The sequence below is a fragment of the Gilvimarinus gilvus genome, assembly GCF_030518155.1.
Classification (GTDB): Bacteria; Pseudomonadota; Gammaproteobacteria; order Pseudomonadales; family Cellvibrionaceae; genus Gilvimarinus; species Gilvimarinus gilvus.
In genome coordinates, this window is the sequence record NZ_JAULRU010000577.1 from 173,014 (window position 1) to 222,300 (window position 49,287).

A 49,287-nucleotide genomic window follows, 5' to 3' on the forward strand; every position below is an offset into this window, starting at 1 on the left:
CGGCTGACCGGCAACACATCCACCAGCATGGCGGTGCGCTTGGTCGCGCCTTCGCGCTGCGCCTCGGGCTCGCTTTTGACAATGGCATAGGAGGCAAGTAGCCCCGCCGCTATGACCGAGACGCACCCGATTAGCATTTGTTTGACGGGCATGGCGGGCTGAGGCTCTTTGGCATTGCTCATTCAGTATCTCCGGCTGATGGATGCGGTGACTCATTGTTCATACAAGCCCCCAAACACGGTGGAATACGGCAGCTCGGTCGCTACCGATTACCATGAGGGTAATGAGTATCAGTTATTATGCGCCAAGCAAGGGGTAAGATGCTGCTTTCAGGCGAAAGCGAAGCTCAAAGAAATGTAAAATCGCTCACATCGAGCGCCAAATTTCACGCACTCGTGCCCCGCCATCGAGGCCTAGACGGGGCGCTTGCAAGATATAATCATACGTATTTATACGACCGATCAAGCCCGTGGCATCACCCAGCCGGAGTTAGAACCGGATCGGAAATATAGGCAGCAACAGCGTTTTTGAGAGGTTGGAGCGCCAGCCACATCCCCTATCGTCCCGGCCCATCTCTTACTGTTTGCCTCCGACGTCAGGCCTCAGAGATTCCACGTTCCGCGCCACTATTTCCGCCGAGAATGTTTTTCCCAGCTTTCCTCGCGCCTCGGATCGCTCTTTTTAAGCTACAAAAAGCACCGGCGCGAACCTGCCCGACGCTTAAAAAGTTGGTATCTTTTCCCGTCAGCGGGCAACGGCCGCCCGCCGCTGGACGGCGGGCGGAACAACCGGGCCAGCTCCTCCTGCTAGCGATTGGCCCTGTGCTCGATCAACTCATCCACCACTGAAGGGTCGGCCAGAGTTGATGTATCCCCTAAAGTATCCAGCTCATTGGCCGCAATCTTGCGCAAAATGCGGCGCATGATCTTACCCGAGCGCGTTTTCGGTAGGCCGGGTGCCCACTGAATAATATCGGGCTTAGCAATGGCTCCAATTTCTTGCACGCACAGCTTCAGCAGCGCCTTTTTCAGCTCATCATCGGGCTCAACACCGTTCATAGGTGTCACATAAGCGTAAATACCCTGCCCTTTAATATCGTGTGGATAGCCGACAACGGCCGCCTCGGCAATGCTGTCGTGCAATACCAACGCGCTTTCCACCTCGGCCGTACCCATGCGGTGACCAGAGACATTAAGCACGTCGTCGACCCGGCCGGTAATCCAAAAGTAGCCGTCCTCGTCGCGCCGCGCGCCGTCACCGGTAAAGTAGTAACCCGGATAGGTTGAGTAATAAGTGTCAATGCAGCGCTGATGGTCACCGTAGACAGTGCGAATTTGACTCGGCCAGCTGGCCTTAATGGCGAGGCTCCCCTCACCCGCACCCTCGATCTCATTGCCTTCCGCATCCAACAGTACGGGCTGCACCCCAAAAAAGGGCATGGTGCAGGAGCCAGGTTTAAGGTCAGTAGCCCCGGGCAGCGGTGTCATCATATGCGCACCGGTTTCGGTCTGCCACCAGGTATCCATAATCGGGCAGCGCTCGTCGCCGACCACCTTGTGATACCACTCCCAGGCCTCTGGGTTAATAGGCTCGCCAACACTGCCCAAAATACGCAGAGATTTGCGCGAAGTTTTGGTGACAAAATCATTACCCGCCCCCATCAAAGCGCGCACCGCTGTAGGCGCCGTGTAGAAACTGTTAACACCATGCTTGTCGACCACCTGCCAGCAACGCGAAGCGTCCGGATAAGTAGGCACACCTTCAAACATTAAGCTCGTGGTGCCATTGGCCAGAGGGCCGTAAACAATGTAACTGTGCCCGGTTACCCAGCCGACATCCGCCGTACACCAGTAGATATCTCCCTCACGTATATCAAAAACATACTTGTGAGTCATAGCGGCTTGCAATAGGTAGCCGCCGGTAGTGTGCAACACGCCTTTGGGCTTACCGGTTGAACCGGAGGTGTAGAGAATAAAGAGCGGATCTTCCGAGTCCATCCACTCAGGTTCGCACTCGGCCGGCACCTGCTCGACGGCATCGCGATACCACACATCTCTGTTATCGTCCCAGGCAATATCGCCCGCCGTGCGTTTCACCACCAGGCAGGTGTGTACGTCCGGGCAGCCAGCCAACGCTTTATCGGCATTCGCCTTAAGTGGCACCTTGCGGCCGCCGCGTAAACCTTCATCAGCGGTGATCAGCACGCGGCAATCGGCATTGTTAATACGATCTTTCAACGCGTCGGGAGAGAAGCCGCCAAATACCACTGAGTGCACAGCACCGATACGCGCGCAAGCCAACATGGCATAGCAAGCCTCGGGAATCATCGGTAGATACAGGCAAACACGATCGCCCTTTTTAACACCGCGCTCGCGCAACACATTGGCCAGGCGACACACTTCTTCGTGCAGCTCTTTATAGGTAATGAGCTGATCTTCGGTGGGGTCGTCTCCTTCCCAAATGATCGCCACCTGATCGCCGCGCGATTCCAAATGACGGTCAATACAGTTCACACTGACGTTAAGCTTGCCTCCTAAAAACCAGCTAACTTCGCCTTTTTTTAAGTCGCTTTTACTGACTGTGTGCCATTTTTCATTCCAGTCCAGAAGCTCCTCAGCCTGCTCCGCCCAGAATTGATCTGGATGCTCTACCGATTGCTGATACATCTGTTGGTAGCGATCCTTATCAATCGCGGCCAACCCTTTTAAGGCGTCCGGCACCGGGTATACGTGCTGCTCGGTCATACATCATCTCCGCACTTATTGCTGTTATAGGGAGGCTAGCTCAAGCCCAACGGGCATGAGTGTCTCATTAATGTTATTCCAGTGAGCAAAGCTTACCAGCGTTGAAGCCGTTTCGCCACGGACAACGTTGTCTGTGGCGTATGGATTTACTATTGGTTAACTCTTTCGATACCAGCTGTCAAACGAAGATCCCATTATTGTGGGTACTGGCTCACATTTGTTCATTCAATAAATCAATACAATACACCTCACGATATTGATAACGCTATCAGCCCAAATTAAATCAATTTATCTGAAATGCTTTAGCCTCCGAAAAGCGACTCATCTTCCATTAGATGATTATGGTAGCGCTGTCACAAGAAAAATAGACAATCATTTTTGGCCAACACTAATCGAATAGCGAAGCAAAAACAGGGAGCAGGCTGTGGGAATTAAAGTTCTGGTATTAAGTTTATGCAGTTTTTTACTAGCCGCTTGTGGCGGCGGCTCGGGCACGGATACAGGAGGTGGCTCAAGCGGCACCAACCAACCTCCCGCCGTTGCCGAAGAACCAGAGGCAGAACCAGAGCAAGAGCTGCCCGCTGAGCGCTATACCGCCCGTGTTGAGTACACTGGCGAAGGCAATATCTATCCCTCCGAGCGCAACGTGACAGAAGGGTTTAGCACTTGGTTCAACGTTCACGTGCCGGAAGGGTTGAGCCTGGCGAGCATCAGCGGCTGTAACGGCCACCTTGAGGGAGATCGTTACCATACTCAACCCATGAGCGAAGATTGCACAATTACCGGCGAATTCACCTCGGCACCCCCTATAGGGGGCGGTACAGGTGAAGAGTTAACGCCAGGTGATAACTCGAGTTCGAGTAGCTCTAGCTCGATCTCCAGTTCCAGCATTAGTTCTAGTTCCAGCTCAGTATCCTCGAGCATTGAATCATCTAGCTCGGAATCTTCCAGTTCAGTATCCTCGAGCATTGAGTCATCTAGCTCAGAATCTTCCAGTTCAGTATCCTCGAGCGTTGAGTCATCTAGCTCAGAATCTTCCAGTTCTGTACCTGCAAGCTCCGAATCCTCTAGCTCCAGCCTTAGCTCTAGTTCCAGCTCGATCTCCAGTTCTAGCTCTAGCAGTAGCTCGGCTGTTGCTACCGTGCCATTCAGTGAAAACAGTGCATGCTCGCAAACAGCGTCGTCGCCAGACTCAACGGCCGAATTACCTGCCATGAGCGACAGCCCAATGAATCACACAATTGCCGCCAAAATGGCCGAACATATGTCCGCCCACGCGCTGGTTGCCTATGAGGATGCCACCCACGCCACAATCGCAGACGGCGACTGGTGTGACCCAGGCATTTGGCACAACGGCGCAGTACCCGGCGATGGCGCCAGAGCTGTTATCGCCACCAGCCACAATGTCACTTATTCGCTGGTCGACACAGCTCGATTGCATACTTTACGGGTCGACGGTGAGCTAAGCTTTGCCACCAACGAGGACACTCGCCTAACGCTAGACACCTTATTTGTGGACCCTCGGGGCACCTTAACCATCGGCACTGAAAGTCAGCCGGTTCACTCTTCGGCCAAAGCTGAAATAATCATTGCTGCCAACGGCGATATCGATGTGAGCTGGGACCCGCTATTACTCAGTCGCGGCGTCATTGTGCACGGCACACTGAATGTTCACGGCGCGGCAAAGGCTCCACACCTAAAACTGAGCAGCGACGTCTTTACCGGCAACAATACCATTAGCCTGCAATCTCCACCCCAGGGTTGGCGCGTGGGTGACACGCTCGTGGTAACAGGTACGCGGTTTTCCGGCTGGAAGTGGGACAACGACATTCGCGCCGTTCGCTACCACGGCACGCAAGACGAAGTACGCACCATTACTCAGGTTAGCGGCACGACTGTGACCCTCAATGAACCGCTAGAATTTGACCACAGCTCCCCCCGCAGCGACCTAAAAGCAAGCATTGGTAATTTCACCCGCAACGTGCGATTTGTAACCGAGAGTGCTGACACTGTGCCCGTGCATCAGCGCGGCCACGTGATGTTTATGCACAACGATGAAATTGACGTGCGCTACGCCGAATTCTTTCAACTGGGCCGTACCGATAAGTCGCAAACCAACACGGAAGCCGTTGATGTAGACATCATGCGCCCGGATACCAACGTGCGCGGGCGCTACAGCTTTCACTTTCACCGCTCAGGCACCCAGGATCAAGCGAACCCAGCGGTTGGTTTAGGTAACGCCGTGTTTGGCTCGCCTGGCTGGGGCTATGTGCACCACGACAGTCACGCCATACTGCACAATAACGTTAGCTACGACACTTTTGGCGCCGGCTTTGTCGCCGAAACCGGCAACGAAACAGGTGCATGGACCGATAACCTAGCGATCAAGGCGCAGGGAATAAACGGTTCTTACAACCCCAAAAACAACAACGACATCTCGACTTTTGACATTGCCCGCAGTGGCGATGGCTTTTGGTTTCAAGGGCGTCTGGTCGCGTCAGTGGGGAATATCGCCTCCAGTGTGAATCGTGGCTTTACCTATTTTCACCGCGACAGCTCGGGCACCATGATTCGTCTTGACCCATCCCTTTTTATGGCGCCCCAGGCGCTTGGACTCGGACGCGATGCATCTGCGGATGACATCCCGATTCGCCACTTTCACGGCAACGAAGCCTATGCAAGTACGGTGGGCGTGTTTGTGGTGAAAGCGAATCCTCGCCAGGAGCACGACATTTACACAGTAATGAGCGATTTTGTTGCCTGGGAGGTAAAAACCGGCGCCTCCATCGAGTACACATCCCATTACCTGCTGCGTGATTTCGATGTCATTGGTTTAACCAACGAAGCCTTCCGCCATGCTGACTACGGTATTGAGTTCGGTCGCAACACCACCGATATGGTCGTGCGAGATTCGCGCATTGACGGCTTTGAGGTAGGCATTGATCTGAGCAAGGATCACGTCAGCAGCAACCCAACCGGGCTGGATCAGTTTGTTGTTATCGGCGGTTCGATTTCCGGGGTAACGACAATGTATGAAGAACACGATGACAGCGACCTGATCATACAAAACAGTGACCTCCAATCCGACCGCTTCGAACTTAACTTTAATGACTTAAATGCGGAAGGTCACTACGAATATTTAAGCGCGGCCACCACAGCGGGTACTGGCATAAATTTTAGTGGCACGAAAACGGACAGTATTGGGACAAACCCAATTCCAGCCGGCTACGACTCGCTGGGCATGGACAGCACCGACATGATTGCTCTGGTCGAGCAGGCGGGCTACTACCAAACCAACGATGGTAAGCACTACACCGTTAAGTGGGAGTATTTTAGCGACCGCGCCACCGGCGAGCTACAGATGCAGCCACTTAAAATATTATTGGGCCCCGAGGTCGCTGCACGGTTAGGCAATCAATATTCGTCTTGGAGAGATGCACGCAATCGAGGCACCATTGACCTTAACAATCAGCCGCCGCAAGCGCGTAATGACAACGCCTCAGTCGCAAGTGGTCGCACCGTAACTATAGATGCAATTACGAACGATTCCGACCCGGAAGGCGACTCGCTGTATATCATCAGTGTAGTAAGCCCCACCTTCGGCCTGGTATCCCACTCGGATGGGCAAATAACCTATCGCCCTCACTTTGATTTTCGCGGCACGGACGAATTTCACTATTGGGTGGGGGATGAGCACGGCAATGCGCACAGAGCTAAGGTGAGTGTTACGGTTAATTAAAATCGGAGTCGGATGACGGATGACGGATGACGGATGACGGATGACGGATGACGGATGACGGATGACGGATGAGCGTGAAGCGCACACGCAAACCTTTCAAGCTCTTGCTTTAACGTCAGGCTCATTTTTGATTTGTGCCTGCCTTAAAGTACAGAGCGAAGTCCATTTCAGCGACGACAAATTGAGCTGCAAAGTCTTCAGCTTTTACATCTGGCGTCAGACGTCAGTCATCCGACAATTATTAAACCAACTGCATCGGAATGGTGTTGGTGGTGCGCTCGACTTTGTTGCTCTCGTCTAGGTAGACCAGTCGCGGTTTGTAGTTTTCCAGGTCTGCCTGACTGTACTGCGCGTAGGCACCGATAATCACTCGGTCACCTACCTGTACTTTGCGCGCGGCGGCGCCATTCATGGAGATAGTGCCTGAACCCCGCTCAGCGAGAATCACATAAGTGGTAAAACGCTCACCGTTATTGACGTTGTATATGTCAATTTGCTCAAACTCGCGCAAGCCAGCGAGCTCTACTAAATCGGCATCAATCGCGCAGGAACCGTCATACCACAGCTCGGCCTGGGTGACCGCCGCCATATGAAGTTTGCCTTTGAGCATGGTAGAGAGCATAAGCTCCTCCTTCTTTTGGTACTGGCCGCATTAGGTCGGCATCGCCAACAGGTTAGACCACTGTCAGCGATATATTATCTATCAAACGGGCCCCATCGGTATACATGGCACCCAAAATGGTAATTTCTGTGTCATCCACCGCCGCTGGTTTAAGCGTGCGACTGTTACAAATTTCCAGGTAATCGAGCTTAAAGCCCGCCTGATCGATGCGTTTTGCGCCCTCTTCCTGCAGAACCAGAAAGTCCCGCCTGCCCTCACGAATGACACCACCAATCCAGTTTAGGGTGCGATTGAGCTCTGCCACACGGGGGCGCTCGTCATCCGTAATAAAGCTGTTGCGAGAGCTCAGCGCCAGGCCATCCTCTTCACGGTATATCTCACCGGCCGTGATTTCTACTGGCATACACAGGTCTTCCACCATGCGCCGAATCACCGCCAACTGTTGAAAATCTTTAACACCGAAGACAGCTTCATCCGGCTGCACAATATTAAACAACTTAGTCACTACGGTGGTTACACCCTCAAAATGGCCGGGGCGACTGGCACCGCACAGTACGTCGGTCATGGTGGGTACGACTACCCGGGTTTGCTCGTCCATGCCATTGGGGTACATCTCGCGCTCTTCGGGGCAGAACAGGAAGTTACAGCCAACAGCCTCTAACTTAGCGGTATCGGCGGGCAGCGTGCGCGGGTACTTATCCCAGTCCTCGTTCAAACCAAACTGCAAACGGTTAACGAAGATGCTCGCCACCACAATATCGCAGCTATTTTGCGCCTGCTTCACCAAGGCCAGATGGGCATCGTGCAAATTGCCCATAGTCGGCACAAAGCCAATGCGCTTACCCGCGCGCCGTGCTTTGCCAAGCTCCGCTCGCAGTGAGCCTATATGATGAAAAACCTGCATAGCATCCCCATAACGCCGGAAATCCGGGGGCGGGATAATACACCGCCAGACGATATAAGTACATTTTTTGGGCGTATTAGGGGCATGCCACACGCAGCGGTGGGAGGCTATTGTTAATAGCCCATACACAAATGAATAGGCCACTACCCCACCACCTACAGCAACGTGCAGTGGATAACACTTTGTAAGGAATTGCTGAGTTCGGATTTTTACGAGCGCGGGCAATCGCGACTAACACAATCACCCGAGCACTTTACTGGGCATTTTGAACCAGACGTTGGCGAACTCGAGACAGCCGTTGCACCAAATCTGATTTAATTTGCTGCTTGTCCAGCTCACTTAAAAGCCCTCTGTCTACCGGCTTGTGCTCTTGTGTGCTAGCTGCAAGCGCCACATCAGTCACTTTAGAGGCCACGGAGGGTTTTGTAGGCCACGCCACGATAGACTTACTGGCCGAACGAAAAGCCTGGAACCTTACCGCCTCCCCCCATTCGAAGCTTGTATTAAATTCCCCGCCAGATTCAAACTGATCTACCCAGCCCTGTCCGATATCGCTGTCCAACGTCATCCAATAACCTCGATCGAACTGGCTGGTCTGGCTAACCAGCATGAAATATTGTTGTATTTCTGTGCTATACCCGGCTAGCACGAGACGATCGGCCTTATCAGTTTGGGTGCAGAAGGTCTGCCCCACCTCCAGCGCTCGACACCCCGCGACCACGTACCCATCCTCGTCCTCAATTAACTCATCCAGCACGAGAACTTCGCCCAATGGACCGTCCGATGAACCTTCGACATTTCTGGGCTCATCGGACACCAGCGCCCACTGCCCCATTAACTTCTCTTCGTGGCTCAAAAACGAAGGCGCGAAATAAAATCGTTCAATTGCAATATTCTCGCCATCAACACTGATATTCGCTTCAGTGCGTGAGGTAAAAACTATACTAATGTCATGTGCCACGTCATTAGTGGGGGCTTGATAATCGCAGCCAAAGCACTGACCGTTTTCCACCTCAAGCAACTGGCCGCTGAACTCATTAGTGCCGGTCAAAGTGCCACTGGCCACAAACCACGTGGCCTTATTCACACCCGCTGTCTGCTCGGATTCATAGGTATAAGCGGCGAGAAACACCGTATTGTCTTGAATTTCTATCGAATATCCACGACCACTTTCATTTGGGTTCCACCACCAACCGCTTTCTGGAGCAAAGGTATCTGCCGAAACCTGTGCAGCTCCGGCAAGACTGCATAAGAGAATAATTGCTAGTAGCGATTTCAAATAGCCAGAAGCATGACCTAGAAGGGTATTCATACGTTACCAAACTCCATTATTTACGGCTTGCCCCAAGGTGGGCAATTTTAGCGGTTAGAATACGTGCCCGCAAGCAACAACAAAGCCCGCTTCGAGCGAAAGCAATAACTCGATTAGTGTGCACTGGTAGTGTGTCCGCGCCTCTAACATCGGTTTTATGCTATCCCAACTCATTCAATCTAACTGCGCCTTACTTCGCACTTGTGACTCACGCGTGAGACACAGCGCCTGTCGAGTATCTAACCCTAGGTTACAATAAGAACAGGGACGCTATGCTCATTGATAACATCCGAGAAACCTACTTATGACTTCATGGCTCATTACACTCGGCGGCTTGGCGGCCAGCTGGCACTATACCGATCTCAATGCAGAATCCGGCGTGCAAAGTACCCTTTGCCCTATCTTGGTCGTGATTTTCCTGATAGCCACGCTGATCAAGCTTGTTGCACTCGCAGGCCCAACCGGCAGCGGCCCGGGCGGTGGCGGAGATAGCGGTGGATTCGGCGGCTTTGGTGGGGGCGGCGGTGATTGCGGAGGCGGTGGTGGCGACGGCTAAAACAGAGGCTCTTGCTGTGAAGCGGGTGATTTATCCACACGTGGCAAGCGCACCACGGAATCCCCCACTGACAACCACCCACCTTGGGCAATCTTTGCGCATAAACCGCCGTAGCCATACATAGCGGCGGCGCCCCCACGCCCCAGCACCTCGTTCATACGCGAACAAGGGTGACACAAAGCCGCCGGCTCCAAAATGACCTCGCCAATTTGCACGCGCTGATGCCGCAATAGATTTAAGTTAATCCCCGACACCAACAAATTGCGGCGCAGCCATTGTGGCGGGATATTATCGCGCCCGGTGTGGCGGCATATCATCGCGACAAACTCCACACTAATAATCGTCACCTGTCGCCCCGAGCCAGGCGTTTTACTACTGCGGTGGTCGCCCTCAAGCCCCAAGCCTTCCAGTGCCACGGCAGACTCTACCGAGTGCACATTGCCCCTGCGCACCGAGCGCAAACCAATCCATTCCAGGCGACCGGGCTGGAGGTCTTTAGCGAGCTTGTCGAGGAGTCTGGCTTGTGAGTTCATAAGGGGCCGGCGGACGGAATAAGGTGAACGGCGCACGACAATCAGCGCCGAACATGATTGTACAGCTTGCATGCCGACAATATCACAGCTCTAAGGCAGAGGTAAGAACTTCACCCCTGCCGCTTTGGGGATTCTATTTAAATGTTTATAGCGCTGATTTTGCTTTACCACTGACCTATACTGCAAGCTCCGCAACTTCAAAGAGGGGTAATTCACATGTCATATATAGATGGAATGGTTGCCGCAGTACCAAATGAGAATCGAGAGATATACATAGAACACGCCAAAGAAATGGCCGCTGTTTTTAAGGAAAATGGCGCCATTGAAGTTGTCGATGCCTGGGGCGATGAAGTGCCCGACGGGAGCGTCACGTCCTTCCCAATGGCCGTGAATAAAAAACCGGGAGAGACCGTGGTCTTATCCTGGATTATGTGGCCCTCAAAAGAAGTGCGCGACGCCGGCTGGCAATCCTCTATGGATGACCCGCGAATGCACCCGGACGCCAATCCGATGCCATTTGACGGCAAACGATTAATCTACGGCGGTTTCGACATTGTTGCCAAAACCTAGCAGCAGGCTGTTGAAAAACAGAAATGTCATGCTGCGAGCTTTGGCCAGCGCATTACTGATGATGGTGTGCCACTCTTCTCTTGCGATTGGCTGGCACACCATTACCCCGCAAAACCTCGAGAAATCCAGCATTGAGTTAACCATCAGCTATGACGCCTACGGGGCATGCCATGAGGTAAAAGTAACGCTACCTGACGTCTTTGATTTTGGAGACCTCGGTAAACGCCCCTTTGAAAGCCTACGCCTGAAACAAGTTGAGGTTAAAGAACGGGGCTGGCAACTTACCGGTAAAGGCTCACGAATGGCTCTTGAAACGCGCAAACTGAACAGCCGTTTTGAACCGTCACGTCTGTGCCTGAGCGCATACGATATTACCTATAGCCACCTTGAGGTTTGGTACAAGACTGTCCAGGGACAACCCCCAATGCTAGTCATCATAGAACTGGATGAGTTTATCTAAAATGGAAGAATCGAAACAGAAAATAGCGCTGTTTATCGATGCCGACAACGCACCGGCCAGTAAATTTGAAGATGTGCTGAGCGAAGTTGCCAAGTACGGTGTTGTCACTATTCGCAAAGCCTACGGCAACTGGAAGAAGTCATCGCTCAAGGCTTGGGAAGAGCTTCTGCATGAGTACGCCATCCAGCCGATTCAACAATACGACTTATCCAAAGGGAAAAACGCCTCTGACATTGCGCTAGTGATTGACGCTATGGACGTCATGTACACAAAAGACATTGACGTTATGTGTTTTGTATCGTCCGATAGCGACTTCACCCCTATGGTGACCCGGGCACTTGCCGAAGGTAAAGTTGTACTGGGCTTTGGTGAGCGAAAAACACCAACGCCTTTTGTTAACGCCTGCTCCAAGTTTCTGTTCTTAGACAGGGCACCGGACCAGAACGACAAATCGCAAGACCCACCTAAGAACATAAAATCCGACACAAAGCTCATCAACTTATTGCGCCAAGCCATAGAGGCGACAGAAGAAGACAATGGCTGGGCGGCTCTAGGCCCCCTCGGATCACACATCTCCAACAAAACATCATTCGACACTCGCAACTATGGCTACAAAAATCTCAGTAGTTTAATAAAAGCCATCGACCTGTTTGAGCTAAAACGTGGGCCGGGTAATTTGTACTTGGTAAGAGATGTAAGAAAAAAGAAGGGCTAGGAAGCTTGCCCTACTGGCCGACATTCCCAGATCAGGTGTAAAAACACTGGGGAATTATCCCCTAGCCAATCATAAATTAAAATCTACTACCTAGCAGGCTGTTGAAAACCCCTTACGTACTCAGACTCTCAGGCTGGTTCGTAATCTAAGCGCCACTTTGACGGTGTGTTCCCCCCCATCGAAAAGTGGCAACGACGAGTACGGGCCAGCCTGGAAGTCCCGCAGGGCGAGGCCTGAAGCGCACATCTGCCGCACCTTACCTCTAGCAAAGGGACCCACCCTGTCCGTCGAGACAAGGCACGACATCTGCACGCTTCGGGCCTCGCTGAGCATGCAAGGGGTTTTAACAGCCTTGCTGCTAGAATCTAAGGATGAGGTAGCAAAAAATAAATAGGTCTACTTAACTTGCCCCACCAGCGGCGGATCTCCTACACATTTTAACGATTCCCACGTTTGAGACGACCCCGCACCTTCCACCATTATTAGTGCACGAGAAAAGTATAGGTTAGGGTGAATAGCCTATCCCCAAACACGGCGACCCACTTTGCTGAATTCCATGCTCGTCCAATAAGGGTATCCCCTCAATAGAATTTGCTCCATAGGTCAACGCCTGCCAATCACTCAACGCATAATTATCACCCAGATCCCCCCAGCTTCCTTCAGCAGCAAAATAATTTATCTTGTACTCACCAGTAGATGAGTAATAACAGTTGTGATCTGAAGATAAATTAATGCCTTCGTTAAACTCGACATCCGAGCCATACGTCCATACTCTATACTGAGTGTCAGAGAAAACATTGTGATGAATGTTTGCGCTTTTCGCCCCCAATCCATAGGCGCTCATATAGCTTCCATCGTTACTTCCATCCGCCAAATAAAGGGTTCCACCGACAAACGTGTTATAGGAGATTTCCACACCTGTCGTGAAGGGGGGGCTTGTTCCATCCTCCCGGTGAACACGCACACCACCTGTATTAATAAAGCGATTATTGTATATTTCTGTTCTATTTTGATTGGTATCTATACTGCTTAGGTTTCCCGAGCCCGTCAAATCGTGGAAATAATTATCATGGATCCGAGTATAACCACCGGAGCCTGGCGTTGTTTCTCCGTGCTTGTAATATATACCGGCACCTTGACCATAAAACTCATTGTGGCGTACGGTAATATTTGTGGCCCGGTAGAACTTCACATAAGCGCCGACTTGATCGGTACCAGCTTTAGGTATGTAATCATGAAATTGACAATTTTCGATTACAACATTGTCATAACTATGTACGTATAGAAAACCAGAATCATCGTAATACTCCATATTGGCGAACTCAATATTTCGCAAAGTGATGTTTTCTTCCGGAATGTCATACCCAACACGTACGCCTTTGTTGAAACAGTTCTCAATTCTCATGTCTTGTAAGACTAAATTAGAAATACCATCAATGTGAACGCAACCCTTTGTCAGATCTCCTCGAATAGTCACCTGCTCATCGGGGTAACCTTTAATCGTAACAGGTTGCGTGACAGTAGGCTGTGGGTCCGAGAAATTGACATACTTTTCTAGGTTAATTATGGACTCGGCACTTGTGACACGGTAGTAGTCAGTGTAAACACCACCGCGCAGATACAGATAATCTCCGCGAGAAAGCTGAGGTATCAACGACTCAATGCTGCCAGGATTTTTAAAGCTGCCATCGCCGGTGGCGCCCGGCCCCGAGTAGTAGCACCTTGAATCCACATTGGCCTCGCAGACAATTTCGTTGACATCATTAACATGAATAGTGACATTATCTGTATCAGTAAGGCCCTGCGAATCTGTGACTGTTAGTGTCACAACTATAGTGGAGTCGTCGCTCACTTCGGGCGCGACGAACGTAGCCTTACTACGGTTTCGATTACTAATTGTGATGCTGGGGCCGCTGATTTGGCGCCACTGGTAGGCAAGTGGCTCGATTTGATCGTCGCGGCTGCGATGCCCGGCAAGCTCCACCAATTGCCCTTCATCAACATTTTGATTGAAGCCTGCATGGGCAACAGGCTGTGAATTGGCCGCTAAACTGGAAGAACTGGAAGAACTGGAGGAACTGGAGGAACTGGAGCTACTTGTACTCAGCGTCGAGGAGCTAGATATCGAAATAGATGAGCTAGAACTTGGGGTCGAACTTACTACAACCGAGGACTGCGAAGAGCCGCTCGATGGTGAACTCCCTGCCGAGGAGCCCCCGCTGGAGACGCTAGATTCAGAAGAATTCTCCGATGTCGAACTCACTGAAGACGTCGAACTAACTGTTGACTGAGAAGATTCACTCGACGAGTTGGAACTGGAACTCAGCACTTGAGACGAGGCTTGACTGGTGTTCCCACCCCCATCGCCACCACAAGCAGCGAGAAAACAGCTTACTAAAAGAACAATTGAATAATTTTTAAACATTGACAATATCCCTATTGCGTTTGGCATGGAGCACGGGGCTCCCTTCTTTGCTCAATTATATCAGCATAGTCATCACGACAATGTGAACAGGTACCGGATCGCGACCGGCAAAAAGGCGGGTAACAATGGACAAAGGCGCGGCACTTGCTAGCATAGACCAAATAAGCCAGCCATCATTACGCGCCCTCACCCCGAGCGCGTCGACCCTTTTATAAACATACATAGGCTACGCATCACCGTACCACCACCTCACACACTATTCGATTGTTAAAACAATCAAAACCTAGCGTATGATTTACATCATCATATGAAAATGGTTTTTCGGTGTATGGATTTTTGAAGCTGGAGCCAGCAATTGCATCCTGAACTGATGCAGTGCTTGACTTGATTTCAAGCTGTAAGCTTACTAATGAATAGATGCCCGATAAATCGTGAAGCCTTCCAAGGTAATCAACAAGAGGCCAAGGATTTTGCAGTGTGATTCTTCCGCCCAGGTTGTATGGATTGAGGTAAGATAGTTTATTGTTTTTTCTAAACCTCTTTGCCTCTGCCAAAAACGCCCGCCCGGATAATTTGCTCACACCATACATGGGCAATAAACTGGAGCGATAATATAGGTTGACACTGGCCACCGGCTGAGACATCAAGCTCAACAGAAAACCATTCAATGTTGATTGTGCAGCGAGATACTTTAAAAAGTCATCACTATTCTCAACCACAGTAAGCAGCTCTGCATTAAATGCCTCGCTTATATCAAGCTCATCGCGGCTAAGCGGCTGCAAAATTTGCCGTAGGTGCGTACGTTGCTGATCACCAACGACCGGCTCTTCATTTATCGCATGAGAAAGACTGTATAGGTGCCAGCGCAATGCTGCCTGAGCGACCATCTTGCCAATCACTGTTTGACTATCAGCAAGTACCATTCGCCAAAATGCCATGTCGATCCGGCTACTTTCGACTAAGCCCGCAAAACCGAAACGCTGAAACTCCTGTATTGCTCTAATTCTTCCCAGCTGCATTAGGAGGCCATAATGAGGCAGAGGAGACGTGTAATCTAAGACATAAACATCTTCGACAAAATGCTCCTTAGAGATAATCAAATCATACCGATTCAACTGCGAGAGCAAACGCGCGTCCAGCTGGGGGGTTTCCGTGATTTGAGCTCGCAACTCATAAAAACAATCGAGGTTGCTACGAGAATTACAAGAAGCAGCGGGGTACTTAGCTTGCCAAGCCTTGTCTAAATTTTGTCCACCATTTAACGTTTTTGCCTCTTGAGCCGTTAAGCTGGCCGGCAATCCACCCGCCTTCTTGGCGTGCAACGCCTCAAGAAGCGCCGATCCCACCTCGGCAGCATCCATACCCGTTGCCGAAGCTAACCCATACACGTCACTTAGCGCATTACCTGCAACATCAGGCTCCGCCAGCGTAGCCGTGCGCGTCTGTATTTCAGGTAGTAGCTCAGCATCGAAAACTGACAAGTTCGGCACCAGCAATATGGCCATTGCGCCGATCAAGATTGCACCGACTCGCGTGAACCACTTTAGTACTGCATTATTTTTAAACATGGTATTCCCCTTTTGTATTTGCTCCCTGCAGCTTGGCTCAGAGGCGCCTTCTCCGCCTGAGGAAAACCTCCCCAAAACCTCGGACACGTCTGATTTACCGCTACACACACTGGCGCGGCTGTTATACTTCTGCCATGACTACGCCCCCACCAGCTACAATCACCTGCGGTAAGATCACCATCAATAAGGCGGTGGGCCAACTGGGCAATTCACGAGAAGAGCAGGTCCGCCTCAGCCCTGTTCTGCACAAATTGCTGTTACAACTCATTCAAACACCGGGCGAGATTGTCAGCAGAAACACCCTGTTTGATACCGTATGGCCCAACCAATCGGTTAGCGACGACGCTCTAACTCGCGCCATCTCGGACCTAAGATCGCACCTAAAAACGCTTGATAACACGGAAAAATATATTGAAACTGTTCCAAAGCGTGGTTATCGCTGGGTTGCCCCTCCAACAGCTACCTCTAGTGCAGTCAATGCTGGCTTCACACATGCTAGTAATGAACCTTCAAAGTCGCCGCCGACCTCAAGCATACCTTTAAATATTGTCTTATGTTGCTTGGCAAGCTTGGTAGCCGCAGTGGCAATCATGTGGCTAGTGACGTACATATCTACAGGGCCGACCATACGGGTGGCGAGTTTACCCAGTACAGCCGCTCCCTCTGAAAATATCCTGCTGCTACAACATATTGATAGGACGATACTTGAAACTCTGAGGAAAGATCGCACGATTGAGCTGGTTGCTCCCAGTGCAATAGCGGCGCGACCTAGCAACCCATACCCTTATTTTTTTGCCGAGTTCAGTGCAGACTGGGTCCTGGAAGTACAATTTTCCAGCACAAGCCTAGCCTATCAGGTTGAACTAACCTTGGTGGATGCTCGCACTGGCCTAGAGATAACTGCGGCACACGCACTTGGCAGCAATAAAGCCGATTTATCCGCAAAAGTCGCAACCACCCTCACTCAAACAATAATGGATTTAAAGACTGAAAATTGAGCTAAGTAAAGCTTTCACCCTGATGGGCACTGGGCGGCCTCGATCGATGTGAAATTCTAAATGTAGACGGAACACAGCCGATACGCGTCGCATGCCCCCAGTCCACACAAATAAAAAAGGCCTTCAATCGAAGGCCTTTTTACTACCGAGCAACAACCTACGCCGTTATTCCGTAATATTGTGCTTGGCCGCCACTTCGCGGAATGACTGCTTGAAAATGTCTAAGCCTTCTTTGAGGATTTCGTCTTCAATGGTCAGGGCTACAAATATTTTATTTACCTGCCCGGTTGCACCGCAGGTTTCTGAAATCAGTTTATTTTCAAACGCCTGCGCCGATACGTCACCGGCAAAATCTGGGTGATTGGTTTCAATACCCAATACCAAACCGCGACCGCGCACGTCTTTCACAAGTTTTGGAAATTCTTTTTGCAGCTCGTACAGGCTGTCAAAAATGATGTCCGACTTGCGTTTCACTTCATGCGTTAACGTATCGTCAGACCAGTATTTGTCGATCAACTGCTTTGCCGCGACAAACGCCAGTGAGTTACCCCGGAAGGTACCGGTATGCTCACCCGGCGACCAGGCATCAATTTCCGGCTTAATCAGCAACACCGCCATGGGGTTGCCACCACCGATAGACTTTGACAAGCACACCATGTCTGGCTCAATGCCCGCTTCTTCAAAGCTGAAGAATTTTCCGGTACGACCATTACCCACTTGAATGTCGTCGATAATAAGCAATATATCGAACTCTTTACACAATGCGGACAAACGCTGCAACCAATCTTTAGAGGCGACGTTTAAACCACCTTCGCCCTGCACCGTTTCAATCATAACGGCGGCTGGCAACTCTAAACCCGAGCCTTTATCTTCTAAGAAGCGACGGAATACATGCAGAGTGTCGATATCATCGCCCAGAAAACCGTCGAACGGCATAAAGGAAATGGCACCGCGAGCGCCGTAAGAATCGTCGCGATAGGCTTCGTTACCCGTAGCGGATAATGCACCCATGGTGTGACCGTGATAGGCGTTGGTGAATGCTACGATATTGGGGCGGCCTTTTACCTGGCGTGCCAACTTCATGGCCGCTTCGGTACAGTTGGTGCCCGTTGGGCCGGTAAACTGCAACTTGTAGTTGTAGTTGCGCGGCTCCAGGATTTTCTCAACGAATGACACCATAAACTCTTGCTTGGCGACGGTTGCTTTATCCAAACCGTGGGCAATGCGACGATCCTTTAAGTACTCTATTTGCGCGTCCACCGCGACGTCGGGGTTGTGGCCGTAGTTGAGCGTGCCGGCACCGGCAAAGAAATCAATGTAGCGCTGACCTTTATCATCAAAAAGCTCAGAGCCAACGGCTTTATCGAAGACGGTAGGGAAGGAGCGAATATAACCGCGTACTTCTGATTCGTGATCGTTAAAAATATCCATTGTGTACCTTTTGGTTTAAATGAGAAGGGTGAGCCGAGCACTGCTCAGTTCGTAAATTTGAAGAGTTGAAAGCAAAAGCAAAGAAGTTTAGGCGCTTGAGTACGCACACACTTGCAGTCAGGAGCATCGAGCTGGAGCCAAAGCCCAGCAACCCGATAACAATCACTATGTCTGTCAACTTACCTGAAAGCCAGGTCACTGCTGTTGTCCCTTTGTGCAATCGAAAGATCATTCCAACAAGCAAATGAGCTTGCCTGCGGCCGTATGCGGCTGCGAAACGCTGCTGCAAAATAGCTAAAAGAGCCCGTGATAGTCGATAATCATACCGATACCATCCTCAACGCACAAGGAAGCCCATCCAACCTCAGCCCGCCAAAAAAGCAAAAATAATAATATAATCAAAAGCTTAGCAACTTCCACCCACTGTAAAACTAACGCTTAGCACAACAAGTTCACGACTGAGTAACGCCCCCACCTGTTACCGAACCTATTCACGAAAACACATAAAGAATCAGACTGTAGATGCAGAAAAATGGACCATCATTAAGCGAAACGTTCACGCCTGAGTCACAACGATTTTTGGCAGCTCATCACGAAGGAAGTTGGCGAAACTTGAAACTGCTGGCGGCACTCCCTGGCGCGAGGGCATCAGCAAGCTAATATCCGCTTGCCCAGCTGTCCAATCAGGCAGCACACGAACTAAACGCTTGACCCTAAGCTCTTCTCGACAAGTGTAGAGCGGTAAACCAACAATACCTAACCCCACCGACGCAGCGTGCTTAAGCGTCACCATGTCCTCACTGCACAAGCGCGGTTGGTAGGTATTAGAAAACGTTGCGCCATCCGGAGCTTGTAAATCCCAGTGGCCGATGTCCGGCTGCCAGCCCAGCTTTAAACCTATGTGTGCCTCAAGCTCTTCAGGCGACATCGGTATACCAGCCTGCTCAAGATACGACGGCGAGGCAAGGAGCCCCCAGCTAACCGTGGCTAACCGGCGCTGTATCAACGTTGAATCAGGTAGCGGCGCCGTATGAGCGCGTATCGCCATGTCCACGCCAGCATCAATTAAATTAACCGGCAGGTTAGTCACCTGCTGAATGATTTCTACCTTGGGGTGCAGCTTGAGAAAATCCGTGACCAACTGGCAGAGCGCGAACTGCGCCATGCCTACCGAACACGAAAGCCGAATCTTACCGGTCAGTGCGTTAGCGTGTTGCTCAACCGCCGCATTTGCCGCTTCCATTTCATCCACCGCCTTGCGCGCATGCTGATAGAAAGCCTCTCCCATGTCGGTCACTTTAAACTGGCGCGATGTACGCTGAATAAGCCGCACTCCGAGCCGATCTTCAAGCTGGGCGATATGCCGACTAAGACGGGACTTGGGAATATTGAGTGCTCTCCCCGCAGGCGCAAACCCCTTTTTCTCCACCACATGGACGAAAAAGTAGTAGCCGTTCATATCCATCAAAAAACCCTCATTCGCCCTGCAGTCACCCGCCCTATCGTTTCAATTATAGAACGATAAGTTCACTTTTTCCTACTTATCAAAGCCATCGTTCTACCAGATACTAATCATCAGTGACATCGCAGACAAACTTTACGAAACATTGGGAGATCAGAATGAACCAGCAAGCGACTTCGGGCATCCACAGCGAATCGGTGCAAATCAGCCACATCGTCACCGGCAACCCTCTTAACATTGGCTCGGGCTTTGATGCGCTGAGCTTTAAACACGGCCAGTTCAGCGGGTTAATGGACCCGTTAGTCATGGTTGATCACTACACCATGAGCAGCCCAACCTTTGGCGCGCACCCACACGCAGGAATGTCCGCCTTATCCATTCTCTTTGAAGACAGTGAAGGCACCTTTAACAATCGCGACTCACTGGGCAACGACATCGACCTCTTGCCCGGTGACGCCTATTGGCTAAAAGCGGGCAGTGGGGCAATTCACGACGAAAAACCTACCGCAGGCTCTCGCACTCACGGCCTGCAAATTTTCGTCAATCTGCCCAAGCAGCATAAGCACGACAACGCCACGGCATTGCATGTGCCCGCTCGGGACATACCCGTAATAACCGGCGCAGGCTACAGAGTTCGCGTGGTATTGGGCGAGAGCAATGATATTAGGGGCGCAACATCTCCGGCACTTCCCTTTACCGCACTGGATGCTTTTTTAGAAAGCGGCGGCACCTATGCTCATGCGTTAAGCGGCAATACATCCGTCACGGTTTATGCCGTAAGTGGCGAGATCACCATCGACATTGCCGGCAAGCAAACCACGCTGCCGAAAAAACAAGCCGTTGCGATACACATCGAGCAGGGCAATCAAACGCTACACCTTTGCAGCCAAAACCAAGCCCACGTAGTGGTGCTGCAAGGCGCCCCCGTCCGCGAGCCGTTTGTTCAAAATGGACCCTTCGTAATGAGCAGCTTAGAGGAGATTCAACAAGTCACCGCCAAATATGAATCCGGCCAACTGGGCGCCATTGGCGAATAGATGGCACAAGTCCGGACGACTAACCAGCCCCGTAGGGCTGGTGAGTTCACGCAGCAACCGAAACGAGTACAAGAAACGACAAGACGGAGGCTATTGATGATCAACAAAAAATACTTCAAGTACGTATTCGTTGCCATGATGACCATGTGCATGGCATTGGCACTCACCTTAATCAGTACCATGAGCGATCCAAACGAACTCGACAACTTCCTGTCGCAATGGTTTCTCAAAGCGAGTACAGATTTTGTCGTAGCATTCCCAACAGCATTGGCGGTAGCGCCAATCGCCAACTGGGCGGCGGTGAAAGTAACAAAACATAAATGAAGAAGGTGCGAACGTTCGTCGGGCAGAACAGCCGAGCTGATTCTATGGAGCAGTGACTCCCAAGAGATCGAACATAACGTTCAAGCTCGGCACCTCATCAAAGTTCGTCACTTCGACATTACCGGCTTCCGAAACATCCGCTTCCGGCTTAAACAACGTCACCCTGAGGTCAATTTGCGGCGCCCCTTCGATAGCACCGGCAGGAACCGAGTAAAAAGGCATCCCCCTAAACTGATTCGGAACAGGACTACTGCAAACGCCGCAAAACGCGAGCATATACCCGCTGTCTTTTCGGTATTCACGAACACTCTCCTGCCCAGCCGTCCACTTAAAATCAGCCTCATCAGCAAGAACGGTCGTAGAGAACTCACTGCCCGTAGCTTTTTGGCAAATACTGCAGTAACACCGGTAGCTGGCAAGCGAATCGGCAACAACCCGAAAATTAACGGCGCCGCATGAGCAGCTTCCCGCATGATCTAATTTCATCTACTGAACCCTGAAGTCAAATTCAAAGCCTGTGGCCCTATTGATTTATGCAAATTCGCCCTCTCTTTTAAGCAGCGTCTTTACGAGACTCCCAAACCACAATAAGTAAATGGAAGCGCCTAGAAGAAATACCGAGCCAATAAAAGAATTCCAGTTCAGATGCGGAAGACGAACAGTATTCTGGCCCGCTAAAACCTCTGAAGGCTCATAAGTGACGACAACCAGCACGCTGACTAGAAACTCGAGCAATAAAAATAATCCCCAGCCAAGGCAAAGAACCCCAAGTAATCGAACAATTAACCATGAAAATTCATCTTTAGTCATATCAACACCTGGCGCCCGCAACAGCGTAGAATACTGAGTGCAGCTAGAATTTTTTTTGCGACTGTCCGCCTGTTATAGGCTTTGTTGCTTTTTCAATATTTTAACAATTCTGCTATTCACAATTTCTGATACGTTCCAATAGTAGAGCTTGGAATCTGTTGTGCTGTAGAACTCGACTACAACAGCATCAAGGTCTTTGTGGTATTTGGCAAAACTCTGGTAGCCCGGAACCCAGCCCGAATGCTCATACTCGTAAATGGATTCGTATATTTCCTGCTCTCCCTCTTCAAACAAGGACCCATCGTTTAAAGCCCTTAAGAAAGTACCAACATCTTCTGCTGTGGCATGCATACCATGATCGGTTCCCTTTAAATCATGGGGGTACCCTACATGATAACCGCTCATTACATCATCTATATTCACCTCACTCAGCGAACTGTAAGTATCGTTGAGACCGAGCGGCGCTAGCACTTCTTCCCGAATGAATTGAAAGTTGGAATAACCCAACGCATCGTCCATTATCTTATTGATTAGAAGGTAATTCGTGTTACTGTATTCGTAGTCTTCGCCGGGTTGAAAATTGGCTGGCTTATCCAAAATTAATGCAAGACTTTCCTCATAGGTCTCTGTTGGCTCCGCCCAAAAACCTGGCGCATCTGTAAAATTAGGAATACCACTTTTATGCTGAATCATTAACCTCAATGTGATTTTGTTGGCATTTTCAATTCTTCCTACCAATCCCGGTAAATAATCTTCGACAGTTTTATCCAAAGAAAGCTGGCCATCACTGACTAGTTTGGTGACAGCTACCGCATCATATAACTTGCTGATACTGGCAATTTTGAATAGAGCCTGAGCATTGGCAGGAGTCTGGGAATCTCGATCGTGCCAGCCGGAAGCAATATACTTCGGTGGCTTTCCTGCTTGATCCACATACAATATCATTCCGTCAAACCCATGATCGACGGCTTCATCGAGTTGCTCCTGCAAAGTACCCGGTAGGGGAAGAATCCACGCTTTTACCAAAAGCCATGGTACAAAGTATAAGGAGGAAATCGAAGCGACAATCAATACAACCCTCAGAACTTGTTTTATTTTTTTCGTGGCCATAGTGTTTCAGTTCCTTGGATTTGTTGATTTCTCAGCACCGCAATTGACTGCCACAAAAGTTAAGCGACTTCAATCTATAATGAAGCTTTAACGGAATGGTTAATAAAACCGCGTAGCTTTTAAGTTTGGAGTGCATTCCTTTGCAAGCCATATCACCAAAAATTTGAAATGACTGTAATATATTTAGAGCCGCCATCAGTAAACAGATAAACAAATGCCCCAACATTTAGCACAACCGTAATCCAAAATACAGATTGGAACTCATTCTTTTTAGATTTATGCCTCAATTTATTTTGAGCGTAAAACGCTCCAGGCCAGCCGCCAATCAGACCTAGTAGATGAAGCGTACTCTCTTTAGTACGCCATTTATCATTTTTCGCCGCGGCCTTATCCATTGCGTAAACTATAAAAGTCAATATACATGCAATAGCATATATGGCTAGCAACTGAACCGGCAATCTACCAAAAAACGTTGCTACAACCACAAAAATACAAAAACTTATAGTAAATATTGAGCCGAGAATTCTTCGATTACCTTTAGGCTTGCCACTGGCCGTCTTGGAGTGAGGGTAAGCGATATTGGCGGCTCTCAATCTACCGTCTTCCTCTTTAACCACCCGGTAAACTATTAGGGAGCCTCTGATTAAGTCCTCAGTGGCCTCTGGCTTACAGAGCTTTTCGAGGTCAAGGCGGCGATCCGATGGCGTGCCGATGGCCCGGTGAGGGGAGCCAACACAGAGATCGGAAAGCTCTGAAAGCACCGAAGGGCACGGCCAAAACGTCCATCCGCTGTGTTGCACCTCTTGCCAAGGACTATGGCCATTGCCTGCGAAGCGCGCCTTGCCGAGTGAACGTTTTGACTCGCGCAGAGACCACTGGAGACTTGATCAGAGGCTCCTTAGATCGCCATCTAGGGGTCTACGTGCCCCTCTTTCGAACGATTTTATATGAACAAACGCCTGATCCCCTCCACCACATGGCTTGACGAAACCGTAGCCTTTTTTATCATTCCAGTTTGTAACTTTTCCTTGGTTCCGCACTATAGTTCCTCAGAATGTCTGACGCCGCGCTAGAAACCTCCGTTTTTCAGATGTCATGTTTCAGCGCCTTGTTTAATGGCCCCCGAATTCCAATAAGATTTCCAAAGGGATCAACAAATTGGCACATTCCTAGACCATTCTCAATTTCGATGGGACCTCGATAAAGCTCAGCACCTAAGTTGCGAAAGTGTGACACGCCCTCTACAAGATCTTGGACCGACCAATACATTACAGTGCCGGCTTTACCACTCGCCACCTTTTCATCGCTTCGTAAAATTTCAATCATAAAATCGTCTATACGAAGAGCCCTAAATTCAAACTCAGGAAACTCTACCACGATTGCATTCGGAAACGCTTTACGATACCAAATGAACCCCGCCTCCCAATCGCGAACATGAATTAGCAAAGCCGCAGGCTTCATCATCGACTCCATTCAACAATTGCAGATCGCGCTTGCGCGTTATCCATACCTGAAAAAACAACAAGACAAGGGCGCAAGCCTATGATTTCTATAACCTTATTTGTATATTTGGTTTTAAGGAAGGAGAGGCAAGGTGTGCATGCGCAGTATTGAGGTCTCGCCACCTATCCTTCCGAACGGGTTAAGTCACTGACACTAAAACAATTTCAATGCATTGAGTACTATAAAACGAGTCATGAAGGCGCCAATTTAGCAGCAGGTATGCCCGACGCTGGATGTCTAATCCCACTTTTCCCCATGTTATTGATTATCTTTGGCGACACTGGACGGCTTGTTAGTCATTTTGCTTGACCAGTCTTGGGCAGCATTCAAGATATCTTTCTTTTGCTGCGGATCTGAAACACAGCGAGCTATCATGACGGACCCTGCCAGCAATGACATTAAAGCCCATGAGTCACTTAAATCATTTTTGCCTAATCCATCCGCAATGTTCTGCGCAATACGCTCTGAAACACCCGAATAAATTTCTTTAGTTTCTGTGTTAGCCCTCATAACATCGGCTGAAAGACCTGGGACTGCGCAGCTGCATTCAAGGTTTTCAACGTGCTCTTTACCGAGATAATAGCGTAGAAAGTATTGAGGCCATTCAGCACCAAAATCTTTCTCAAACCCCTCAATAGCCTGGGCATAATCCTCTAGCCCTTTCTTGACAACCTCACTAAACGCTTCATCCTTTGAATTAAAATGACCGTAGAACGCTCCAGAAGTCATCCCTGCCCTTTTGGCTAAGCCATTAATACCTAGCCCCCCATAGCCGTCCTCACGAAACCCTTTACCTGCCGCCTCCAGAATGTGTGAGCGTATCTTCTTCATATGTTCTTGTGATGCTCGCATATTGATCTCCCAAGCCAATAGATAGCGATCATTATATTTTATATTGACAAATATAGCGATCACTATCTATACTCAGTTAAATATAGTGACCGCTATATATAAACCAGTAGATTGAGGTACACCATGCCAGTTCAAATTATTATGACCGAAGGCTTAGCTTCAAAAGTCGAGGCTCAAAAAGCACACGCTGAGATTTCGCAAGTTTTTCTAGATCTGCATCAGATTAGCAATAACTCATTTATGCTCCCAAATATCATTGGTGAAGTTGTATTTGTTGAGGAAGGACTAACGTTCTCCGGAAAAGCAACAAGCTCAATTGCTATCGTAGAGCTTAGAGTTCCGTCATTCACCTTTGGAACTCAACAGCAAAAGGATGAGTTCGTTCAAAAAGCGACCGATATCATCTTGCGTGCAACCTCTGGCAAGCTATCGAAAGAGCATGTTTGGGTAAATGCCGTATACGCAGTAGACGGTTTGTGGGGGATTGCTGGAAAAGCATACTCAAATGAAGAACTCGGACAAGCTATTCAAACAGCAGCAGCAATTTAACTAAACTAGGCACTCTACGCTTTAAAAAAATGCGTAGAGTGTTATCTCATGGAGTTAAAGGCATGGATCAAATTATCACACCTAGATTGCTGCACGTTATGTTGCGTGTAAACAATATGGATTTATCTATAGACTTTTATACCCGAATATTTGGCATGAAAGTACTAAGGAAAAAAGACTACATAGATGGACGCTTTACCCTTGCTTTCTTAGGGTATGACGAAGAGTCAAAGTCGACTGTTGTTGAGCTCACCCACAACTGGGACGAACAATCATATGAAAAAGGCAATGCATTTGGCCATTTAGCGTTTGCTGTAAAAGACATATTTACGTTTTTTGGAAATTTGAAAAAAGATAACGTCAAATTCACGAGAGAGCCATCGCCAATGAAGTTCGACGCCTCAGAAACGATTGCTTTTATTTCTGATCCGGATGGATATACAATAGAGTTGATTGAAAGACCCTAACGCTTTATTCGACTCCACTTTCTTTGTGAGAGCTACTCGGACCGCGTTCAAAGCGTCAACAAAAACAGGATGCCACTCTGGGCTTGGGGCTTGACTCAGAGCGTGCCAAAAAAATTGAAATACATGGCCGCCATCGTCTTCGCAGTAGTGGCTCCACTCCTCAGGCAGACCATCTCCTGCCTCCATGATACAAATTCCCCAGACGGGTTCTCCGGAACGTCTTTGCCATTCAAGTAGTTGGTACTTTGCCTGCAAAGATATGCCAGCTTCCTCACTGAGTTCTCGCTCAGAAGCTTCCAGACTAGTCTCTCCCGGCTCAATAGTCCCCTTGGCTAATTGAATACCGGCTAAAGGGTGCCTGAACACGAGAATTTCCAATTGATTCTCTCGCCTGCGCATAACCACTGGGCATGCCTTATCCATATGCTACTCCACGCCCTGCAGCAGCGGCCGTAATTCCGCTGACCCTACTACTGGCCGCGCTTGCTAAATACTGACACTCGCAACAAAAATCTCATCTAACCCATCTTTTAAGTCGTAAAAAAATCGAAGACACTCCCTATTGCAGAACTGCTACTCTTATAAAATTCAGTGTAACTACATTTTTCACAAGTAACCGCGCTATACTTACTGCCCTGAATATCAAAAACTTTTGACCAAAAACCACCCGCAACTCTCATTTCTCCGGTGGTGAATTCAGTGTGCTTGCATTTAGGGCATTTCCAATTTCGGTGATGCATACATATTCCTAATTTCAAAGATGAATTCCTGCGCCTTTCTCTTCGAAAACTGGGAAGAATAGCATTTCATGTATGGGCAAAGTGCGCAGCCCTATGCCCAGTGCCTTGACTTTTTATACTTCAATATTCAAGCTCGCCTCAAGCTCACTAGCCCATACAAGGCAGCTATAGGCATCTACTGCTATTGCATTGTCTATAATCTCAACCATTTCCGAGCAAACCCATGAGTAGAGTGCAAAGTCGCCATTATTCTCACCGTAGTGAAACCAAGCATCCCATGGTGGAGTGTCATTCTCATCAATATAGAAATTTCGCTCGTTAAATGGCATTCGGTCATTAGGATTCATTTGTAAAGAACACTCAACTGCAACCATTGCATCATTAAGACTAAGATCGGGATAGAAGCACAAAATTCGCCCCTTCTTTTTCAATGAAGCCGAAGATGAGGCGAGTCTAGAATTCTTTTGCTCAATGACATAATCAATCACACCTGTGCGAGCATCATCCTCGGTATATTTGATAGCCCAATCGTCAGGACCAAAAATTTTTTTGGGAAATATTTCTTCACTTCGATGGCACAAAGCCAGATTAGATTTATCCAATCTTTCTGCACACCATATAATGGTAGAGTTTAGATTCTTATTAATATTCTTTAGCACGCTACGCCCTTGGAAATATAACTCCGCGCTCTGCGGAAATTGTAAAGTGTAGAGGAAAACATACCCAACAGTAGCGCCTTGTTATTTTCTAATTCAATTATTGGCACTGCTCTCAAAGAACTGCCAAGTTAAACTTGCAATATCTGAGATTATTCTTTTGTTAACTTCACTGCTCTCAAGAGAATCGCTAATAAATATACTTAGAAAATAGTGGCTGCCATCAGGAAAAAGATACTACCCCTAGATCATTTTGAGCACCGGTAAGCCTTCATCGTTCTTACCTGAGTGGCCTGTTTTATGGACAATAGGGATTCCCTCAGGGAGACCCGCTTTGATCGTCAATGATTAGCTGCACTCTAACCAGAAAATGACCCCGCAAACAGCTGTGGCTTGGTAGTGGATTGTTTTTCGGCAGCCTAGTGTTAAACCGCAAAGCAAGGATCTGGAAAGTCGTTAGCTTGCATTGCTACATGCCCCGACCAAACAGAACCACTGGCATTCCCTCAAAACTGGAGTTGCCAGTTTTCTGAAAGCCCAGCTTTAAAAGTACTTTAATGGATTGCTTATTACTTGGTTCAGTAAATGCTATGACATTAACCAAAGTATTGGTCTCTAGTAATTCTTTCGCCGCTTCAGTTGCATACCCTTGGCCTCGATATTCAGTACCCAAGCGAAAACCAAGCTCCAGCTGTTTACAACCGTCTATTTCGCATGCCTCTATGCCGCAATATCCGATAAGCACTCCGTCTGACTTTTGAACCACCGCCATTTTGCCAAAACCGTTTATCTGATAATTTACTACGAGACTATGAAATCTCCGCTCCGCAGCACCCTCTTCCAGCGCCCCCGTTGGGGAATACACCATAAACTCTGGGCACATTAGTAAGGATACGGCAGACGTTTGATCCTCCTGAGTAAACGGCCTTTAAATTAAGCGCGAAGTATGAATCATAGAAGCATGTAACAGCTGATTAATATGTTCAGCCATATATAGGCACTTTATCCACATATAGGAAGAAGTATCTACATATAACAACCTAGTGTCCAAATATGCACACCATCTGGATGTGCCACTTAGATGTTTCAATTGAGTCGACCAAAGAAAGGAAAGTGCTTCGCATCACTCCCGATGTGCCTATATACCTTCCAGATGGCTAAATCCACAGACTGGAATGAATGGAGAGCACCCGCCCAAACTGTAAAACACTTGAGGAAAAGAGTGTCATGGTTTCGACAATTTGGCAACTGGGATGCGTGATGGGAATTGGGAGTCTGATGTCTGAAGTCTGAAGCCTGACGCAAAGGCAAAACCCGCTACGAAGCCCCCTCACCCATGCCACTGAGCCGAGTGGAGGTTGATTTTAACGGGTAAGCAAGCAGGACGTTTGCGCAAGCATCTTCTCGCCAAGGAAGGCGAGTAGATGCGGCCCACTAAAATCAACCGGAGCGAGGGAACCCCGCAGGGGCCAGTTGCCGGGGCTCGTTTTTGGTTACTTTTTGCAGTAAAAAGTAACTCGCCCGCCCGGCGAAAGAGGGCAAAATAGAAAAGAAGTCTAATGCCGGATGTATGACGACAGACGCAAGAAAAAATACCAAGTTAGAAAATTCGCACTAGTTCGCGTCAGACCTCAGACATCCGTCGTCCGACGTATCAATAATCATCCTGCTGCGAAAAATACTCCGGCGCCAGGTTATCAAACCGGGTGTATTTACCCACAAACGCGGCGCGCACGGTACCTACTTCACCGTTACGTTGCTTACCCACAATCAACTCAGCCACGCCTTTTTCAGCGCTGTCCTCATTGTAGTATTCGTCGCGGTAGATAAACAGAATAACGTCGGCGTCCTGCTCGATGGCACCGGATTCACGCAAGTCGGAGTTCATCGGGCGTTTGTTGGGGCGTTGCTCCACACTACGGTTAAGCTGCGACAGCGCGATAACCGGGCAATCAAATTCTTTCGCCAGCGCTTTGAGGGCGCGCGAGATTTCGGAGATTTCCTGGGTGCGGCCTTCATTGGAACCGGCCACCTGCATCAGCTGCAGATAGTCGACCATAATCATGCCGGGGTTGCCGTGCTCGCGGGCAATACGGCGGGTACGGGCGCGCATTTCTTGCGGGGTTAAACCCGGGGTGTCGTCGATAAACAGCGGCTTGTCTTTGAGCTTGCTCACCGCCACTGACAGCTTAGGCCAATCTTCTTCGGTGAGCTTACCGTTGCGCATATGGCCCTGGTCGATGCGACCGACTGAGGACATCATCCGCATCACTAGCGCCGCCGAGGGCATCTCCATACTGAACACCAACACCGGGCGCTTTTGACTGAAGATGGCGGTTTCCACAAAGTTGAGTGCGAGCGCGGTTTTCCCCATGGAGGGGCGCGCGGCGAGAATAATTAACTCGCCCGGCTGCCAGCCGGATGTTTTCGCATCGAGATCCCCAATGCTGGTGGGCACACCGGTGACATCATCACCGGAGCGGAACAGCTCGTCGATGCGCTCAACGGTTTCCTTGAGCAGGCCATTCACTTCGCGCAGGCCACCCTCTTTGGGGCGATCTTCAGCGATTTGTGCCACGCGCTTTTCAGCCAACTGCAACAGGTCATCAGAGTCGAGACCGGCGGGATTGTAGCTGGACTGGCTTATTTCCTGTGCGGCGACTATCAGTTGGCGCAGGGTGGAGCGCTCGCGCACAATGCGGGCGTAGGCGGTGATGTTTTCCGCGCTGGGCGTGTTGGCGGCAAGCTCCACCAGATATCCCAAGCCACCGGCACGCTCCAACTCGCCGTGGCGCTCGAGCGCCTCAGACAGCGTGACGGCATCGAGCGGCTGCGAATCTTCCTGCAGCTCAACCATCATGCGCAGGATCTGCTTGTGATCCTCGCGGTAAAAATCGACTTCAGAGGCTATTTCCAGCACGGCATCAAGCCGGCTGTTGTCCAGCATCAGGCCACCCAGAACCGCCTGCTCGGCTTCTACCGAGGAGGGTAACTTAGCACCGGCGGAACCGGACTCGGACTCTGAGTACTGAGACAGGGCCTCTGACGACATAAATTCTCTCTTAGGGCTTTTGCATAAACATCGGGCAAAAAAAAGGGCACCCGACCGGCCGATAGCTCGGCTGTCGATAGTGCCCGATTTTTACCGTTTTGTCAGCGTAAGTAAACGCTAATCCATCATTGCCCTGCGCAAGGCGGGTAACAAGGGATCAATTACTCAGCAATAACTGACAACTTAACGGTAGCAATAATGTCGGCGTGCACCTGAACATCGATGTCATATTCGCCGATTTCGCGAATCACACCTTCTGGCAGACGAACTTCCGACTTGCTTACTTCAACGCCAGCCGCGGTGATGGTATCGGCGATGTCGCGAGTACCGATAGAACCAAACAGCTTACCTTCGTCGCCCGCATTGGCTTCAATGGTAACCGCAACTTCGGCCAGCTTGTCAGCGCGCAATTGAGCTTCAGCTTTCTTAGCTTCAGCAGCGGCTTCCAGCTCAGCACGACGAGCTTCAAATTCAGCAACGTTAGTTTCAGTTGCTGGAACGGCTTTACCTTGGGGTACCAGGAAGTTGCGGCCAAAACCGGACTTCACGGTTACTTTGTCGCCGATGGCGCCAAGCTTACCCACTTTCTCGAGCAGAATAACTTCCATCTCGTTAATCCTCTAGTTTCAATTTTGCCTGCGGTGGTCAGGGTTTAGCCCTGATCTTGCCGCGGATGTTCAACCACGTATCGCAAAAAGCGATAACGACTAACAGTATTTTTAACGGCTGCACTAACAGTAGCGCGCAATAAAACAGCACCATCCACTGGGTTGCTAAGGCCCGACGCTTAGCCACTGAATGCACCAGCGCAATACCGGCGAACAACAGTGGCTGGACGAACACCCAAACCCATACGCTCATGCTGCCTGGCTGCAAGTAGCAGTAGAGGGCGGCCACAAGGCACACCATCGCCGCTACCGGCTTTAATCGCAGCGCCCGGAACTCCTCACCGAAGCCGCCGGGGTTGTATAACTGCGCCTGCCACCAGCGCCCTAACAGCATGCTCAGAATGCAACTGAGCGTACCGAGCGCGGCGAGCCAACCCAACACCAAGGTTGTATCGGCCTCTGGCAAGGCGACCGGCTGACTTGCCTGGCTGCGCACACTGTCGAACAGTGCCTTACCCAGTTCTATCATCTCATTGATAAAACCGGGGGCCAGTTTTGCAAGCAGCAATACACCGAGCGTATTGCACGCCACTAAACCCATTAACGCATGGGCCCAGGAGGCGCTTGAGCGCAGCAATAAAGCGATGGCGAATACGCTGATTGCGCCAATCACTGCCAAAACTGCGCTTGTTTGCCCAACCACCATATACACAATGGGTGGGAGCAGTGCCCAGAGCAGAACCAACAGGCCATCGGCCATTCCGCGCCTGAGCGTAACCAGTGCAACGGCGGCGGGGCTTACCAGAGGAATCCAGTGCCCAACCAGAGCTACCGCTGCAGCCTGCGTGCGGCCTCGCATAACGAATTGAGCCAACGCACGCACAATATCTGTCTCTTACTCGTGGCTGTCCGTGTATGGCAGCAGAGCCAAGTAACGGGCGCGCTTAACAGCGGTAGCCAGCTGGCGCTGATACTTAGCTTTAGTACCTGTGATACGGCTAGGTACGATTTTGCCAGTTTCGGTGACGTAGGCTTTCAAGGTGTCCAGATCTTTATAGTCGATCTGCTTGGTGCCTTCGGCAGTGAAACGGCAGAACTTACGGCGACGAAAAAAACGAGCCATGGATTATTCTCCCTCTTTTTCAGTGGTCTGATCTTCTGCAACTTCTTCAGAAGTTTCAGCAGGCTTTTCAGACTCTTCACGACGCGGAGCACGTGGAGCCTTACGCTCACGGCTTTCTTTATCAGCTTTGGCAATCGGAGACTCTTCGGTAACAGCCTCGTCGGTACGGATAACCAGATTGCGCAGCACAGCGTCGTTGTAGCGGAAGTTGGTGGTTAATTCTTCCAGGGCTTCATCGCTACACTCAACGTTCATCAGAACGTAGTGTGCTTTGTGAATCTTGTTGATGGAGTAAGCCAGTTGACGGCGACCCCAATCTTCCAGACGGTGCACTTGACCACCACCGGTAGTAACGGTTGCGGTGTAGCGCTCGATCATGCCTGGCACTTGTTCGCTCTGATCCGGGTGGACCATAAATACGATTTCGTAATGACGCATTAATAGCTCCTTACGGGTTAAAGTCTCCCGCCATATCGCGGTAAGACAAGGAGTGGCTCACACGGGTGTGGGCCGGTTTCAATTGGAAACCACCTGCCAAGCAGACGGTAATCCAAGGGCGCGACATTTTAGGGAGTTTGGCGGAGGAACGCAAGGTTAATTTTTGGGCAGTAACGAAAGTCTGAGGTCTGAGGTCTGAGGTCTGAGGTCTGAGGTCTGAGGTCTGAGGTCTGAGGTCTGAGGTCTGAGGTCTGAGGTCTGAGGTCTGAGGTCTGAGGTCTGAGGTCAAGTTTAGCCCACCCGTCACTCGAGAATACTAATAAAACCTCGCATTCAGGTATCGGTCGTAAATCCGGCGCAGCTCACCGCTATTCTGAAGAGCCTTTAAACGAGCCTCCAGCCATTTTTTTTCTGCCTCGGCAAGACCTGCATCGGCAATAAGGAAGACATCGGAGTCTGGAATGATTGAGCTGAAATCGTAGAGTGCCAAATCATCCGGTCCAATCCCCGCGCGCATGGCCTCCCAGTGTATGCGCACATCCTCAGCCACATATAGGTCGCCGCGGTCTTTGCGCAGCATGGCCAGGGCTTGGGCATGGGAAGGTGCCTCCACTAACACATGTCCTAGCGCCTGTACCCAAGCGCTAAAGCTTCCCCCGTAGCGATAACCGTCAATGATAATAATTCGCTGAGCTTGCGCCTCCAGTGGATTATTTATATTAGGTGCCAGCCCAGCCAGCTGGTAGCTGGTACTGAACAAAGGAGTACTGGAAACCCACGTGAGGGCCTTAACCTCTGGCGCCAACCAGACTGGCGCCGCGTAGGAAACCCAGCGCTGAAAAATCTGTTCCTGCAGACCTCTCTGCAATCGACGATAGGGTAACACTCGCTCAGACACCGATATTTGGCTATTGGCCACAACCAGGTCCAACACTTCGGTAACGATTCCCGAGTAGCCATTTTGCGGGGGCGACACCTGATAGGGCTGAGAGGCAAACGCGCTAATAAGATAGGTCAGACTGGTAGGCTTGGTTGGTTCAGCGCTGGTTTCGGCTCTCGCCGCAGTCACCAACCACACAAGCGCGCACACCACCCCCAACGCTCTTTGCATTGAGAGTATTTGCACTCGCCCAGCCTTATCCTTACGCATCTATAACTCCTAACCGCACCAATCACATAAAACACTGAGCAAAACTCCTACCACTAAGTATGGTGCATTTTCCCAATAATATTATTAGCGGCATAAAAAAGGGCGAGCTCCAACTGGAGTCGCCCTTTTTACGTTCTGCCCTGTTGCATCCGACGTCAGACATCCGACGCGCGCAGCGCACACTAGCCATAAACCGGAAACTTAGCGCATACGTCCAACACTTTTTGTTTCACACTGGCGATGACTTCTGAGGCGTCGCCTTTTTCCAGCCCGTCGAGTACATCGCACATCCAGTGTGCCAGGTCGGTGCATTCGCTCTCGCCGAAGCCGCGGGTCGTAATCGCAGGAGTACCCACACGCAAGCCAGAGGTAACAAACGGCGAGCGCGGGTCGTTCGGCACGGCGTTTTTATTCACCGTGATATTCGCCTCGCCCAGTGCGGCATCGGCGTCTTTGCCCGAGTACTCTTTGCCGATCAGGCTGACCAGCATCAGGTGGTTTTCGGTACCGCCAGAGACGACATCCAGTCCGCGCGCTAAAAACACCTTGGCCATGGCCTTAGCATTTTTGACAACTTGCTGTTGGTAGGTTTTGTAGTCATCGCTCATGGCTTCTTTGAAGCTGATCGCTTTGGCGGCAATCACGTGCATCAATGGGCCACCCTGACCACCGGGGAATACCGCGGAGTTGAGCTTTTTCTCGATCTCTTCATTGGCCTTGGCGAGGATAATACCGCCGCGTGGGCCGCGCAGAGTTTTGTGCGTGGTAGAGGTAACCACGTGGGCGTGTGGGATTGGGCTTGGGTATACGCCCGCGGCCACAAGACCTGCCACGTGAGCCATATCGACCAGTAAGTAAGCGCCAACTTTGTCAGCGATTTCGCGGAACTTAGCCCAGTCCAGCACCTGCGAGTAAGCGGAGAAACCGGCCACAATCATAGTGGGCTTGTGCTCCACCGCCAAGCGCTCAACTTCTTCCATGTCGACAAGTCCAGTGTCGGCGTTCAAACCGTACTGAATAGCGTTGTAGGTTTTACCCGAAAAGTTAGGCTTGGCCCCGTGAGTCAGGTGGCCGCCGGCGTCCAGGCTCATACCCAAAATGGTATCGCCTGGCTTACACAGCGCCTGGTATACCGCACCATTGGCTTGAGAACCTGAGTGAGGTTGAACATTGGCGTAATCGGCGCCGAACAGCTCACAGGCGCGCTCAATCGCTAACTGCTCGCTTTTGTCGACATACTCACAGCCACCGTAGTAACGCTTACCCGGATAACCTTCGGCGTATTTGTTGGTCAGCTTGGTACCCTGCGCCGCCATAACCATGGGGCTGGTGTAATTTTCAGACGCGATCAGCTCAATGTGCTCTTCCTGACGGCGGCTTTCATTCTCGATTGAATCCCAAATTTCCGGATCAAAAGAGGCAATTGTTTGGTCTTTATCAAACATGGGCAATTCCTAAACTAACGGGCAGCGCGCCGGCACTGCCGGGTTGATGGGTATCGGTGGAAAAAGGAAGGCGCGATTGTACACCAATCGACCAGAGTTTTGCATCTATTAACTTGGCCGGAAATCGGCACAGATAGAGGCCTTAACATGACATACAGAAAGCACCCGGCAACGAAGCGAGGCCAGCCCTCTTCACTATTTTAAAGCCTGCAGAATACCGACCTAAGGCGCCACAACGAAGGTATCGGCGGAATAGTCGCCGGCGACAAAGTCCTGCAAATTTTGCTGTGTCACACGAGCGATTTCGGCCAGGGCCTCGCGAGTAAAAAAGGCCTGATGGCCGGTGATCACCACATTGGGAAAGGTGAGCAGGCGGGCAAAAACATCGTCTTGCAAAATACCCTCAGACAGGTCGTCGAAAAACAGCCCTGCCTCTTCTTCGTAAACATCCAACCCCAGGTAACCGATGCGACCACTTTTGAGCGCCTCAATCACCGCGCGGGTATCAATCAAACCACCGCGACTGGTGTTGATCAGCATCACGCCCGGCTGCATTTGCTGCAGCGCATTCGCGTTAACCAAATGGCGCGTAGCTTCAAGTAATGGGCAGTGTAATGACACTATGTCTGAGTGCGCCCACAACTGCTCTAAGCTAACCGGTTCAGCCAGCGCCGCCATGGTCTCACTGACTGCGGGATCATAAACCAATGTGCGGCAACCAAATCCGCGCATAATGCGGGCAAAGGCCTGGCCGATTTTACCGCCACCGACAACTCCCACCGTTTTGCCGTGCAAGTCAAACCCGAGCAGACCATCCAGCGAATAATCTTGTTCGCGCACCCGCGCATAGGCGCGGCGAATATGCCGGTTTAAATCCAGCACTAACGCAACAGCGTGCTCGGCTACAGCGTAAGGCGAGTACTCCGGCACCCGGCAGACCGCAACACCTAAGCGTTCAGCCGCGGCAATGTCGACGTTGTTGTAGCCGGCGCAGCGCATGGCCACCAGTTTGACGCCGAGCTCGGACAACTGCTGAAGCACAGGCTCATCAACAATGTCATTGACAAAACAGCACACCCCATCGAAGCCGGCCGCCAAAGGCGCACTTTGTTCGTTTAAGTGCGCCTCAATAAACGTCAGGTGCCAGTCTTCCAGATCACCCAAATAGAGCCGGTCATAACGCTTGGCATTAAAAACCGCGAGCTTCACTCTGCCGGCGCACCGACGCTGGGATCAACGGTGAAAAAAGAGATACTCATGGGGTAATTTTGAATCACGCCGTCTTTGGCACGTATGGCGCCAATTACGGTAAAGATAATGGATATCACCCCCAGCGCAATCGTCAGGAAAATTCCAATGAAGATAAGCCATAACACAAAACAAATCATAAAGTAGATAAAAGAACTGATAATCCAGTTAAAAACTACCTTCCCCTGCTCATTAATGTAAGGATCGTCACGGCGAATCAGCCACATCACCAGTGGCGCAATCCAACCACACATAAGCAACAGGTAACCGCACAACTGTGCAAAGTGCATCAACATGCTGTAAGTGCGGTTATCCATATCCACCGACGCAGTGGCAGGCACATCGCCCCCCAGCGCTTTGGTTTTGGCCTTGTCGTACTCTTCCTGAGTAATCATGCCCTTCTCTTTCAGCTCGTTGAGCTTTTCGATTTTCTCCAGATCCATTGCCGTCTCCTGTTAGGTAGCCTCATTCAGTATTGTTTAACGTGCAGCCTGAGTCAAAAGGCGCAAGTACTTTCTCACCGCGACAGCAAACCGTTCATACTGCTTACCAAGCAAAGCGAAGAGTTCAGCTTCCGTTATACAACCAATGTTTGCCCGGTGCGTATTTTTGGCCACCCGCAGCGCTTCCTGACACGCCCAAACACCCTCTATACCATCCATTTCTGACCAGCCAACACCAAGCTTTTGTCGCTGCTGGTTATGTGCCGCCACCAAGTCGCCAAGGTTTGTTTTGAGCGGCATAGTATTCACGTGAACATAATCGGGAGTATTAGAAAATGGGTTTAGATTACCGGCATTGTTGGTTATCACAAACTGACCGTCATCAGACATACTTTCTAGCTGAATCAGGTTGGATGACTTCCAGCGACGCAGCACGAGCATAATCAACCAGAGCCACAAGGCGGGCTTAAGCGGACTAAAACGCACAGCGGCCACACTGGTGCGACGATCTTCCGCCAAAAAGAACCGTACGATGGCGCGTTTACCCAACATTTGCCGCAAGCCAACCGGCTCGAAATCCCCCAAAGGGGAATAGCCCAGCGGCGCCAGTTGTTTTTCGACTCTATTGCAATGAGCGCGATTCGCAGCGCAGAACTCGCTGGCTTCCACGGGCTGGTAATCGGCTGCGGGCTCCCGAGCCTGCTTAATAATATCCTGGGCGATACTCAGAGCGATTGCTTCGTCAGGATCATCCCCCATGGCCTCCACAAGCTCCAACATAGGGCCACCTTCGACGTGCTGGTCAACCAGGGCATCCATGACATTATTAGCCATATAATCATCGAGACTAAGCTCACCATCGTCCGCCGAAGGCATACCTTCACGCAGAGTACCGGCTAAAGACTCGCGCTCATTGCGACCACCGTATAAACAGCCATCGCGCTCCTCGATGACAAACTCGCGGTAATCTTCCGCCTCCGAATCCAGGTACTCCAGTGCCCGGTTGAAATCGTCAATGGCTTCATCAAATTCGGTGAGTTGTTTATGGATACCTGCGCGCTTGAAATACAGATGCCAGTCGTCCGGCTCAATCTCAATGGCCCGACCAACATCGGCGATCGCTTTTCGCAGCGGCACCACAGCATAGGCCATTACGCCGAGACTGTCTTTAACCCGAGCCTCATCCAGCGCCGGCCTCAGCGCTATGGCACGGTACAAGTCCGCGCGCTCGACCAAAAGATCCCGCCGGTGATCAGGGTGATCGGTCATTAAAAGCTCAAGCGTCTGATGCATAGCATCCCGGTCACCCCGCTCAGAATGGACAAAGGCCTGCAAGCGCCGCAGCTCGTAGTGCCGAGGTAACACCGCCTCTGCCTTTGCCAACGCTTTGAGCGCGTTGTCATAATCTTCCTCGGCTAGATACACATGTACCAGACGCCCCCACAACTCGACAATTTTGGGTCGACGCTTCAAGGCCCGCAACAATACCTGCCGCGCTTTGTCGTACAACTTCAGCTCGCACAGCGCATCGAGCACGGCCTCAATCAGTTCGATATTATCTTCATCTGCTTTGTACAAGGAGCTGAGCAGTTTCAGCGCCGCACGAGGTTTATCGTCGTCAAGTAGCTGGCGAGCTGTCTCCAGCTGCCCCTGCTGGTCTGTCGTTAACATAGGCCCTCTTAGTTTTCTTATTTTTTATGCAAATAATACCGTGTCGGGTGACAATTGAAACACCCACAAAACACACGCCGTATGCTCACAGGGCCACCCGAGTCTACAATAAACGCCGCACCTGAAAGAGACAAAAATGCTACGAGCTAGCTGCGCTTTTGCCCAAAAACAATTTTCTCTAGGCGACTTTCAAAGCCTGGCTCGGCATCGTAGAACTCGATGTTACCATCGAGTATTTGTTGCAGCAGTTCCGCGCGGCGCCACTCTTTTAGCTTGCGCTGGTACTGATCATAAAAAATGTACTTGCCTGTCGAGGGAATGATCATGCCCAACGAACAGCGTTCGCGCACATTGTCGGCTAACACAATATCGGCCAGCACGCCCGGGGTGAGCGCTGCAATGTCCGCCTCGGCGACTTCCGTGCGTTTTGCCAGCAGTACCTGACGCGCTTGCGCCTCGGCCGCTTCGCGCTCCAGCTTTAACGCTTGTAGGCGGGCTAACTCATCGGCCATGGCTTTTTGTCGCGCGGCCTTGTCGGCCAGTTTACGTGCGGCTATGGCGCGTTCGCGCTCTTGGCGTTCACGCTCTTGCTGGGCCTGACGCTGCCGCGCCATTTTTTCATGCATTTCCCATTTTACCCGCGCCTCGCTGTGGCAATGCACCAAGCGGGCCCAGGCTTTATTCATTGCTGTACTGTAAACCTTCTGTTGCGCCAAAGGCTGTACCTGGCGGTTATCAAGCGCGTCAAGATAATTACCCACCGACATTTGCGCCACTTTATGCCCCAGACGATTAACGAAAATCAATTCGTCAGAGACTGGTGACTGCAGCAAGTACTGACAGCGAAGATCACCTTCGGTGGTGCCTGAAAACAACAACCAATCCCCACAGCTAAGGTTGTGCTCGTCTTGATCGCGCCTATGAGTGCGAATTCGCGGTGCGGTTTTTTTGCCAAACATAGGCGGAGCAATAGAGGTTTCAAGCCCTTTACCCGCAATCAGCCGGTCAACACCATCGACCACATTGTGGACAAACTGGTGGTACTCCTGCGACTCGCAATTGACCGGCGGCTTGGTAGCTCCCAAGCGCGCACCGAATCTTGGGGCTGCACGTTCAAACTCGGCGCGTGCCTCATCTGTTTTATTGGGTTCAAAAAAGCGACAGAGCGTTTGCATCAGGTCAGTCCAAAGCTCCCAATCGTCACGCTTATCGTTGATTAGGTAATACTGCAAAGCGGGGGCGATGGAATGGTTAATGTAGCTAAATACCTCATCGGGCAAGCTACTGCCAGCCATCCATTCATTAAGAGCGTCTTTCACTTGCATTCGCGCTTGCTGAACTTTGCGCTGGCCAAGCTCGGTATCGCGAATTCGCGCTGCTAACCGGGCTGCGCGGTCTAGATCACGGCCTGCCCTGTGATTAAACGCCTCAATAGCTTGCAGGCTTTGCTCCAAATTATCGGGCGTTAACTGTTGTAAAGTTTCATCGCATCGCACCAAAAATTTATCCGCCGCCGTGCCAAGCCCCGGATACCAACTTTGCCAATGAAAGAAAAAATTATCCCAAGCGTCAAACCAGCGCCTGTCAAAAACTGCAGCGGCAGGCTCTGGTTGTGCCAAAAGGTTTACCAATAAACGCTGAACTTGGGTAAGGCGATCGGACAAGTCAGTATCGCAGTGCATATTATCTCGCACATTGCGCGCCAACCACAGACCAAACAACCAGGTAGCATCGGCCTCGGGGGCGCGCTTGCGGAACTCTTGGTAGGGCAACCGGGGCAGCTGCAACATACCGGCCTGCAACTGTTCGCTGAGCGCTTTATGAGCATCTTCCCAAAGGCTTAAATCCGACAAGTATGCCGCTAATGCCTGCTGTGTATGCTCCATACATCTCCCTACATCCAAAACACAAAGAACGGCCTACACGGCGCCTATTTATACATTACCATAAAACGCGGGCGCGAAAACCTAACCTCTAAGCCATTAATACAGGAACTTACCGAGCAATGATTTTGAACACTGAAACCGGACTCAAGTACCGGCCATCTGCATAGACGGGACCGCTAACCCAGCACGACTCAGCGCCGGGTTAGCGGTAAAGAAGGGAAAAACGTACCAGTGATTAGTGATCGTGGCCTTCGTGCTCGTGGGCTTCGCCGCCATGGCCCAACCACACACCGACCGATGGCTCAAAATCCAGCGCCCAGTGCTCACCCAAGGTTAGCTCTTCGACGTCAACGGGCACAACTTCGGACAAGGCCGGGTTCACAATATAGACACTATGTCCCGTTGGGCCGGCGATCATACGCAGACTCTGATCATCCGTCAGGCCACTGGCGTCGGTCGCGGCCAGTTCACCATGCACGGACCAATCAGCCACATCAAACACAACCATGGAACCATCAGCCAGTAGGGCAACAAAGAACTCGCCATCGGCAGCAAATTCCGCGGCCACAACACCTACATCAGACTCCCAGCCCAGCGTTTGCAAGGTCGCCTCGTGCGGCTCGATCAGCACCAGTTGGCCCGACGCCAAACCGATCACATCGTGCACTTGGTGGTGCGCACGCAAGCTGCCCACACGTGCATCGCCGCTAAGCACATCTCCATGGGTAATTTTATTTACCTCAAAGCCATCGTGCTCCTCAATAACTAACACACCATCGCCACAGGCAAAGAACACATGCTCTTCATTTTGCGCACTGCCGTGTAATGCTGGACAGGGCTCATCAAAGATAGCTTCCAATTCATATTCGGTGTCGTGTAAGTGATACACGCTGACGCGATCCGGCAAAGTGGATGCGGCATCGGCATTGCGCTCAGTGGTATACAAATGCTCGCCGCGCACCTGCGCCGCCCCGTGCATATGGGTAGTAAAACTCAAGGTATTGGCAAGACCATTGTCCGCCACAGAGTGCGCATCGAAGGTAGCCACTCCAGCGACATCACCGGTTTCTCCATTGCCATCGTAAAACACCGCCACCTGCTCATCATCAAAGGTGTAGTGAGTTGGCTTGACGCCGTCCAGATGGAAATCCTGAATAGCCGGTGCCTCGGTGTAGGGGTGATCGTGATCACCGTGGTCTTCGACCCAGACGCCACCGTCAATAAAACTCACCCAATTATCATCGCGATGAACGAGTGCGGCGTAGCGATATCCCGGCACGGGGTAGGCATAGCCGATCGGCGCCGGCAACGTTAGGCTCGATACTTTTTCGACGTGTTCAATATCAAACACGTGCGCGAGCTCGGTACCGGCTTCAACCAACACCAGACGTGCCTCGCTAATGCCCTCTTCATGTTCATCGTCATGATCGTGCTCGTCTTCATCGTCGTGCTCATCATGGTCGTGATCGTGTTCATCCTCATGGCCAGGCTGCGCGACATCTTGCGCATAAATATTGGTTTCGCTGTCACCACCGCAGGCACTCAACATAAGAGCCAGAATAATGGCCGACAAGGGTTTTACATTTTTTTCTAACAACATTTTAAATCTCCTTAAAAACTCACGCGAATGCCGGCCGATGCCGAACGCGCAGCGCGTGGTGCAATATCTTTAATGAATGAGGAATGCACACGGGCGGTTTCGTTTAACAGGTTATCGCCACGCAAGAACAGTTTGGCCCCATCCAACACCGGCAAGGTGTAACTCACCTCGGCGTCCACCCAGGTATATGCGTCGGTACTGGTTTCCAGTTCGGCCGTATTGTCGGCTTCGAAATAGTGCGTAGCACTGGCGCTCAAGAGCCAAGGGCCCTGCTCATATTCGGCCCGCATGCCCATACGCAGGGGCGGAATACGCGGCAGGTTGCCACCATCTTTCAGGGTTGCGCGTATATAATCGGCCGTAAAGCGTAAGGTCAGTGGGTCGCTTACTTGCCAGTGCACCTCACCTTCCAGGCCATAGAGCTCTGTATCGGCCGAGGTATACTGGTAGACAGGTAGAGCCTCATCTTCGTGCTCGTCATGCCCCACTTCTTCATGATCGTGCTCGTCCTCTTCATGATCGTGCTCGTCCTCTTCGTGATCATGGTCGTGACCGCTCTCAGCGAATAGGCCCGTTGCGCGCTCGTAGTAGAAGTCGTCAATCTGGTTGTAGAAGGCACCAATCACGAAACCAATATCGCCGGAAAATTTACGCAGGGAAATATCAATATTATTCGCGGTTTCCAACTCCAGCGGCTGCTCAGAGAAATTAACGACCCAGTCGCCGTGTTCATTTGATGCGATATCAAACAAAGCACCCACTTCAAAAGTCCCCGCGCCAATATGCGGGCCAAAAGACAAGGCTTCAGCCGCCGACGGTGAGCGCTGCGAGTGTGACACCGACAGCCCCAAGTTATAGCCCTCGGCAAAATCCCACACGGTGCCAGCGGATAAACTGTATGGCGTAAATTCGTGCTCAGTGCGATACACTCCGCGCTCGCCTTCGCTATCGAGCAGTACATCGGTAGCGTCAATTTGGATAAGCTCCAAACGCCCACCTAATTGCACCAGCCAATCGCCAAAGTGGCGCTCTTCCATCACCGCCGCTGCAATCGACTCTGTGGTCGCCGGTGGTGTAAACGCTTCCTCACCTCGTGCCCAACTTTCTTCACGCTTGCCGTGTAAACTCACGGCACCGCGCCACTCGGCCAGAGGCTGGTGAAATAAATCGAGACGCGCTTCGTGCAACTCGGTCGCGAAGATCGTGCCTATAGCATCGCCTTCCACTTCCTGATGCTGATAGTCGGTATAACCGTAACGAAAACGCGCCTCTGACAGTGGTGAGTCATCGAAGCTGTATTCGCTGACCAACTGCACACGGTCTTGCTCAAGCTCGGCCTGAACCGAAATACCATCGTGACTGTGACCGGGAATACCGTAGTTGCGCTCAAGCCTGCCTATACTAATACCGGTAAATCCATTATCGCTCAGGTAGCTGCCGCCAAATGTTGCGCCCTGACTGTCGTAGGCGGAGTTTTCTAAAACGCCGTAGGTGGCGTCATCGTCGGGATTGAGCTCGGCATATTCGGGAACCTCCAGATCATCCGCGTCGCGCCAAAAACCATCGACATGAAAAGCAAAGTCACCGGCGCCCACATTGGCGCTACCCTGCACGACCGGCTCACTGTTGGCACCGTTGTATTCCAGCTGTAGTTGACCAAAAGTCTCGGCATCTTGCGGCACGCGATCATCCACCACATTGACCACGCCGCCTATGGCGCCATTGCCATAGAACAAGGTGGCCGGACCGCGCAAAATTTCCACCTGGCGAGCCGTGGTCGCCTCACCGGTCACCGCATGATCTGGGCCGGAACGGGACACATCACCCACATCCAGACCGTTTTGCGCGACCAATACACGGGGGCCAGACAAGCCGCGAATAACCGGGGTACCCGCAACCGGGCCGTAGTAACTTGAATGCACGCCCACTTGTTTAGCGAGGGTATCGCCCAGAGTAGCGGCTTGCTGATCACGCAGCGCATCGCCGCTCAATACCGTTACGGGGGTTGCCGACTCTAATTGCGAAACGTGCCAGGGCAGCCCAGTGACATCGACCACCTCCATCACAGTTTCATCGAGAGTAATTGTGAGAGAGTTACTGCCGCCGTGGACATGCACATTTTTGTGCATGTAGCGCGGCGCACGCACATGCAGCTCAACGTCGTCACTGGACAGATCATCCAATGTGAAATTGCCATCCGCATCGGTAAGCGTGCGGGTACGCGTCCCCACCACTTGCACTGTCGCATCACCTACAGGCTGACCAATATCATCAAGCACCACACCCTGAATCGTATCGGCACTGGCCCAGGCAGGCAGCACCAAGCAACCCAGGGTCAACAAAGACCGTTTCAACACATACACCCCCAATGGCTGAAAAAATAAGAAAGGACAGAGGCCAACTTCACCTCCAATAGGCAAATGTTATAACATAACAATTGAATAATGCAACAATATAACGTTTCGTTGTTTAGCCACTTGACGTCTGATGTCGGATGTCGGACGCTTGGGAGCGAAAATTTCCATGCGCTGCCAGAACTGTCGAACGGGTCGCGGCTCGCTGTATTTTGCGTCCGACGTCAGACTTCCGACCTCCGACTTATTTTTCAACCACTAGGACCTCCATGAACATCATCCCCACCAATATCATTACCGGCTTTCTTGGCGTCGGCAAAACCAATCTCATTAAGCACCTTCTTGCGCATAAGCCTGCGCATGAAAACTGGGCCATTCTGGTGAATGAATTTGGCGAAGTAGGCATAGACGGTGCCCTGTTGCGAGAAAACGGCACCATGGTGAAAGAAATCCCCGGCGGCTGTATGTGCTGCACGGCGGGGCTGCCCATGCAGGTAGGGTTAACGCAGTTATTACGCACGCAAAAGTTTGACCGCCTGCTGATTGAACCCACGGGGCTGGGGCACCCACTGGAGGTCATTCAAACGCTTCTGAATAGTTTTCAGGGCGTGCTCGAACTCAAGGCCTGCTTGACACTGATCGACCCCAGACACTTTTCCAGCGAGCGCCACTTAGGCAACGAGATATTTCGCCAGCAGCTCGACGTCGCGGATGTGATCGTCGCCAGCAAAACCGATTTGGCAAGCGAGAACGACTTGCAAGCCATGAACAAACAGCTCAAGACCTGGCAGTTAGATGAGCGCCCCGTCACCCAAGCCGAACAGGGCGAACTCTCTGCCCACTGGCTCAATTTGCCACACAACCAACATATCCCACTGCCCAGTCACGCCCATCATCATGGCGGTGACTACCCCGCAGCAACGCTCGCCACGCCAAGCGAAGAGCAACCCATTACTGAGAAGCGCAATCAAGGCCAGGGGTATTTCAGTTGCGGCTGGGCAATACATCCGGCTCAAGTATTCGCCCTGAACGATATATTTAACTGGATTAGCGGCCTTAACTGCGACCGACTCAAGGCTGTGCTCATTACCGACCAAGGCATTATTGCGCTCAATTTAGCCGACGGCGTGGTCAAAATGTTGGAGCTGGATGAGTGCGAAGATAGCCGATTGGAAATTATTCATCACGAAGAACTCGAATGGGATAAATTAGGGAAAGAGTTTGAGCAGTGTTTGGAGTGAGAACGGAGAACGGGAAACGGGAAACGGGAAACGGGAAAGATTAAATATGCAGCTCATTCAACACAAATAAAACAGCCCCTCGCGGGGCTGCTGTATGTTTATGAGAAACGTAAGCCACTGATTTTTAGCCAGGGCAGCTGGCTGCCACCGAAGTCAGTCACCTCGCGACTGATGGCCTGAATATCCTGTAACATTTGCGCGACGTTGCCGGTAATCATGGTCTCCGACAGTGCCTTGGTTTGCTTGCCACTTTCCAACAGAAAGCTATTTTTAATCACGCCGGAAAAATCACCGTTAGGCGCCGGGCTGCCCATCGACAAACGTCCCACCAATGCGCCGTGTTCAACACCGGCCAACATGTCAGCGCGACTCACATCGCCGCCATCGATACACCAACCGCCGGCAAATGGCGTATAGGGAATACCCAACTTACGGCTTCCAATATAAGAGGGCAGCTGACAGGTCAACTTACCTTGATCGAGCAAAGTAACCGGCTGTATTACAAAACCTTCGCCGTTAAACGGTGGCTGGCCCGCGCCTTGCGGGTTGTTACGAATGGACAACGCCGGCGTAGCGATACACTCACCCACCGCATTTTGATACACCGAGGCGTGACTCAACAAAGCCGCATCCCCTAACTGACGGGTCAGCCAGCCCACCAAATCCATAACAGCCATAGGCATTAGCACAACATCGCCGGTAAATTTTTCACCGATCATTTCAGTTCGGGTTTCGCGCGCACTGTTTGCCATAAGCAATTCAATATCCATCACCTCAGCAAGGCGTGCCGGAAGCGCGTTTAACTCACCACCGATAAACGTAAAGGAGCTACTGCCATGCTCATCTTTACTTGAACCCATGAGCCCGACACGGTAATGGCCCTGCGCTGCAACAAGTGCGGCGCCTTGTGTCGACACCAATGTGGATGTTGAATGACTGTGCTTTATCGCACACTCTTCAATCTGAAATGTCGGAAACTGTTCGCTGCGAACCTGCAGCAACGACTTTGCTGCGGCTGCGATGGCTTCGCGCTCTGGAGTTTGTGGACCGCGTTCAAACTGTCCTGTTTGTCCAGCAGCGACGGCGTAAGCTTCGTCTTGCGGCGAGTTAGCCACATCCCTTTGCATATCGGCGATGACCTGCTCTACCGTCAACTCATCCAAACGACTCACCGACGCGCTTACCCGCCGTTTGTCCTGGATCGCCATAACCGCCAGCGATTGACTTTCGGTGGTGCGCATCAGGCTCACATGATTGTGTGCGACGTTAAGCTCGTTAACATTTGTTTCGGTAATGGTAACCCGTGCATCGTCAAAACCGGCACCTTCAACCGCTGCCAATATTTGTTTGGCTCGTGTCAGCATATTACTCACCTCCTAGCTGTGCTTTGGCCCGAATCGCAGGGCCGCCCATAGACACGACCATCGGCTGTTTTTTACCGCAGTAACCGGCACTCTCCCAATGCATATCATCGGAAACAGCATCGACTGTTTGCAACATTTTGATGGCCGAACCCGACAGGGTCGTATCTTTAATGGCCCGGCCCAATTTACCGTCCTTAATTTCATAGCCGAGATTAATACCAAACATAAATTCGGTGGTGGTATCGGCCTGACCATTACCGGTTTTCATTAAATAGTATCCGTCTTCCACGTCGGCAATCATATCGTCAAGATTGCTGGTACCGGGCAAAATTGCCGTGTTGCGCATGCGAATCAGCGGCTCATCATCCGGCGAGTAAGCCCGGGCATTACCGGTGGCGGAATTGTCAAAACGCGAAGCGGTTTCGCGATTGTGCATAAAGTCGGTGAGTACGCCTTGCTTAATTAAAGTGACATCCTGCGCGGGCGTGCCTTCATCGTCGGCGTAAACCGGAACAGCTAACTCCTCGCCGTTGTAACTGTGGGCGAAGTCCACCATAGTAATTAAGTCGCTCGCAATACGCTGGCCTCGTTTATCGCCCGTGACGGCGCCACCGAGCACCAAATCGGCTTCGCAAGGGTGCCCCATGGCTTCATGGGCCAACATGCCGGCCAAGTTTGGGGCCAATACCACGTTCTGCAAACCGCCATCCGCGTGCACCGCCTCGCGCTTGGCCAGCAGGTGCTCATAGAGCCCATCCAGTTGCGGCTCGACCGAAGCCATAGCGAGATCCAAATTGCCGAAGCTGCCCTTGCCACTGATGATATGAGACAGCTCAACCGGTTTGTCGTCTTTGTCTTTCACCGTCAACAACAGATAAACCAAAGCGCGGGATATATTGTTATAGGCGCGGGCACCCAGGCTGTTTTGCACAAATTTATCGTGATACTCATCAAGCGCCACAGCGGTAACGGATACCACTTTTTCGTAACGGTTTTGCGTCAGGGCCGTAACCTCCTGCAACCACTCAATAAGCTGCTCGGACGACCAGTTTGGCTGGCAAGCTATGCCGTGCTCGCCCTGATACGCCTGCTGAGGCAGGGGCCGACTTTCGCCACCAAAAACCTGCAATGCGCTGGCGTTGGCCAATGCTAAATTGCCGAGTTTATCGGCGCCGGCCGGCTGAGTCGCCGAGGCAAACCCCCAGTAGCCATTTTGATAGACACGAGCAGACTGACCGCCCACATGCGAGCTGTCATTGGCCGTTAGGTTGCCATCAACCATATTGAGACGGCGCTTGCGCAGTTCGTGCTGCCGGAATTCGTTGTACTCGCCGGCATAGGAGAAATCGGAGAAAGACATGTAGCGCTCCTGGCGTTGTAGGATTGCCGAAGCTTAACAGAGCCATTGTGACAGCACAAAAAAGGGCCGGAAATACCGCAATGCTGTTCACTTAAGAGGAGCAGCATTGCGATCCACCGGATAGCGAGTCTTTGATATCTTAACCGTTCGAGGCGTTGTTGGTCTCGAACGCCTTTCTAAAAACAGGCTGCCGACTCCGGCTCTAAGCTCTGACAAT

General features: G+C 51.1%; 49 protein-coding genes and 1 pseudogene (1 of these 50 only partly in view). 12 read left to right on the forward strand and 38 right to left on the reverse strand.

The genetic code is table 11. The annotated features are described in order from the left end of the window. The 4 genes from QWI17_RS13490 to QWI17_RS13505 form a co-directional block, all read right to left on the reverse strand. Positions 1-182: the beginning of an efflux RND transporter periplasmic adaptor subunit gene (locus tag QWI17_RS13490; RefSeq protein ID WP_302723039.1), read on the reverse strand. It extends 1,003 nt beyond the left edge of the window; only the first 182 of its 1,185 coding nucleotides appear in the window; its start codon is at positions 180-182; its stop codon lies off the left edge, out of view. 624 nt (positions 183-806) lie between these two features. After that, on the reverse strand, positions 807-2,744 hold the full coding sequence (gene acs, locus QWI17_RS13495; RefSeq protein WP_302723040.1) for an acetate--CoA ligase: 1,938 nt from the start codon (positions 2,742-2,744) through the stop codon (positions 807-809). Between the two features lie 511 nt (positions 2,745-3,255). Next, positions 3,256-3,495: a hypothetical protein gene (locus QWI17_RS13500; protein WP_302723041.1), complete on the reverse strand. Its 240-nt coding sequence runs from the start codon at positions 3,493-3,495 to the stop codon at positions 3,256-3,258. A 2-nt stretch (positions 3,496-3,497) separates the two neighbouring features. Then, positions 3,498-3,959, reverse strand: a complete 462-nt coding sequence (locus tag QWI17_RS13505) for a hypothetical protein (RefSeq protein ID WP_302723042.1) — start codon at positions 3,957-3,959, stop codon at positions 3,498-3,500. 13 nt (positions 3,960-3,972) lie between these two features. Here QWI17_RS13505 and QWI17_RS13510 point away from each other — a divergent pair, with 13 nt between their 5' ends. Continuing rightward, positions 3,973-6,483 carry a G8 domain-containing protein gene (locus QWI17_RS13510; protein ID WP_302723043.1) on the forward strand — a complete coding sequence of 837 codons (2,511 nt, stop codon included), beginning with the start codon at positions 3,973-3,975 and terminating at the stop codon, positions 6,481-6,483. 241 nt (positions 6,484-6,724) lie between these two features. On the opposite strand, the gene panD is transcribed toward QWI17_RS13510, so the two are convergent. The 3 genes from panD to QWI17_RS13525 all read right to left on the reverse strand — a co-directional run bounded on the left by panD (position 6,725) and on the right by QWI17_RS13525 (position 9,321). Then, positions 6,725-7,105: an aspartate 1-decarboxylase gene (gene panD / locus QWI17_RS13515; protein WP_302723044.1), complete on the reverse strand. Its 381-nt coding sequence runs from the start codon at positions 7,103-7,105 to the stop codon at positions 6,725-6,727. Positions 7,106-7,157: 52 nt separating this feature from the next. Beyond that, positions 7,158-8,009, reverse strand: a complete 852-nt coding sequence (panC, locus tag QWI17_RS13520; RefSeq protein WP_302723045.1) for a pantoate--beta-alanine ligase — start codon at positions 8,007-8,009, stop codon at positions 7,158-7,160. Positions 8,010-8,262: 253 nt separating this feature from the next. Next, a complete protein-coding gene (locus QWI17_RS13525) occupies positions 8,263-9,321 on the reverse strand; it encodes a hypothetical protein (protein ID WP_302723046.1) in 1,059 nt (352 codons plus the stop codon). A gap of 304 nt (positions 9,322-9,625) precedes the next feature. Between QWI17_RS13525 and QWI17_RS13530 the strand changes: the two genes are divergently transcribed. Beyond that, on the forward strand, positions 9,626-9,877 hold the full coding sequence (locus QWI17_RS13530) for a hypothetical protein (protein ID WP_302723047.1): 252 nt from the start codon (positions 9,626-9,628) through the stop codon (positions 9,875-9,877). Here the strand turns inward: QWI17_RS13530 and QWI17_RS13535 are convergent. Beyond that, entirely contained in the window at positions 9,874-10,410 is a 537-nt protein-coding gene (locus QWI17_RS13535; protein ID WP_302723048.1) for an MOSC domain-containing protein, read from the reverse strand. The genes QWI17_RS13530 and QWI17_RS13535 overlap by 4 nt on opposite strands. A 216-nt stretch (positions 10,411-10,626) precedes the next feature. On the opposite strand from QWI17_RS13535, the gene QWI17_RS13540 reads away from it, so the two are divergent. The 3 genes from QWI17_RS13540 to QWI17_RS13550 are packed head-to-tail and all read left to right on the forward strand — an operon-like array spanning position 10,627 to position 12,155. Continuing rightward, complete coding sequence (locus tag QWI17_RS13540; protein WP_302723049.1) at positions 10,627-10,980, forward strand: DUF1428 domain-containing protein; 354 nt, start codon at positions 10,627-10,629, stop codon at positions 10,978-10,980. Positions 10,981-11,008: 28 nt separating this feature from the next. Then, positions 11,009-11,440: a hypothetical protein gene (locus QWI17_RS13545; RefSeq protein ID WP_302723050.1), complete on the forward strand. Its 432-nt coding sequence runs from the start codon at positions 11,009-11,011 to the stop codon at positions 11,438-11,440. 1 nt (position 11,441) lies between these two features. Beyond that, the gene (locus QWI17_RS13550; protein WP_302723051.1) at positions 11,442-12,155 is read left to right on the forward strand and encodes an NYN domain-containing protein; all 714 of its coding nucleotides are present in this window, start codon (positions 11,442-11,444) and stop codon (positions 12,153-12,155) included. A gap of 505 nt (positions 12,156-12,660) precedes the next feature. Here the strand turns inward: QWI17_RS13550 and QWI17_RS13555 are convergent. Beyond that, complete coding sequence (locus QWI17_RS13555; RefSeq protein WP_441294591.1) at positions 12,661-14,286, reverse strand: right-handed parallel beta-helix repeat-containing protein; 1,626 nt, start codon at positions 14,284-14,286, stop codon at positions 12,661-12,663. Between QWI17_RS13555 and QWI17_RS13560 the strand changes: the two genes are divergently transcribed. Next, a complete protein-coding gene (locus QWI17_RS13560; protein ID WP_302723053.1) occupies positions 14,195-14,446 on the forward strand; it encodes a hypothetical protein in 252 nt (83 codons plus the stop codon). The genes QWI17_RS13555 and QWI17_RS13560 overlap by 92 nt on opposite strands. A 367-nt stretch (positions 14,447-14,813) precedes the next feature. Here QWI17_RS13560 and QWI17_RS13565 read toward each other — a convergent pair whose 3' ends face one another. After that, positions 14,814-16,148: a hypothetical protein gene (locus QWI17_RS13565; protein ID WP_302723054.1), complete on the reverse strand. Its 1,335-nt coding sequence runs from the start codon at positions 16,146-16,148 to the stop codon at positions 14,814-14,816. Between the two features lie 134 nt (positions 16,149-16,282). On the opposite strand from QWI17_RS13565, the gene QWI17_RS23795 reads away from it, so the two are divergent. Then, a complete protein-coding gene (locus QWI17_RS23795; RefSeq protein WP_502553147.1) occupies positions 16,283-17,146 on the forward strand; it encodes a winged helix-turn-helix domain-containing protein in 864 nt (287 codons plus the stop codon). A gap of 165 nt (positions 17,147-17,311) precedes the next feature. On the opposite strand, the gene ectB is transcribed toward QWI17_RS23795, so the two are convergent. Next, positions 17,312-18,577 (reverse strand): diaminobutyrate--2-oxoglutarate transaminase, encoded by a 1,266-nt coding sequence (ectB, locus tag QWI17_RS13575; protein ID WP_302723056.1) that lies wholly within the window; start codon positions 18,575-18,577, stop codon positions 17,312-17,314. A gap of 556 nt (positions 18,578-19,133) precedes the next feature. Beyond that, positions 19,134-20,042 carry a LysR substrate-binding domain-containing protein gene (locus QWI17_RS13580; protein WP_302723088.1) on the reverse strand — a complete coding sequence of 303 codons (909 nt, stop codon included), beginning with the start codon at positions 20,040-20,042 and terminating at the stop codon, positions 19,134-19,136. A 155-nt stretch (positions 20,043-20,197) separates the two neighbouring features. On the opposite strand from QWI17_RS13580, the gene QWI17_RS13585 reads away from it, so the two are divergent. After that, entirely contained in the window at positions 20,198-21,076 is an 879-nt protein-coding gene (locus tag QWI17_RS13585) for a pirin family protein (RefSeq protein ID WP_302723057.1), read from the forward strand. Positions 21,077-21,172: 96 nt separating this feature from the next. After that, a complete protein-coding gene (locus QWI17_RS13590) occupies positions 21,173-21,400 on the forward strand; it encodes a DUF2798 domain-containing protein (RefSeq protein ID WP_302723058.1) in 228 nt (75 codons plus the stop codon). A 42-nt stretch (positions 21,401-21,442) separates the two neighbouring features. Here QWI17_RS13590 and QWI17_RS13595 read toward each other — a convergent pair whose 3' ends face one another. The 7 genes from QWI17_RS13595 to QWI17_RS13620 all read right to left on the reverse strand — a co-directional run bounded on the left by QWI17_RS13595 (position 21,443) and on the right by QWI17_RS13620 (position 25,675). Next, positions 21,443-21,886 (reverse strand): GFA family protein, encoded by a 444-nt coding sequence (locus QWI17_RS13595; RefSeq protein WP_302723059.1) that lies wholly within the window; start codon positions 21,884-21,886, stop codon positions 21,443-21,445. A 45-nt stretch (positions 21,887-21,931) separates the two neighbouring features. Next, complete coding sequence (locus QWI17_RS13600; protein WP_302723060.1) at positions 21,932-22,210, reverse strand: hypothetical protein; 279 nt, start codon at positions 22,208-22,210, stop codon at positions 21,932-21,934. Between the two features lie 72 nt (positions 22,211-22,282). After that, positions 22,283-23,320 carry a serine hydrolase domain-containing protein gene (locus QWI17_RS13605; RefSeq protein ID WP_302723061.1) on the reverse strand — a complete coding sequence of 346 codons (1,038 nt, stop codon included), beginning with the start codon at positions 23,318-23,320 and terminating at the stop codon, positions 22,283-22,285. Between the two features lie 152 nt (positions 23,321-23,472). Then, complete coding sequence (locus tag QWI17_RS13610) at positions 23,473-23,913, reverse strand: DUF1294 domain-containing protein (protein WP_302723062.1); 441 nt, start codon at positions 23,911-23,913, stop codon at positions 23,473-23,475. Between the two features lie 294 nt (positions 23,914-24,207). After that, on the reverse strand, positions 24,208-24,360 hold the full coding sequence (locus tag QWI17_RS23665) for a cold shock domain-containing protein (RefSeq protein ID WP_368045345.1): 153 nt from the start codon (positions 24,358-24,360) through the stop codon (positions 24,208-24,210). A gap of 46 nt (positions 24,361-24,406) precedes the next feature. After that, positions 24,407-24,781 (reverse strand): VOC family protein, encoded by a 375-nt coding sequence (locus tag QWI17_RS13615; protein WP_302723063.1) that lies wholly within the window; start codon positions 24,779-24,781, stop codon positions 24,407-24,409. Between the two features lie 300 nt (positions 24,782-25,081). Next, on the reverse strand, positions 25,082-25,675 hold the full coding sequence (locus tag QWI17_RS13620) for a TetR/AcrR family transcriptional regulator (protein ID WP_302723064.1): 594 nt from the start codon (positions 25,673-25,675) through the stop codon (positions 25,082-25,084). 123 nt (positions 25,676-25,798) lie between these two features. Here QWI17_RS13620 and QWI17_RS13625 point away from each other — a divergent pair, with 123 nt between their 5' ends. Then, positions 25,799-26,224 (forward strand): hypothetical protein, encoded by a 426-nt coding sequence (locus QWI17_RS13625; protein WP_302723065.1) that lies wholly within the window; start codon positions 25,799-25,801, stop codon positions 26,222-26,224. 62 nt (positions 26,225-26,286) lie between these two features. Continuing rightward, entirely contained in the window at positions 26,287-26,691 is a 405-nt protein-coding gene (gloA, locus tag QWI17_RS13630; RefSeq protein WP_302723066.1) for a lactoylglutathione lyase, read from the forward strand. On the opposite strand, the gene QWI17_RS13635 is transcribed toward gloA, so the two are convergent. The 17 genes and pseudogenes from QWI17_RS13635 to QWI17_RS13710 form a co-directional block, all read right to left on the reverse strand. Then, positions 26,626-27,114 carry an NUDIX hydrolase gene (locus QWI17_RS13635; RefSeq protein ID WP_368045346.1) on the reverse strand — a complete coding sequence of 163 codons (489 nt, stop codon included), beginning with the start codon at positions 27,112-27,114 and terminating at the stop codon, positions 26,626-26,628. The two genes, gloA and QWI17_RS13635, sit on opposite strands and share 66 nt — an antisense overlap. Positions 27,115-27,221: 107 nt before the next feature. Beyond that, positions 27,222-27,431 (reverse strand): zinc ribbon domain-containing protein, encoded by a 210-nt coding sequence (locus QWI17_RS23670; RefSeq protein WP_368045347.1) that lies wholly within the window; start codon positions 27,429-27,431, stop codon positions 27,222-27,224. Between the two features lie 113 nt (positions 27,432-27,544). Then, on the reverse strand, positions 27,545-28,033 hold the full coding sequence (locus tag QWI17_RS13640; RefSeq protein ID WP_302723067.1) for a hypothetical protein: 489 nt from the start codon (positions 28,031-28,033) through the stop codon (positions 27,545-27,547). A 523-nt stretch (positions 28,034-28,556) separates the two neighbouring features. Then, positions 28,557-29,003 (reverse strand): annotated as a pseudogene (locus QWI17_RS13645) (GNAT family N-acetyltransferase); the annotation flags it as partial. Between the two features lie 738 nt (positions 29,004-29,741). Next, positions 29,742-31,139: a replicative DNA helicase gene (dnaB, locus tag QWI17_RS13650; RefSeq protein WP_302723068.1), complete on the reverse strand. Its 1,398-nt coding sequence runs from the start codon at positions 31,137-31,139 to the stop codon at positions 29,742-29,744. Between the two features lie 161 nt (positions 31,140-31,300). Beyond that, entirely contained in the window at positions 31,301-31,747 is a 447-nt protein-coding gene (gene rplI, locus QWI17_RS13655) for a 50S ribosomal protein L9 (protein ID WP_302723069.1), read from the reverse strand. Positions 31,748-31,784: 37 nt separating this feature from the next. Continuing rightward, complete coding sequence (locus QWI17_RS13660; RefSeq protein WP_302723070.1) at positions 31,785-32,630, reverse strand: hypothetical protein; 846 nt, start codon at positions 32,628-32,630, stop codon at positions 31,785-31,787. Positions 32,631-32,642: 12 nt separating this feature from the next. Next, a complete protein-coding gene (rpsR, locus tag QWI17_RS13665) occupies positions 32,643-32,870 on the reverse strand; it encodes a 30S ribosomal protein S18 (RefSeq protein WP_302723071.1) in 228 nt (75 codons plus the stop codon). A 3-nt stretch (positions 32,871-32,873) separates the two neighbouring features. Next, a complete protein-coding gene (rpsF, locus tag QWI17_RS13670; protein WP_302723072.1) occupies positions 32,874-33,308 on the reverse strand; it encodes a 30S ribosomal protein S6 in 435 nt (144 codons plus the stop codon). 316 nt (positions 33,309-33,624) lie between these two features. Further along, positions 33,625-34,458, reverse strand: coding sequence for a transporter substrate-binding domain-containing protein (locus tag QWI17_RS13675; RefSeq protein ID WP_302723073.1), 834 nt, complete (start codon positions 34,456-34,458; stop codon positions 33,625-33,627). A gap of 182 nt (positions 34,459-34,640) precedes the next feature. Next, on the reverse strand, positions 34,641-35,903 hold the full coding sequence (gene glyA, locus QWI17_RS13680) for a serine hydroxymethyltransferase (RefSeq protein ID WP_302723074.1): 1,263 nt from the start codon (positions 35,901-35,903) through the stop codon (positions 34,641-34,643). Between the two features lie 222 nt (positions 35,904-36,125). Then, positions 36,126-37,112: a 2-hydroxyacid dehydrogenase gene (locus QWI17_RS13685; RefSeq protein ID WP_302723075.1), complete on the reverse strand. Its 987-nt coding sequence runs from the start codon at positions 37,110-37,112 to the stop codon at positions 36,126-36,128. Continuing rightward, positions 37,109-37,594: a magnetosome magnetite crystal formation protein family gene (locus QWI17_RS13690; protein ID WP_302723076.1), complete on the reverse strand. Its 486-nt coding sequence runs from the start codon at positions 37,592-37,594 to the stop codon at positions 37,109-37,111. Before QWI17_RS13690 ends, QWI17_RS13685 begins: the two co-directional genes overlap by 4 nt. A 36-nt stretch (positions 37,595-37,630) precedes the next feature. Continuing rightward, positions 37,631-39,265, reverse strand: coding sequence for a tetratricopeptide repeat protein (locus QWI17_RS13695; RefSeq protein ID WP_302723077.1), 1,635 nt, complete (start codon positions 39,263-39,265; stop codon positions 37,631-37,633). A 146-nt stretch (positions 39,266-39,411) separates the two neighbouring features. Continuing rightward, positions 39,412-41,151, reverse strand: coding sequence for a DUF1631 family protein (locus QWI17_RS13700; RefSeq protein ID WP_302723078.1), 1,740 nt, complete (start codon positions 41,149-41,151; stop codon positions 39,412-39,414). Positions 41,152-41,386: 235 nt separating this feature from the next. Then, complete coding sequence (locus QWI17_RS13705) at positions 41,387-42,751, reverse strand: hypothetical protein (RefSeq protein WP_302723079.1); 1,365 nt, start codon at positions 42,749-42,751, stop codon at positions 41,387-41,389. 11 nt (positions 42,752-42,762) lie between these two features. Next, a complete protein-coding gene (locus tag QWI17_RS13710) occupies positions 42,763-45,108 on the reverse strand; it encodes a TonB-dependent receptor (protein WP_302723080.1) in 2,346 nt (781 codons plus the stop codon). Between the two features lie 266 nt (positions 45,109-45,374). Between QWI17_RS13710 and QWI17_RS13715 the strand changes: the two genes are divergently transcribed. Beyond that, on the forward strand, positions 45,375-46,346 hold the full coding sequence (locus QWI17_RS13715) for a CobW family GTP-binding protein (RefSeq protein WP_302723081.1): 972 nt from the start codon (positions 45,375-45,377) through the stop codon (positions 46,344-46,346). Between the two features lie 98 nt (positions 46,347-46,444). On the opposite strand, the gene QWI17_RS13720 is transcribed toward QWI17_RS13715, so the two are convergent. Both QWI17_RS13720 and QWI17_RS13725 read right to left on the reverse strand, forming a co-directional pair. Beyond that, positions 46,445-47,710, reverse strand: coding sequence for a TldD/PmbA family protein (locus tag QWI17_RS13720; RefSeq protein WP_302723082.1), 1,266 nt, complete (start codon positions 47,708-47,710; stop codon positions 46,445-46,447). A gap of 1 nt (position 47,711) precedes the next feature. After that, the gene (locus QWI17_RS13725; RefSeq protein WP_302723083.1) at positions 47,712-49,070 is read right to left on the reverse strand and encodes a TldD/PmbA family protein; all 1,359 of its coding nucleotides are present in this window, start codon (positions 49,068-49,070) and stop codon (positions 47,712-47,714) included. Between the last annotated feature and the right edge of the window lie 217 nt (positions 49,071-49,287).

What these genes read in the sequence shown, in the direction of transcription:
- QWI17_RS13525 (WP_302723046.1), bottom strand. Translation starts at nt 9,321, where the DNA reads ATGAATACCCTTCTAGGTCATGCTTCTGGCTATTTGAAATCGCTACTA.
- rpsR (WP_302723071.1), bottom strand. Translation starts at nt 32,870, where the DNA reads ATGGCTCGTTTTTTTCGTCGCCGTAAGTTCTGCCGTTTCACTGCCGAA.
- gloA (WP_302723066.1), top strand. Translation starts at nt 26,287, where the DNA reads ATGGATCAAATTATCACACCTAGATTGCTGCACGTTATGTTGCGTGTA.
- rpsF (WP_302723072.1), bottom strand. Translation starts at nt 33,308, where the DNA reads ATGCGTCATTACGAAATCGTATTTATGGTCCACCCGGATCAGAGCGAA.
- QWI17_RS13535 (WP_302723048.1), bottom strand. Translation starts at nt 10,410, where the DNA reads ATGAACTCACAAGCCAGACTCCTCGACAAGCTCGCTAAAGACCTCCAG.
- QWI17_RS13705 (WP_302723079.1), bottom strand. Translation starts at nt 42,751, where the DNA reads ATGTTGTTAGAAAAAAATGTAAAACCCTTGTCGGCCATTATTCTGGCT.
- QWI17_RS13565 (WP_302723054.1), bottom strand. Translation starts at nt 16,148, where the DNA reads ATGTTTAAAAATAATGCAGTACTAAAGTGGTTCACGCGAGTCGGTGCA.
- QWI17_RS23795 (WP_502553147.1), top strand. Translation starts at nt 16,283, where the DNA reads ATGACTACGCCCCCACCAGCTACAATCACCTGCGGTAAGATCACCATC.
- panD (WP_302723044.1), bottom strand. Translation starts at nt 7,105, where the DNA reads ATGCTCTCTACCATGCTCAAAGGCAAACTTCATATGGCGGCGGTCACC.
- glyA (WP_302723074.1), bottom strand. Translation starts at nt 35,903, where the DNA reads ATGTTTGATAAAGACCAAACAATTGCCTCTTTTGATCCGGAAATTTGG.
- QWI17_RS13675 (WP_302723073.1), bottom strand. Translation starts at nt 34,458, where the DNA reads ATGCGTAAGGATAAGGCTGGGCGAGTGCAAATACTCTCAATGCAAAGA.
- QWI17_RS13580 (WP_302723088.1), bottom strand. Translation starts at nt 20,042, where the DNA reads ATGGATATGAACGGCTACTACTTTTTCGTCCATGTGGTGGAGAAAAAG.
- QWI17_RS13625 (WP_302723065.1), top strand. Translation starts at nt 25,799, where the DNA reads ATGCCAGTTCAAATTATTATGACCGAAGGCTTAGCTTCAAAAGTCGAG.
- QWI17_RS13700 (WP_302723078.1), bottom strand. Translation starts at nt 41,151, where the DNA reads ATGGAGCATACACAGCAGGCATTAGCGGCATACTTGTCGGATTTAAGC.
- QWI17_RS13690 (WP_302723076.1), bottom strand. Translation starts at nt 37,594, where the DNA reads ATGGATCTGGAGAAAATCGAAAAGCTCAACGAGCTGAAAGAGAAGGGC.
- QWI17_RS13545 (WP_302723050.1), top strand. Translation starts at nt 11,009, where the DNA reads ATGCTGCGAGCTTTGGCCAGCGCATTACTGATGATGGTGTGCCACTCT.
- QWI17_RS13595 (WP_302723059.1), bottom strand. Translation starts at nt 21,886, where the DNA reads ATGAAATTAGATCATGCGGGAAGCTGCTCATGCGGCGCCGTTAATTTT.
- QWI17_RS13510 (WP_302723043.1), top strand. Translation starts at nt 3,973, where the DNA reads ATGAATCACACAATTGCCGCCAAAATGGCCGAACATATGTCCGCCCAC.
- QWI17_RS13715 (WP_302723081.1), top strand. Translation starts at nt 45,375, where the DNA reads ATGAACATCATCCCCACCAATATCATTACCGGCTTTCTTGGCGTCGGC.
- QWI17_RS13725 (WP_302723083.1), bottom strand. Translation starts at nt 49,070, where the DNA reads ATGTCTTTCTCCGATTTCTCCTATGCCGGCGAGTACAACGAATTCCGG.
- QWI17_RS13550 (WP_302723051.1), top strand. Translation starts at nt 11,442, where the DNA reads ATGGAAGAATCGAAACAGAAAATAGCGCTGTTTATCGATGCCGACAAC.
- QWI17_RS13530 (WP_302723047.1), top strand. Translation starts at nt 9,626, where the DNA reads ATGACTTCATGGCTCATTACACTCGGCGGCTTGGCGGCCAGCTGGCAC.
- QWI17_RS13635 (WP_368045346.1), bottom strand. Translation starts at nt 27,114, where the DNA reads ATGGATAAGGCATGCCCAGTGGTTATGCGCAGGCGAGAGAATCAATTG.
- QWI17_RS13600 (WP_302723060.1), bottom strand. Translation starts at nt 22,210, where the DNA reads ATGACTAAAGATGAATTTTCATGGTTAATTGTTCGATTACTTGGGGTT.
- QWI17_RS13505 (WP_302723042.1), bottom strand. Translation starts at nt 3,959, where the DNA reads ATGGCAGGTAATTCGGCCGTTGAGTCTGGCGACGACGCTGTTTGCGAG.
- QWI17_RS13695 (WP_302723077.1), bottom strand. Translation starts at nt 39,265, where the DNA reads ATGTTAACGACAGACCAGCAGGGGCAGCTGGAGACAGCTCGCCAGCTA.
- QWI17_RS13720 (WP_302723082.1), bottom strand. Translation starts at nt 47,710, where the DNA reads ATGCTGACACGAGCCAAACAAATATTGGCAGCGGTTGAAGGTGCCGGT.
- QWI17_RS23670 (WP_368045347.1), bottom strand. Translation starts at nt 27,431, where the DNA reads ATGCATCACCGAAATTGGAAATGCCCTAAATGCAAGCACACTGAATTC.
- dnaB (WP_302723068.1), bottom strand. Translation starts at nt 31,139, where the DNA reads ATGTCGTCAGAGGCCCTGTCTCAGTACTCAGAGTCCGAGTCCGGTTCC.
- QWI17_RS13540 (WP_302723049.1), top strand. Translation starts at nt 10,627, where the DNA reads ATGTCATATATAGATGGAATGGTTGCCGCAGTACCAAATGAGAATCGA.
- QWI17_RS13500 (WP_302723041.1), bottom strand. Translation starts at nt 3,495, where the DNA reads ATGGTAACGATCTCCCTCAAGGTGGCCGTTACAGCCGCTGATGCTCGC.
- acs (WP_302723040.1), bottom strand. Translation starts at nt 2,744, where the DNA reads ATGACCGAGCAGCACGTATACCCGGTGCCGGACGCCTTAAAAGGGTTG.
- QWI17_RS13620 (WP_302723064.1), bottom strand. Translation starts at nt 25,675, where the DNA reads ATGCGAGCATCACAAGAACATATGAAGAAGATACGCTCACACATTCTG.
- rplI (WP_302723069.1), bottom strand. Translation starts at nt 31,747, where the DNA reads ATGGAAGTTATTCTGCTCGAGAAAGTGGGTAAGCTTGGCGCCATCGGC.
- QWI17_RS13605 (WP_302723061.1), bottom strand. Translation starts at nt 23,320, where the DNA reads ATGGCCACGAAAAAAATAAAACAAGTTCTGAGGGTTGTATTGATTGTC.
- QWI17_RS13615 (WP_302723063.1), bottom strand. Translation starts at nt 24,781, where the DNA reads ATGAAGCCTGCGGCTTTGCTAATTCATGTTCGCGATTGGGAGGCGGGG.
- panC (WP_302723045.1), bottom strand. Translation starts at nt 8,009, where the DNA reads ATGCAGGTTTTTCATCATATAGGCTCACTGCGAGCGGAGCTTGGCAAA.
- ectB (WP_302723056.1), bottom strand. Translation starts at nt 18,577, where the DNA reads ATGGATATTTTTAACGATCACGAATCAGAAGTACGCGGTTATATTCGC.
- QWI17_RS13585 (WP_302723057.1), top strand. Translation starts at nt 20,198, where the DNA reads ATGAACCAGCAAGCGACTTCGGGCATCCACAGCGAATCGGTGCAAATC.
- QWI17_RS13590 (WP_302723058.1), top strand. Translation starts at nt 21,173, where the DNA reads ATGATCAACAAAAAATACTTCAAGTACGTATTCGTTGCCATGATGACC.